The organism is Frankia sp. ACN1ag (assembly GCF_001414035.1).
Classification (GTDB): Bacteria; Actinomycetota; Actinomycetes; order Frankiales; family Frankiaceae; genus Frankia; species Frankia torreyi.
On sequence record NZ_LJPA01000037.1, the window covers coordinates 1 to 57671 of the forward strand.

Here is a 57671-nt window from a genome sequence, read left to right on the forward strand (position 1 = left end):
CCGAAACACTATTCAACTATACAACCAGTAACCCAGACCGGCCATACAGCTGGGAACCGCACAGTGGACGCGTAGCACCTTCGAAGACAAGCCCTCGGCCTATTAGTACCGGTCAGCTCCATGCGTCACCGCACTTCCACCTCCGGCCTATCAACCCGATCATCTAGTCGGGGGCCTTACCAGGCTACCCTGTGGGAGACCTCATCTCGAAGCAGGCTTCCCGCTTAGATGCTTTCAGCGGTTATCCCTTCCGAACGTAGCCAACCAGCCATGCCCTNGGCAGAACAACTGNCACACCAGAGGTTCGTCCGTCCCGGTCCTCTCGTACTAGGGACAGCCCTTCTCAAGTCTCCTGCGCGCGCGGCGGATAGGGACCGAACTGTCTCACGACGTTCTAAACCCAGCTCGCGTACCGCTTTAATGGGCGAACAGCCCAACCCTTGGGACCTACTCCAGCCCCAGGATGCGACGAGCCGACATCGAGGTGCCAAACCTTGCCGTCGATATGGACTCTTGGGCAAGATCAGCCTGTTATCCCCGGGGTACCTTTTATCCGTTGAGCGACGGCGCTTCCACAAGCCACCGCCGGATCACTAGTCCCTGCTTTCGCACCTGCTCGACATGTCTGTCTCACAGTCAAGCTCCCTTGTGCACTTGCACTCAACACCTGATTGCCAACCAGGCTGAGGGAACCTTTGGGCGCCTCCGTTACTCTTTAGGAGGCAACCGCCCCAGTTAAACTACCCACCAGACACTGTCCCTGATCCGGATCACGGACCGAGGTTAGACATCCAGTACGACCAGAGTGGTATTTCAACAATGACTCCACCAGAACTGGCGTCCCAGCTTCACAGTCTCCCACCTATCCTACACAAGCCGAACCGAACACCAATATCAAGCTATAGTAAAGGTCCCGGGGTCTTTCCGTCCTGCCGCGCGTAACGAGCATCTTTACTCGTAATGCAATTTCGCCGAGTCTGTGGTTGAGACAGTGGGAAAGTCGTTACGCCATTCGTGCAGGTCGGAACTTACCCGACAAGGAATTTCGCTACCTTAGGATGGTTATAGTTACCACCGCCGTTTACTGGCGCTTAAGTTCTGAGCTTCGCCCCGAAGAGCTAACCCGTCCCCTTAACGTTCCAGCACCGGGCAGGCGTCACTCCGTATACATCGTCTTACGACTTAGCACGGAGCTATGTTTTTAGTAAACAGTCGCTTTCCCCTGGTCTCTGCGGCCACTCCCCGCTACGGAAGCAAGTCCCTACACGGAGAACGGCCCCCCTTCTCCCGAAGTTACGGGGGCATTTTGCCGAGTTCCTTAACCACAGTTCACTCGAACGCCTCGGTATTCTCTACCTGACCACCTGTGTCGGTTTAGGGTACGGGCGGCCCTGACACTCGCTAGAGGCTTTTCTCGGCAGCATGGGATCATCCACTTCGCCACAATCGGCTCGGCATCAGGTCTCAGACACATGGAACGCGGATTTACCTACGCACCGTCCTACACCCTTGCCCCAGGACAACCACCGCCTGGGTTGGACTACCCTCCTGCGTCACCCCATCGCTTGCCTACTACCAGCCGGGATCCCACCCTCCCAGACACATCTCCGAAAAGACACATCCGATCAGATGGTTAGCACAACCAGGTTCAGCATGGGCGCGTCAGCGCCGGTACGGGAATATCAACCCGTTGTCCATCGACTACGCCTGTCGGCCTCGCCTTAGGTCCCGACTCACCCTGGGCGGATTAGCCTGCCCCAGGAACCCTTGGTCATCCGGCGGACGGGTTTCTCACCCGTCATTCGCTACTCATGCCTGCATTCTCACTCGTATGGCATCCACGACTAGGTCACCCCGCCGCTTCACACGCCACACGACGCTCCCCTACCCATACACACACCTGGACACCCGCAAAGATGCCTGGCTAACATGCGTATGCCGCAGCTTCGGCGGTGCGCTTGAGCCCCGCTACATTGTCGGCGCGGAATCACTTGACCAGTGAGCTATTACGCACTCTTTCAAGGGTGGCTGCTTCTAAGCCAACCTCCTGGTTGTCTATGCGACTCCACATCCTTTTCCACTTAGCGCACGCTTAGGGGCCTTAGCTGGCGATCTGGGCTGTTTCCCTCTCGACNACGAAGCTTATCCCCCGCAGTCTCACTGCCGCACTTCACTTACCGGCATTCGGAGTTTGGCTGACTTCAGTAAGCTTGTGGGCCCCCTAGGCCATCCAGTGCTCTACCTCCGGCAAGAAACATGCGACGCTGCACCTAAATGCATTTCGGGGAGAACCAGCTATCACCGAGTTTGATTGGCCTTTCACCCCTACCCACAGCTCATCCCCCAGGTTTTCAACCCTGGTGGGTTCGGTCCTCCACACGGTCTTACCCGCGCTTCAACCTGGCCATGGGTAGATCACTCGGCTTCGGGTCTTGGACATGCGACTCAAACGCCCTATTCGGACTCGCTTTCGCTACGGCTACCCCACACGGGTTAACCTCGCCACACATCGCAAACTCGCAGGCTCATTCTTCAAAAGGCACGCGGTCACCAGACCGAAGTCCAGCTCCCACGGATTGTAGGCACACGGTTTCAGGTACTATTTCACTCCCCTCCCGGGGTACTTTTCACCTTTCCCTCACGGTACTAGTCCGCTATCGGTCACCAGGGAGTATTTAGGCTTAGCGGGTGGTCCCGCCAGATTCACACGGAATTTCACGGGCTCCGTGCTACTTGGGAACACGTCCGGGAGGAACACTGTTTTCAGCTACAGGGCTATTACCCTCTATGGCGGTCCATTCGCATGACCTTCGCCTAACAGCGCTCTTTCTGACTCCCTGACGGAACGGCAGTCCCGTCCAGACGATCCCACAACCCCAGCATCGCAACGCCTGCCGGCTATCACACGACACTGGTTTAGCCTCATCCGCTTTCGCTCACCACTACTCGCGGAATCACGGTTGTTTTCTCTTCCTGCGGGTAATGAGATGTTTCACTTCCCCGCGTTCCCTCCACATGCCCTATGTGTTCAGGCATGGGTGACAGGATTTAAAGCCCTGCCGGGTTTCCCCATTCGGAAATCCTCGGATCACAGCTCGGTTGACAGCTCCCCGAGGCATATCGCAGCCTCCCACGTCCTTCATCGGCTCCTGGTGCCAAGGCATCCACCGTGCGCCCTTACTAACTTGGCCACAAAGATGCTCGCGTCCACTGTGCAGTTCTCAACGTACGGACGGCCCCAGCCGACCCGGCAGAACCCACCCCCACACGGGAAGCAGTCCCCTACCACGACCGGTCCGTTCACCAGCAGACCCCCACCACAACCCCCCGAAGGAGATCAGCAGAAGGGGTCACACCAGACGAGGAAGCCTCACTCCCTCAGGACCCAACAGCGTGCCACGCACCACCAGCCACCCACCAGACCCGTTCCACCCGCCCAACCCCCCCGAAGAGAAGCCACACGGAGTACTAGACATCCAGCAGACAACCAGAAGCACTATCGTCAGCGTTCCACCCATGAGCAACCAGACCGGCATGCACATCCGGCCCTGGCCCTGAACCAGCCCACCCCCAACAGGACAGACCAGCCAGACGCTCCTTAGAAAGGAGGTGATCCAGCCGCACCTTCCGNTACGGCTACCTTGTTACGACTTCGTCCCAATCGCCGGTCCCACCTTCGACGGCTCCCCCCACAAGGGTTAGGCCACCGGCTTCGGGTGTTACCGACTTTCGTGACGTGACGGGCGGTGTGTACAAGGCCCGGGAACGTATTCACCGCAGCATTGCTGATCTGCGATTACTAGCGACTCCGACTTCACGGGGTCGAGTTGCAGACCCCGATCCGAACTGAGACCGGCTTTTTGGGATTCGCTCCACCTCGCGGTATCGCAGCCCTTTGTACCGGCCATTGTAGCATGTGTGCAGCCCAGGACGTAAGGGGCATGATGACTTGACGTCATCCCCACCTTCCTCCGAGTTGACCCCGGCAGTCTCCTATGAGTCCCCGACATAACTCGCTGGCAACATAGGACGAGGGTTGCGCTCGTTGCGGGACTTAACCCAACATCTCACGACACGAGCTGACGACAGCCATGCACCACCTGTGCAGGACCCTTACGGACCCCGTATCTCTACGAGATTTCCCTGCATGTCAAGCCCTGGTAAGGTTCTTCGCGTTGCATCGAATTAAGCCACATGCTCCGCCGCTTGTGCGGGCCCCCGTCAATTCCTTTGAGTTTTAGCCTTGCGGCCGTACTCCCCAGGCGGGGCGCTTAATGCGTTAGCTGCGGCACGGAGGCCGTGGAAGGTCCCCCACACCTAGCGCCCAACGTTTACGGCGTGGACTACCAGGGTATCTAATCCTGTTCGCTCCCCACGCTTTCGCTCCTTAGCGTCAGTTCCGGCCCAGAGACCCGCCTTCGCCACCGGTGTTCCTCCTGATATCTGCGCATTTCACCGCTACACCAGGAATTCCAGTCTCCCCTGCCGGACTCTAGCCTGCCCGTATCGACTGCAGGCCCGGGGTTGAGCCCCGGGTTTTCACAGCCGACGCGACAGGCCGCCTACGAGCTCTTTACGCCCAATAATTCCGGACAACGCTTGCACCCTACGTATTACCGCGGCTGCTGGCACGTAGTTGGCCGGTGCTTCTTCTGCAGGNANCGTCACTTGCGCTTCGTCCCTGCTGAAAGAGGTTTACAACCCGAAGGCCGTCATCCCCCACGCGGNGTCGCTGCGTCAGGCTTTCGCCCATTGCGCAATATTCCCCACTGCTGCCTCCCGTAGGAGTCTGGGCCGTGTCTCAGTCCCAGTGTGGCCGGTCGCCCTCTCAGGCCGGCTACCCGTCGTCGCCTTGGTAGGCCATCACCCCACCAACAAGCTGATAGGCCGCGGGCCCATCCCGAGCCGATAAATCTTTCCACACCACCAGATGCCCAGCAGTGTCATATCCGGCATTAGCCCCGGTTTCCCGAAGTTATTCCAGAGCTCGGGGCAGGTTGCCCACGTGTTACTCACCCGTTCGCCGCTAGGAGCCGAAGCCCCTCGCTCGACTTGCATGTGTTAAGCACGCCGCCAGCGTTCGTCCTGAGCCAGGATCAAACTCTCCATCAATGATTTCGAGAGTGCCGGCAAAACCGGCAGACCCCGACATCGACACCACAACCGTGATGCCGTGTCCAAAGGAATCCCTCACGACCACAACCAGCCACCCCCCACACACCAGAACGATGCGCGAAGAACAACCAGCCAGGCCATGAACGGGGTAAAACAATTGGCACTGACAATCGGCACGCTGTTGAGTTCTCAAGGAGCAGGCGCGAACGAGGTTACATCCGGAGATGTCGCACTCGTGCAGATTCCTAGCCACTTACGAAGTTTTTTGGAGCAGTGCTCGTCAGTACGCCCAAGAAGGGGCCGCCTCGCACCTGCTCTACCCGAGCGCCCTCCGGAGAGGGGCTCTGCCAGCGAGTGGAGCCGCCCTGTTCGGCGTCTGCCGTGCTGCGCTGACAGAGAGAACATTACGGGTGGATGACGGTGGGCGTCAAATCAATCCCCCGATCAGATGTGTGACCTATGTCACACCACTCACAGAGAGGTTCGTTGTGATGTTCTGATATGGGAGGCTTGGTGGTCTGGGCCAAGTTGCCCAGGTGAGAGCGGCGCACCGTCCGTCCACATCTGTCCGCAGCTCTGTCACCTGCGGCGACGGCTTGGCCGCGCGCTGCTGACCGACGGCTCACCCGCCAACCAGAAGCGCCACGGACGCTCGGCGCCCGCGCTGATCCCCACCCGTGGGCCTCGTTCGATCCTTTGGCCGGGCGTCCCCGGCCTCGCACCTTCCACTGCCGGTCCCTCGTCCACTGCCAGCCCCTCGCCCACTGCCGGTCCGCCACCGAGCCCGGCGGCCGCAGGCGCCGGCGGGAGAACGACAAGGGGCCCGCCGCCCGTCACCGGAGTTCCGGTCAGCGACGCGGCGACACCGAGAACCCGCCCGAGCCGCCCGGGCCCCCGGGCCAGGTCCCGGGCGGCGAGCGTCGGCCAGCGGGCCTGCGCCGCCTCGCGGCCGGCGACGACTTCGCCGGCCCGCAGCAGCACCGCGGACCCCTCCCCCACCGGCCCGCAGACGATGTTGAGACACCAGTGGAGGCCGTAGCTGAGGTACACGTACGCCCGGCCCGGCGGCCCGAACATCACCGCAGCCCTCGGGGTCGGCCCGCGAAAGGCGTGGGAGGCGGGATCGCCCAGGCCGGCGTACGCCTCGACCTCCGTGATCCGAACGGCAACCGGCCCGTGCCGGACCGTCGCACCGAGCAGATCCGGTGCCACGGCCAGCACGGGCCGGTCGAAGAAGCCCGCCGGATACGGCGCCGGGCCGGCCACGTCGGTGGCCGGCCCGGGACCCTCAGGGGGCTCGGGAGTCCCCGTCAGTCCACCGCCCACTCGCGGTCCCGGTCGAGGACCGGCCGCAGCGCCGCGAGCTGCTCACGCACGCGATCCGGCGCGGTCCCGCCAGGCGCGGAGCGGGCCTGCAGGGCGCCGGAGACCGACAGCACGCTGCGCACGTCCGCGGTCAGCAACGGATTGATCACCGCGAGGTCGTCGTCGGAGACGTCGTCCAGGTCGACGTCGTGGGCCACGCACCAGGAGACGAGCTGGCCGACGGCCTCGTGCGCCTGCCGGAACGGCACGCCGCGGCGCACCAGGTACTCGGCGACGTCGGTCGCCAGCGCGAAGCCGTCCGGCGCGGCCGCGGCCAGCCGCTCGCGACGGACCCGCATCGTCGCGACGGTGCCCGTCAGCGCGGGCAACACCAGCAGCAGCGTGTCGACCGCGTCGAAGACCGGTTCCTTGTCCTCCTGCAGGTCCCGGTCGTAGGCGAGCGGGAGCCCCTTGAGGGTGGCGAGGAAGCCGGTCAGCCCGCCGATGAGCCGGCCGGACTTGCCCCGGGCGAGCTCGGCGACGTCCGGGTTCTTCTTCTGCGGCATGATCGAGCTGCCGGTCGCGAAGGCGTCGTCCAGCTCGACCCAGCCGAACTCGCGGGTCGTCCAGAGCACGATCTCCTCGCCGAGGCGGGACAGGTGCACCCCGATCAGCGCGGCCACGAACAGGAACTCTGCGGCGAAGTCGCGGTCCGACACGGCGTCGAGCGAGTTTTCGAACGCCCGGTCGAATCCCAACTCGGCGGCAACGCCCCGCGGGTCCAGCGGCAGCGACGAGCCAGCCAGCGCCCCGGCGCCGAGCGCGCTCACCGACGCCCGACGGTCCCAGTCCCGCAGCCGGTCGGTGTCCCGCACGAACGCCTGCACGTGGGCGAGCAACTGGTGGCCGAACGAGATCGGCTGGGCGTGCTGCAGGTGGGTCATCCCCGGCGCCGGGGTGTCCACGTGCTGCCCGGCGACGGTGACCAGCGCCTCGGACAGCTCCGTCAGTCGGGCCGCCACCTGACGGGCGTGCTCGCGCAGGTACAGGCGCAGGTCGGTGGCGACCTGGTCGTTGCGGCTGCGGCCGGCGCGCAGCTTGCCACCGAGCGCGCCGAGCCGCTCCAGCAGCCCGCGTTCGAGGGCGGTGTGGACGTCCTCGTCCTCGACCGTGGGCCGGAACCGGCCCTGGGCGACCGCGTCGGACAGGTCGTCGATGGCGGCGAGCATCGCGGTGAGCTCGGCGTCGTCGAGCAGGCCGGCCCGGTGCAGCACCCGGGCGTGCGACTTCGAGGCGAGCAGGTCGTACGGCGCGAGCCGCCAGTCGAACTGGACGCTCACCGACAGCCGGGCGAGCGCCTCCGCCGGGCCGCCGGCGAACCGCCCGCCCCACAGCCGCATCGGCGCGCCGGGCGCCGCCCCGCCGGCGAGCACCCCGCCGGCGGGCGCGTCCGCGTCGGTGGCCCCGCCGGCGGCTGGTGCAGCGGACGGCTTCGGCGCCGCCGCATCCTCGGAGTGATCCGTCGAGGTCACGGGTTCAGCCGCTGCTCACGGGCCGCCCAGACCTTCGTCGGCAGGCCCCAGAGCTCGATGAACCCGCGCGCGTCACCCTGATCGAACTGGTCGCCGGCGTCGTAGGTGGCCAGGGCGTGGTCGTAGAGGCTGCCCGGGCTGCGCCGGCCGACGACCTGGGCGACCCCGCCCGCGAGCCGCAGCCGCACGTCCCCGGTGACCCCGGCGCTCGCCGAGTCGACGAAGGCGTCGAGGGCGGCCTTGAGCGGCGAGTACCACAGACCGTCGTAGACGATCTCGCCCCAGCGCTGGTCGACGCCCCGCTTGAACCGAGCGACGTCGCGCTCGAGGGTGAGGTCCTCCAGGTCACGGTGCGCGGTCAGCAGGGTGATCGCCGCCGGNCACTCGTAGATCTCCCGGCTCTTGATCCCGACCAGGCGGTCCTCGATCAGGTCGATCCGGCCGACGCCGTGCGCGCCCGCGCGGGTGTTGAGCTCGGCGACGAGCTCGGCCAGCGGCAGGGAACGCCCGTCCAGACCGGTCGGGATGCCGTCGGTGAAGGAGATCGTCACCTCGTCGGGAGTCCGGGCGACCGTCGGGTCCGCCGAGTAGACGAAGACGTCCTCCGGCGGCTGCGCCCACGGGTCCTCGAGGATGCCGCACTCGGCGGTGCGCCCCCACAGGTTCTGGTCGATCGAGTACGGCGAGCGCTTGGACACGTCGATGGGCAGCCCGCGCTCCTCGGCGAAGGCGATCGCCTTGTCCCGGGTCATGCCCGAGTCGCGCACCGGGGCCAGCACCTTCAGCCCGGGCGCCAGCGCCGACACGCCGACCTCGAACCGCACCTGGTCGTTGCCCTTGCCGGTGCAGCCGTGGGCGATCGCGTCCGCGCCGTGCTCGCGGGCGGCCGCGACGAGGTGCTTGACGATGATCGGCCGCGACAGCGACGAGATCAACGGGTACCGGTCCATGTACAGCGCGTTGCTCCGGATCGCCGGGGCAACGAAGGACTCGGCGAACTCCGTGCGGGCGTCAACCACGATCGACTCGACGGCGCCGCAGGTGAGGGCGCGCTGGCGGATGGCCTCGAGGTCCTCGCCGCCCTGGCCGACATCGACCGCCAGCGCGACGACCTCGGCGCCGGTCTCGGCGCCGATCCAGCCGATGGCCACGGACGTGTCGAGGCCGCCCGAGTAGGCAAGCACGACGCGTTCGGTCACGGGACTTACTCCTTATGTCGGATTGCGCGGAAGATCATCATCAGGTGTGCCGGTGTCGGTACCCGCCAGGACCGCCCCGCCCGCCGGCGGGGTGCGTGGGCGGGCCTGGGCGGCGGCGGCCACGCTCGGCACGGCGCGGGCGCGCCCGTCGGCGAGCCGTAGCAGGTGGGCGGCCAGGCCCGGGCCGCCCGCGACCGGGGCCTGGCCCGCGGACGGTCCGACCGGCGGCGCCTCCCCCGGGCTCTCCCCGTCGGCCGGGGCAACCCCGGAGATGCTCCCATCCCCGGGGGCGGGCAGCTGCGCCCGGCAGACGACGAGGACCGTGTCGTCCCCGGCGATCGTGCCCATGACCGCCGGCAGCGCCTCCCGGTCCAGCGCGGAGGCGAAGAGCTGGGCGGCCCCGGGCGGGGTGCGCAAGACGACGAGGTCGCCGTTGGCCTCCGCCGAGACCAGCAGCTCCTCGCACAGCCGGGTCAACGGAAGCCGGACGATCTCCGCCGGCGCGAGGTTCACGTCGACGGCGTAGACCAGCCCGCCGTCGGCGCCGCGCACCTTCGTCGCCCCGATCTCCTCCAGGTCACGGGACAGGGTGGCCTGGGTGACCTGGACGCCCTCGGTCGCGAGCAGGCGGGCGAGCTCCGACTGCGAACGCACCGGCCGCTGCGCGATCAGCGCCGCCAGCCGCGCCTGCCGGGCGTGCTTGGTCAGCGGAGCGGCCCGCCGCACCTCCGCCCCCGCGCCCGCCGTGGTCATCGGACCGTGCCCTCCCCAGCGGCAATGCCCTCCCCGGTAGACGAGCCCGCCCCCGTCGACGGCGGCGCGAGCAGGAGCGAGAGCAGGGCCTTCTGCGCGTGCAGCCGGTTCTCGGCCTGGTCGAACACGACCGAGTGCGGCCCGTCGAGCACCGACGCGGCGATCTCCAGCTCCCGGTGCGCCGGCAGGCAGTGCATGACCAGCACGTCCGGCCGGGCGGCCTCGACGGCCTTCTCGTCGAGCTGGTAGGGCTGGAACACCAACGAGCGGCTGTCCGACTCGCCCTCCTGGCCCATCGACGCCCACACGTCGGTGTAGAGCACGTCGGCGCCGGCGGCCGCCTCCAGCGCGTCGTGCATGACGAGCGCCTCGCCGCCGGTGGCCGCGCCGATCTCGTTGGCGTGCCGGACGACCTGCTCGAACGGCTCGTAGCCGGGCGGAGAGGCCACGTGCACCCGCATCCCCGCGAGCGCCCCGGCGAGCAGCAGCGAATGCGCCACGTTGTTGCCGTCGCCGAGGTAGGTCAGGGTGAGCCCGGCGAGCCTGCCCCGGCGCTCCCGGATCGTCTGCAGGTCGGCCAGCGCCTGGCAGGGGTGGGCATGGTCGGACAGCGCGTTGACGACCGGCACGCTCGCCGTGGCCGCGAGCCGCTCGAGGCGCTCCTGGGCGAAGGTGCGCACGACGATCGCGTCGACGTACCGGCTGAGCACGGCGGCGGTGTCCTCGATCGTCTCGCCGCGGCCGAGCTGGGTGCTCGCCGCGTCGATGACGACCGGATGGCCGCCGAGCTCGGCGACGCCGACGTCGAACGACAGCCGGGTGCGGGTCGAGGGCTTCTCGAACAGCAGGGCCACCGACCGCCCGGCGAGCGGGCGGTCCGCCGGCCCTGGGGCGCGGCGGCGGGCCTTGAGCTGGTCGGCGACGTCGAGAACGGCGGCCTGCTCCGCGGAGGTCAGGTCGGTGTCGAGAAGGAAGTGTCGGGCCGTCATGCGCCGACCTTAGAGGCTTGCTCCGCCAGGCTCGCGCCATCGCGCGCGGCGCCGACGATCGCGGGCAGCGCCGCGACGAAGGCGTCCGCCTCGGCGTCGGTGAGGATCAGTGGCGGGGCGAGCCGGACGGCGTCCGGGGCGACCGCGTTGACCAGATAGCCCGCCGCGCGGGCCGCCGTCTCCACCGCCGGGGCGAACGGGCCGGCGAGCTCGATCGCCCGCCACAGGCCCACGCCGCGCACCCCGACGATCCCCGGGATCCCCGCCGCGACGATCTGCGCGGCGAGCCGGTCGCCCAGCCGCGTCGCGTGGTCGAGCAGCCCCTCGGTGGTGATCGTGTCGAGCACGGCCAGGGCCGCCGCGCAGACGATCGGGCCGCCGCCGAACGTGCTGCCGTGATCGCCGGGGCGCAGCAGGTCCGCCGCGGCACCGATGCCGATGCAGGCGCCGATCGGCAGGCCGCCGCCGAGGCCCTTGGCGAGGGTGACGACGTCGGGTTGGACGCCGACGGCCTGGTGGGCGAACCAGGAGCCGGTCCGGCCGATGCCGCTCTGCACCTCGTCGAACACCAGCAGGGCTCCGGCGTCGTCGCAGGCCGCCCGCGCCTGCGCCAGGTAGCCCGGCGGCGGCGGCACCACGCCGGCCTCCCCGAGGGTCGGCTCCAGGAACACCGCCGAGGTCCGCTCGCCGACCGCGGCCCGCAGCGCGGCGGCGTCGCCGTAGGGCACGAACCGCACGCCGGGCAGCAGCGGCTCGAACGGCGCGCGCTTGGCCGGCTGCCCGGTGATGGACAGCGCGCCGAGGGTACGGCCGTGGAACGAGCCCTCGGCGGCGACGATCTCCGGCCGGCCAGTACGCCGCGCGATCTTGATGGCGGCCTCGTTGGCCTCGGCTCCGGAGTTGGCGAAGAAGATCTTCGCACCGCCGGCGGGCAGGCCCGGGGCCGGGGCGCCCGCGGCGAGCAGCTCGACGAGCCGTTCGGCCAGGCGCACCTGCGGCTCGTTAGCGTACAGGTTCGACACGTGGCCGAGGGTGTCGAACTGGTCGACGACGGCGGCCCGGATCGCCGGATGGCTGTGGCCGAGCACGCTGACGGCGATCCCGCCGAGCAGGTCGAGGTACTCGCGCCCGGCGTCGTCCCACACCCGGGTGCCCTTCCCGCGGATCAGGGAGATCGTCGGACGGCCGTAGGTCGCCATCACGACGGCGTCGCGCCGGGCAAGCAGATCGGCGGTCATGGCCGTCCTCCGGTCTCGTGGGCGGTTGGTCCGACGGCCGGTGCGGGCACGGCGGCCGGTGCGGGGGGCGGGGGCGCGGTCGGGACGGCGGCGGGTCCGGCCAGGTCGCGATCGGGAGTGATCAGGGTGCCGATGCCGTCGTCGGTGAAGATCTCCAGCAGCACGGCGTGCGGCACCCGGCCGTCGAGCACGTGCGCCTGCGGCACGCCGCCGCGCACCGCCCGCCGGCACGCCTCCATCTTCGGAATCATGCCGGCCGCGAGCGTGGGCAGGAGCTGTTCGAGCTCTGTGATGCTCAGCTCGCTGAGCACCTCGTCGCTGGTCGGCCAGTCCGCGTACAGCCCCTCGACGTCGGTGAGGACGACGAGCTTGGTGGCGCCGAGGGCGACGGCGAGCTCCGCGGCGGCCGTGTCGGCGTTGACGTTGTAGACGCCGCCGTCGATCCCGCGGGCGACCGACGCGACAACGGGCACCTTGCCGGAGTCGAGCAGGGCGTTGACCGTCTCGGCCCGGACCTCGACGATGTCGCCGACGAGGCCGACGTCGACCTCCTCCCCGTCGACGATCGCGGGGCGTCGGCGCGCGGTGAACAGGTTCGCGTCCTCGCCCGACAGGCCCACGGCGAACGGGCCGTGGTCGTTGACCAGGCCGACGACGTCCCGGTTGACCTGGCCGAGCAGCACCATCCGCACGACGTCCATGGTCTCCGGCGTGGTGACCCGCAGGCCGCCGACGAACGTCGACTCGACGCCGAGGCGCGCCAGGTGCGCGGTGATCTGCGGGCCGCCGCCGTGGACGACCACCACCCGCAGCCCCGAGTAGCGCAGGAAGACGATGTCGGCGGCGAACGCGGCGCGCAGCGCGGGCTCGGTCATCGCGTTGCCGCCGTACTTGATGACGATCGTGGCGCCCTGGAAGCGGGACAGCCACGGCAGCGCCTCGATGAGGACCTGGGTCTTGGCCAGCGCCGCGTGCCCGCGGGCGGTCGCCGCCGGGCCCCGGCCGGCGCCGGCGGTGGTGGGGGCGGTGTCGGTCATGTGGAGTAGGCCGAGTTCTCGTAGACGTAGCCGTCGGTCAGGTCGTTCGTCCAGACGGTGAGTTCCTCGGCGCCGGCGTGCAGATCGACGAGGATGTCGATCCGCCGGTCGGAGAGGTCGACGAGGTCGCGGTCCTCCCCGGGCGCACCCGCCCGGCAGACCTGCACCCCGTTCATCGACACGTCGAGCTGGTCGGGCTCGAAGGCGGCCTGGGTGGTGCCGACCGCGGCGAGGACGCGCCCCCAGTTCGGGTCCTTGCCGTAGAGGGCGCACTTGAGCAGGTTGTTGCGGGCGACGGACCGGCCGACCTCCAGGGCGTCGGACTCGCTCGCGGCCCCGGTGACAGTGATCGCGATGGTCTTCGTGGAGCCCTCGGCGTCGCCGAGCATCTGCTGGGCCAGGTCGTCGCACACCTCGGCGACGAGCCCGGTGAGCTCGGCCTCGGGCAGCGTCACCCCGGAGGCGCCCGAGGCGAGCAGCAGCACGGTGTCGTTGGTGGACAGGCAGCCGTCGGAGTCGACCCGCTCGAACGTGACCCGGGACGCCTGGCGCACCGCCCGGTCGAGGGTCGCGGCGTCGGCGACGGCGTCGGTGGTGACGACGACGAGCATGGTCGCCAGCGACGGGGCCAGCATCGCCGCGCCCTTGCCCATCGCGCCGACGGTCACTCCCGGCGTCGTGGTGGAGCTCCGCACGGCGGTCTTCGCGACGGTGTCGGTGGTGCGGATCGCCTCGGCCGCGTCGTCGCCGCCGGTGTCGGCGAGGTCCGCGACGGCCCTGGTGACCCCGGCGAGCAGGGTGTCCATCGGCAGCCGGACGCCGATCAGCCCGGTGGAGCAGACCGCGACGTCCCCGGCGCCGAGGCCGAGGCCGGCCGCGACGTGCTCGGCCGTGGCATGGGTGTCGGCGAAGCCGGCCGGCCCGGTGCAGGCGTTGGCGCCGCCGGAGTTGAGGACCACGGCGCGCAGCCGGCCGTCGGCGAGGGCCTGGCGGGTCCACAGCACGGGCGCGGCCTGGATCCGGTTGCGGGTGAACACGCCGGCGGCGGCGTCGGACGGCCCGTCGTTGACGACGAGCGCCACGTCCGGACGCCCGGACGGCTTCAACCCGGCCGCGACTCCGGCGGCCCGGAAGCCCTTGGGGGCGGTCACGCTCACCTCGGCCACTCCTGTCTGCTGTCCACGTCTGTGCCGTTCACGTCGCTGTCTGTGCCGTTCACGTCGCTCGATCGACGACCGGCGGTCGCCTTGACTGCGTATCCCGAGGCGGCGATGTCCGTTTCGTCCCTCTGGATAGGCAAGGAACGTCCGGTCATGGCGCGATGCCCTGCGCGGTCAGGCCCGCGGTCTCGGACAGGCCGAGCATGAGGTTGGCGCACTGCAGCGCCTGGCCGGCCGCGCCCTTGCCGAGGTTGTCGATGGCGGACACGACGATCGCCCGCCCGGACTCGGCGTCGAAGGTGCCCTGCACGTGCACGGCGTTGCCGCCGAGGGTCGCCGCGGCGTGCGGCCAACGCCCGGGCGGCAGCACCCGGACGAACGGCTCGCCCGCGTACGCCGAGCGCAACGCCTCGTACACGGCATCGGCGTCGGTGCCGGGGGTGGCCCGCCCGGAGCAGGTCGCGAGGATGCCTCGGGGCAGCGGGGCGAGCACAGGGGTGAACGACAGGCTCACCGCGGTCCCGGCCACGCCGGACAGGGCCTGCACGATCTCCGGACGGTGCTGGTGGGTGCCGACCTTGTACGCGGTGAGGTCGCCCATCACCTCGCTGCCGAGCAGGTTGACCTTGGCCGAGCGGCCCGCGCCGGAGGTGCCGCTGGCGGCGACGACGTTGAGGTCCTGCGGTTCGACGAGGCCCGCGGCCAGCAGTGGCGCGAGGGCGAGCGTGGAGGCCGTCGGGTAGCAGCCCGGCGCCGCGACCCGGCGGCTCGCGGCGATCCGCACGCGCGCCCCGGGCAGCTCGGGCAGGCCGTAGGTCCAGGTGCCGGCGTGCTCGCCGCCGTAGGCGCGTCGCCACGCCTCCGGGTCGGCGAGGCGGTGGTCGGCGCCGAGGTCGACGACGCGCACGGTGCTAGGCAGGGTGGCCGCCACCGCCGCCGACTGCCCGTGCGGCAGAGCGAGGAAGACGACGTCCGCCTCGGCCGCGGCGAGCGTCTCGGCGTCGGTGAAGACGCGGTCGGACAGGTCGGGCAGGTTCGGGTGCACGTCCGTCACGGGCAGGCCGACCGACGTGTTCGCCGCCAGCGCGCCGATCTCGATCTCCGGGTGGGCGAGCAGCAGGCGGAGAAGCTCCCCGCCGCCGTACCCGCTCGCCCCTGCCACTGCTGCGGTCACTCCCATGTGCAAGGTTATACACACGAGCTTATGGGCATGCAACGACATTCGGCGAACGCGGGCGGCGCGGCGGGCAGCGCGGCCGCGTCGGCCGCGGGCGCAGACGTCGGTCCGCGCCCCCTCCGCGCCGGGCGTCGACCGCCTGACCTGGCAGTTGACCTCACGTTGACGCTGAAGGTACCGCGCCCTCCCATCCTGGGCCGCACATATCACGCACTGTCCTCGGACGATGCGCGGCAGTGAGGAGCGGCGGATGGTGATCGCGATCGGCTATGTCGCGTTGGTGATCGTCCTGTGGATCGGCACGTGGGCCGCGTGGCGGGCGGCCCAGCGCGGCGCACCCGCGCCCGCCCCCGACCGGGTCGGCACGGGAGCGGGCGACGCCGGGCGAGACGGCACCGACGGGGACGGCACGAGAAGGGGGCGCGCCGCGACTCGCCTGACCGCCCCCAGATCGGTCGTCGACCGCTTCGGACTCGACGCCGACGGCCTGGGACCGCGGCCGGAGCAGGCCGAGGAGCTGGCCCTGCTCGACGGCGGCCCGGATCTGGCGGCGCTGGTCGCGGTGGTCGCGCTCAACGAATCGGAAGCCGTGGGGCCGGGCGCCACCCCGGGAACCGTGATCTCCCGTCGCCCCGCGGTCTGCGCGGATCAGGATCTGCGCTGCGCCATCCACCAGGAGATCGACGCGCACGGCGGGCGCCGCATCGCCGAGCTCGGTCGGTGGCTCGCCGGCACCCCCGCGCTGGCCGCAACGCGCCAGCGGCTGTGCGAGGAGGGGCTCCTGCCCACCGTCCGGCAGAAGCGGGTGCTGCGCTGGTGCCGGGCCGCCGCGCTGGCCCTGTTCGTCGGCGGGATCATCCTGCTGGTGGCGGACGTCGGCTCGCCCGACGGCAGCGCCGTCTTCGTGCTGTCGCTCGGCGAGGTCGGCGCCCTCGTTCTCGGCGTCCGCCTCCAGACGCCGCAGACCACTGCGGCCGGGTGGGCGGTGGCGGTCGAGGCCCGGCGGCGCCTGCCCGGACTGGCCGGCGGCGGTCTGCCGGGGCAGCATGCGCTCGCGGTCGCGCTGTTCGGACCGGAGGCGCTCGGCGGCGCCGACCGGAAACTGGCCACCGAGCTCGGGCTGCTCGCGCCCGCCGTTCGGCCGCGACCCCGAGGCACCGCCCGATCGAGAAGAAGCCTCGACACCACCTCGAGTGGCGGCTGCGGCGGCGGGGGTAGTTGCGGCGGAGGGGGTAGCTGCGGCGGGGGATGCGGTGGCGGAGGGTGCGGCGGCGGGGGTTGTGGAGGCGGGGGGTGATGGCCCGGCTCCGACCGTCCCGACCGACTTCGCCGCTGCCACCCGGGTTGGGGGTGGGCTGGCGCCCGCCCCTCGCCGCCGCGATCGCCGAGCGTGGCGACCTGGCGTTCGTCGAACTGATCGCGGAGAGCGTCGACCCCGACCGGCCGTTGCCGGTCGCCCTGACCGAGCTGGACGTGCCGATGGTGCCGCACGGCGTCCGGCTGTCGCTGGGGGGCAGCGAGCCGCTGGACCGCGCCCGCGTCGACCGGTTCGTCCGTGTCGCGCAGCGTCTGGACGCCCCACTGGTCAGCGAGCACGCCGCGTTCGTCCGGGCCGGCGGGGTCGAGGCCGGGCACCTGCTGCCGGTGCCGCGTACCCGCGCGGCGCTGCGGGTGCTGGCGCGCAACATCCGGTCGCTGAGCGCGGAGCTGTCCGTTCCGCTCGCGGTGGAGAACCCGGCGGCGCTGCTGCGCTGGCCCGACGACGAGCTGGACTCCGCGGCGTTCCTCACCGAGCTGGCCGAGCAGACCGGGGTGATGCTGCTGCTCGACGTCGCCAACCTGTACGGCGACGTGGTCAACCACGGCACCGATCCCGACCGGTTCCTGGCCGCCATCCCCTGGGAACGGGTCGCCTACCTGCACGTCGCCGGCGGCGTCACCGCCGGCGGCCTGTACCACGACTCGCACGCCCACCCGGTTCGCCCACAGGTCCTCGAGCTGCTGCGCACCGCCGTCGACCACTGGCCGGGCCCGCTGCCCTGCCTGCTGGAACGGGACACCCACCTGCCGCCGGTGGCCGAGTTCCATGCCGAGCTCGACGCGGTCACCCGCGCCGCGGGCCTGACCCGCGCGACGATCAGCACAGCGATCAGCACGACGACCGGCGCGGCGGCGAGCGGGGCGGGATCGGTGCCGGGATCCGGGACGGGGGCCGGGAGGGGATCCGAGACGGGGGCCGCCCGCGCGGGTCTGGAGCCGGCCGACGCGCGGGCCGACGGGGAGCTACTTGCCGGGCAGATCGCACTGGTCCGGGCGCTCACGGCGGGAGACGGCCCACCGCCCGGTTTCGCCACGGACCGGATCGAGGCGACCCGCGCGGCATTGATCGACAAGCGCCGGTCGGTAGTGGTCGAGCACTGGCCCGCGTTGGCGCGGACCCCCGGCTTCCGCGCCGGGTTCGCGGCCGTCGCCGCGTGGCTCCCACCGACGACGACCTGGGCAGACGCCCACGCGTACGCCCGGGAGCACTACGACATGCTCGATGTCGACGCCCGCGCGGAGCTGCTCGTGGCGTGCACGGCCGGCCGGCGCTTCGCCCTGGCGTGCAGCCGACCGGGCCGCCTTCCGGCGTGCCTGCGCGGCCCCGGCACGGACCGATTCCTCGGTGGAGGTGGTTCCGGGGCCGATACCCCTCCCGCGGCGGACCGCGACGAACCGGTCCCGGCCGGGGCGGGAAAACGCGGCGGGCTGCTCGTCTTGATCCGGCTGCCCCTGGTGGGGCTGCTCGTCCTCGGCCGGCGCGGGCACGGCTAGACCCGGCGGCCGCCAGGACCAGGACCAGTGATCATGATGTTCCCTGCGGAACCGTCGCGTCCTTCTGCTACCAGTTGCGTGCGGAACCGTGATCGTGCCGAGGCTTGGTCGCGATTGCGGGCGCAGAACCGTGAGTATGCCTCGGCACGATCTGGCCGCCATCCGGCCGAAAACCTGCCTGCCTATGCGCGTAGGGCGGCGCCGGTGCGCTGCGCGGCGAGTTCGACGGCCGCGTCGCGCACCGCGTTCGCCTCGGCGGCGGTCAGCGTCCGGTCCCCCGCCCGCAGGCGCAGACCGAAGGCGAGTGAGCGCTGCCCGGCGCCGACCTGGGCGCCCTCGAACACGTCGAAGAGGGTCAGCGACTCCAGCAGGTCGCCGGCGCCCTCGCGCAGGGCCTCGGTCACCTCGGCGACCGGCACCCGGCTCGGGACGACGAGCGCCACGTCCCGGTCCGCCGGCGGGTAGGTGGAGATCACCGGCGCGACGACCGGCGGCGCCGCCGTCGCGGCCTCGACGAGGACGTCGAGGCTGAGCTCCATCGCGACGGTGCGCGGCGGCAGGCCGGCGTCGCCGAGCACCCGCGGGTGCAGTTCCCCGGCGAAGCCGACGAGGCGGCCGCCGACGGTCAGCTCCGCGCAGCGGCCGGGATGCCACGGCATGGTGTCACCGGCCGTGACGGTCAGCGTGAGCCCGACCGCCTCGGCGACGACATGCGCGGCGTCGACGGCGTCCGCCCAGTCCGCCTCGCGGCCCGGCGTCGACCAGCCGGTCGGCTCGCGGCGACCGGTGAGCAGCGCCGCGACGTGACGGGCCTGCCCGGGCAGGACCGAGTCCAGCGCGGCGATCTCCTCGGCGGACGGACGGCGGTCCACCGGCGGCGTCGGCACCCGCACCGGCGCGCCGGGCTGCTCCCGGAAGACCCGACCGACCTCGAACAGGGCCAGGTCCTGCTGGCCCCGGCCGATGTTGCGCACCGCGGCGGCGATCAGCCCGGACAGCAGGGTCGTGCGCAGGTAGGCGGCGTCCTCGGCGATCGGGTTGGCGACCCGGACCGCCAGGCGCCGCTTGTCGTCCGCGACCAGGCTGAGCGCGTCGGCGGCGTCCGCGGCCACGAACGGCAGGGTCAGCACCTCGGCCAGGCCGGCGTACGCCAGCGCCCGGCCCACCGCCCGGTGCATCCGCTGCGCCGGGGTCAGGCCGCGGCCGGCGGGCAGCAGCGGCAGGGTCACCGGGATCGTGTCGTACCCCTCCAACCGCATGATCTCCTCGACGAGATCCGCGGGCCGGGTCAGGTCGGGCCGCCACGACGGCGGCGTGACGACGAGGACATCACCGCCGACGACGGTGGTGGTGGTGACTCCACCGACGGTGGTGGCGCCGGTGACGTCCGTGGTGAAGTCGGTGATGTCCGAGGTGGCACTGGCGGCGACCACGCAGCCGACGTCGGCGAGGCGGCGGCGGACGACCTCGGCGGAGTACGGCCGGCCGGCGAGCCGCTCGGGCTCGTGCAGGGACAGCAGCACGGGCGCCGCAGCCGGTCGGTGGTCGAGGTCGGTCACCCCCGGAGCGGGGCGGGCGCCGGCGAGCTCGACGAGCAGGTCGACGGCCGTCGCCGCCGCGACCGGGGCGAGCGCCGGGTCCACGCCGCGCTCGAAGCGCCGCGCGGCCTCCGAGGACAGCCGGTGGCGCCGCGCGGTGCGGGCGACGCTGATCGGGTCGAAGTGCGCGGCCTCCAGCACGATGTCGGTCGTCTGCGCGGAGATCTCCGTGCTCGCACCGCCCATCACCCCGGCCAGCGCGATCGGGCCGGTGTCGTCCGCGATGACCAGGTCCTCGGGGTCGAGGATGCGCTCGACCCCGTCGAGGGTGCGCAGCGTCTCCCCCGCCTCGGCCCGGCGCACGATGATGGCGCCGGTGAGCTTCGCCCGGTCGAAGGCGTGCAGCGGCTGGCCGAGCCCGAGCAGCACGGCGTTGGTGACGTCGACGGGCACGGAGATCGGCCGCATCCCGGCCAACGACAGCCGCCGGGACCAGCCCAGCGGCGTGCGGGCCGCAGGGTCGACGCCGGTGACCACCCGGGCGACGTACCGGTCGCAGCCCGCGGTGTCCTCGACGACGACCGGATACGCCTCCCCGGCCGCACTCTCCCCGACCGCGACCTGCCCGGCCGCGACCTGCCCGGCCTCGACCTGCCCGGCCTCGACCTGCCCGGACCGTGGGACGCCCGGGTCGGTGAAGGGCAGCGCGAAGGCGGTCGCCGCCTCCCGGGCGATGCCCCGCACCGACAGCGCGTAGCCGCGGTCGGGGGTGACGGCGATGTCGAGGATCTCGTCGACGAGATCGAGCAGCTCGGTGACGTCGGCGCCGATCGGGGCCGACGGCGGGAGCACGAGGATGCCGTCGTGATCCTCGCCGAGGCCCAGCTCCCGGGCGGAGCAGATCATCCCGTCGCTGACATGGCCGTAGGTCTTGCGGGCGGTGATGGCGAACCCGCCGGGCAGCACCGCGCCGGGCAGCGCGACGGCCACCCGGTCGCCGACGGCGAAGTTGTGCGCGCCGCAGATGACCCCCCGCACACCGAGACCCGACGACTCGCCGGCCGGCTGCGGGGCCACGCGGACCTGACACCAGCGGACGTCCTTCTTCTTCGTCTCCACGATCTCGAAGTCGACGATCTCCCCGACGACGACGCCGGAGACATCGCCCCCGACGCCGCGCAGCCCCTCGACCTCGAAACCGGCGCGGATCAGCGCGTCGGCGACCGCCCGGGTGGGCGGCAGCCCCTCGACGTACTCCCGCAGCCAGGACATCACGATCAGCATCTGCTCAGACCTCGATTCCGAACGGGAGGCTGAACCGGACGTCACCGTCGACGAAGTCGCGGATCTCCCGGACGTCATGCCTGATCATCGCGGCCCGTTCCAGGCCCATGCCGAAGGCGAAGCCGCTGTAGCGGGTCGGGTCGACCCCGGTGGCCCGCAGCACGTTCGGATCGACCATGCCGCAGCCGCCGATCTCGATCCAGCCCTCGTCCGAGCAGACCCGGCAGGGTTGGCGGGCCGCCTCGCCGCGGCAGGCGAAGCACTGCACGTCCAGCTCGGCGGACGGCTCGGTGAACGGGAAGAACGACGGGCGCAGCCGCGTCGACAACCCGGAGCCGAACAGCGCCTGCGCGAAGACCTCCAGCGTGCCGCGCAGGTCGGCCATGGTGATGCCCTCGTCGACGGCGAGCCCTTCGAGCTGGCCGAACACCGGCGAGTGGGTGGCGTCGATGGTGTCGTTGCGGTACGTCCGCCCCGGGCACACGACGTACACCGGCAGCGGCCGGTCGAGCAGGGCCCGGACCTGCACCGGCGAGGTGTGGGTACGCAGCACCCGGCCGGAGGCGGTGGGCTCGACGTAGAGGGTGTCGTGCTCGCTGCGGGCCGGATGGTCGGGGGCCATGTTCAGGGCCTCGAAGTTGAACCAGTCGTGTTCGATCTCGGGTCCCTCGGCGACCTCGTAGCCCATGGCGACGAACACGTCGACGAGCCGGTCGGACAGCGAGGACAGCGGGTGGCGGGCGCCGCGGCGACGGCGCGCCACGGGCAGGGTGACGTCGACGCGCTCCTCGCGCAGCACCCGGGCGTCGCGTTCGGCGGTCAGCTCGGCCAGGCGCGTGTCGTAGGCGGCCTGGACCTCGGCGCGGGCGGCGTTGTGCCGACGGCCGGCGTCGGCACGCTCCTCGCGCGGCAGCGCACCGAGCTCCCGGCGGGCCAGCACCAACGGGGCGGCGGCGCCGTGGACGTGGGCGGTGCGGGCGGCGGCCAGCGCGTCGAGGTCGGTGGCGGCGCGGATCGACTCCCGGGCCGCGGCGACGGCCGCGGCGAGCTGGTCGGGGTCGAGGGCGTGGACCCGGGACGGGTCGACAGTCTCTCCAGGGGCGGGCACGGTGCTCATCCTCGTATCGTTTCGCTGGGCATGAGGTCGCCCGGCCGGAGTGATCGCCCGGCCCGGAAGGGGCCCGGCGGGCGATGGAGGCCGGGAGGCAGCCGCGGCGGCGGCGCGGTCCGCGCTCGATGCCGCCCGTCGGCTGCCCGGGGCGCCCGCCGGTCGATCGTGACGCTCGGCCTCAGCCGAACACCGGACCGCCGGCGGGCACGAAAAATCGGAATTCGGCGCCGCCGCCCGCGGCCCGGCCGACCGAGATGGTGCCCCCATGCGCCTCGATCAGTGCCTTGGCGATGTAGAGCCCGAGACCGGTGCCGTTGCCGCGGCTGGCACCGCGCCAGAACTTCGTGAACACGCGCGCGGCGTTCGATTCGGACACGCCTTCGCCCTCGTCGGCCACGCTCACCTCCGTGCCGGTGTCGCTGCCGCGCAGCAGCACCGTCACAGTACCCGCGCCGTGGCGCAGCGCGTTGTCGACCAGGTTGTGGAGCACCTGCTCCATCTTGTCCGGATCGACCCACATCTCGGGCAGCTCGCCCTCCTCGCGGACGTTGAACCGCTCGGCGCCCGCCGCCCCGGCGGCGATCTTGCCGTCGACCACCGAGCGCACCCGGCTGGGCAGGTCGACGATCTGCTTGCGGACCTGGATGCGGCCCGAGTCGATGCGGGAGACGTCGAGCACCTCGGCGAGCAGGCGGGTGACCCGGTCGGCGTCGGTGTTGACCGTGTTCAGCATGAGCTTCTTCTGCTCGTCGGTGAACCGGTCCCACTTGGCCAGCAGCGTCGCCGTGAAGCCTTTCACGCTGGTCAGCGGCGAGCGCAGCTCGTGGGCGACGGTGGCGACCAGGTCCGCCCGGTTGCGCTCCAGCCGCTCCCGACTCAGCGTGTCGCGCAGCGACAGCGAGACCCGGGCCAGCCGACCCGCGACCCGAGTGAAGCGGACGGTGACGTGAAAGTCGCGATCGTGCACCGGACCGGCATAGGTCAGCCGTCGCTCGGGCTGCCCGATGACCCTCGGCAGCTCCCGGCTGAGCGCGGAGCACTCCCACCAGTCGTTGCCGCGCTCGTCCAGCAGCGGGAGCACCTCGGTGAGGTGCCGGCCGACCGCGGCCGGCACGGGCACGCCGATCAGGCGGACCGCGGCCCGGTTGAAGACCTCGACCGTGCCGGCGGCGTCGGTGACGACGACCGCATCGGGCAGCAGATCGAACGCGGCCGCGGGCAGTGGCCCGTCCAGCGCGGCCGAGCCGGCGCCGTCGCCGCCGTCGGCCTCGGCGGGGTCCGCCGGTACGCCGTGATCCTGCACGGGCTCGTCGTCAGCAGTCATGGCCTCGCCTGATGCCGGGGCGGCGGTGGTGGGCAAGCCGGCCGAGCCGCCCGCCGGGGGAACGGTTGCACCGGCGGGAGCCGGCGGCTGCTGCGTGGTCGGCGCCTGTTCGGATGTCGATGCGACGGTGTTCACCACCGCCGACCACCTCCTCCGGTGCCGTCAGTACCGGACCTACCCGTTCTCTGCGCCCGCGCCGATGCGTATAGGCACAGGGCGGACGCAACCGCAAGATTCAGGGACTCGGCCTGACCGTACACCGGTACCCGCAACGCCGCGTCCGCGGCGGCCAGACCGGCGGGATCGAGACCGTGCGCCTCGTTGCCGAACAACCAGGCAGTGGGCCCGTCGAGCTCGCCGGCGTCCACCGCGGTGTCGAGATCACGCCGCGCGGAACCCGAGGTCGCGACGATCCGGCACCCCCGTGCGCGCAACCCCGCCACCACGTCGGCGAGCGTCGGTTCGACGATCACCGGGAGGTGGAAGTGGCTACCGGCCGACGACCGCACGCACTTCCCGCCGAACGGGTCGACGCCGCCGCCGGTGAACACCACCGCGTCCGCCCCGGCCGCGTCCGCGCTGCGAATCACGGTGCCGGCGTTGCCCGGATCGTTCGCGCCCACGCACACCGCCACCAGTCGGGGTGCGGCCAGGTCGACGAGCCGGTGACCCGGCAGGGCGGCGACGGCGACGAGCCCCTGGGGGGTGACCGTCTCGGACAGCGCCGCCGCGGCCTCGTCCGTCACGAGCCGGACGGGCACCGCGGCGGCGCGCAGCAGATCGTCGTGACGGCCCGCCGCCGACACGCCCACGAACACCTCGAGCAGGCCGCCCGCGGCGACGGCCGCGCCGACGGCCTGCGCCCCCTCGACGAGGAAGCGGCCCTGCTCCCGGCGCTCCGCCGGGCGCCGCAGGCGCCGGGCGGCACCGACCCGAGCCGACCGCAGCCCGGCGACCGGCCCACGATCGGGCGGCGGGAGCACGCGGGCGGCGGGCACGGGTCGGCGTCGCGACGGGCTCAGGCGGCGGTCGGCTCCGGCGCCGCCGCCAGGGCCGCCCGGGCCACCTCGACCAGAGCGGTGAAGGCCGCGGCGTCGTTGACCGCCAGATCGGCGAGGATCTTGCGGTCCACCTCCACGCCGGACAGCTTCAGACCCTGCACGAAGCGGTTGTACGTCATGCCGTTGGCGCGCGCCGCAGCGTTGATCCGAGTGATCCACAACTGCCGGAAGTCGCCCTTGCGCGCGCGACGGTCCCGGTAGGAGTAGGTCATCGAGTGGAGCATCTGCTCCTTGNCCTTGCGGTAGAGCCGCGAGCGCTGGCCCCGGTAGCCGCTGGCCTGTTCGAGGACCGTACGGCGCTTCTTCTGGGCGTTGACCGCCCGCTTCACGCGTGCCATGAGGGCACCTGTCTCCTTCGTTCGGGTGCATCCGGCCGGNCGGACCGGGATCGATCACCGCGCAGGGCGCGCCGGTGTCACCGGGGCCGGATTCGTCAGCGGGGCGCGCTCAGCGGGCGAGAAGGCGCTTGATTCGGCCTGCGTCCGCCTTCGTCAGCGGCTCCACGCCGGCCAGCCGGCGGGTGCGGCGGCTGGACTTGTGCTCCAGCAGGTGGCGGCGGTTGGCCTTCTGGCGCACCACCTTGCCGGAGCCGGTGATCCGGAACCGCTTGCTCGCGCCGCTGTGGGACTTCTGTTTGGGCATGTCGACATCCTGACGGTTTACGGGGGGTGGTCGAGCGGTCGCCGCGGTGAGGTCCGGACGGTGGGGACACCACCGCGCGGACCCACCGACGTCGGGTCAGACGTGGCCAGCCGGTTCCGGCAGCCGCTGCGGCTTGGAACCCTTGTGCGGGGCCATCACCATCGTCATGTTCCGGCCGTCCTGCTTGGGCTGGGCCTCCACGTAGCCGAGGTCGGCCACGTCGGCGGACAGCCGCTGGAGCAGGCGGATGCCGAGCTCCGGCCGGGACTGCTCCCGACCGCGGAACATGATGGTGATCTTTACCTTGTCACCGGCTCGCAGGAACCGCACGACGTGACCCTTCTTGGTCTCGTAGTCGTGCGGATCGATCTTCGGCCGCAGCTTCATTTCCTTGATGACGGTCTGGACCTGGTTCTTCCGAGCTTCCCGACGCTTCTGGTCGGACTCGTACTTGAACTTTCCAAAGTCCATCAGCTTGCAGACCGGAGGGCGAGCGGTCGGCGCGACCTCCACGAGGTCGAGATCGGCCTCCTGCGCCATGCGCATAGCCTCGCCGATCGCAACGATGCCGATCTGCTCGCCTTCCGCGCCGACGAGGCGTACCTCGGGGACGCGGATCCGGTCATTGATACGGGACTCTGTGCTGATGTGTTCCTCCGTTGCTCGACGCGCGGGCGTGACCTCACCGCAGCGGAGCACCGAGCCTGGCCGCACCAGGCTCCCGGCCGACAACCGCGGGAACGGCTCGGCCGACCGGCGACCCGGCTGCCGTGGCCACGGCCCGGAACTCGGGCCGGTCGACACTCTGACACCCCGTGGAGGCGGCGCCAGTCGGCAACATCGGGTGGAGGGCGAACCCCCGCTTGGTCCTGCCGGACAGGCTCCGTGCCCTCGCCAGGGCCGTCACGAACGACGGCACCATCGGATGGGTGGAACCAACCGGCAATCGGTCTGAGGCCAAGAGTAGCACCACACCGCCGGGCAGGACGATCACGGCGGCGACCGGCCGCCCCGAACGGGCGCGGCGACCGCGATCCGCGAGCCGACAGACAGGGACGATCCGGGCGACGGCCGGCCCGCGGGGAGCGATCCGCCCCGCGACCCGGACCCGCGCGGCCGCGGGGTGGCTCAGCGGGGCGGCCGCCACCCCCAGCGCCGCTCGGAGCGCAGGCCACGGCCCAGGAGCCGACGCACCGCCCGAGCCTGTCCCGACCCGACCAGCAGCACCGCCACCGCGCGCGCGGCCGCGGGTTCGGGGGCGCCGAGCTGGCCAGCCCCACCCGCCGGGCTCGTCGAGGCCGTCGAGGCCGTCGGAGCCGTCGAGGCCGAGCCGCTGGTTGCGGAAGCCGTCGCCAGGAGCTGGGACAGTCGACGGGCGATCGACTCCCCCGTCGCGGGCGTGTCCCCCACCGAGCCGTGGACCGCGACGGCGAGCACGGGTCGCGGCGCCGTCGCGCCGGGCTCCACCAGTTCGGCCGGCCAGGCCTCGACCCGTTCCGTGATCGCCCGCAGGGCCACCCGCACTCGGGGACGGGCCAGCGGTCCGTCGGGGTCTGCCGGCCGCCGCAGCGCCGTCAGGGCGATGTCGACGGACGGATCCGTCCGCCCCACGCCCACCGGCGCATCCCCACCACCGGCGACATCCGCACGATCGGCCCCACCCGCACGATCGACCGCACCCGCACGATCGACGGCGACCGCGCGGTCGGCTCGATCGGCATCGGCGGCGGCATCCGGACCGACCGGGATGTCCGCGCCGCCGGGACCGACCTCCAGGCTGGTCGGGTACGGGCCGGCGACGTCGATCACCACCGAGTCGAGGCCGAGGCGGACCGCCTCCGCCCAGGCGTCCGGGGCGGCCACCGGCACGGGGCGGGCGGCCCCACGCCAGGCGGCGAGCGTCGCCACGCTCGAGAAGATCGGCAGCGCGGTGGCACCGGACGGGGTGCGCAGAGTGGCCAGCGCCATCTCACTGGTCTTGTCGGCGCCGGTGGTGGCGTCGGCCGAGGTGAGCATGGCCTCGATCGCGACGAAGACCCGGGCGCGGCGCAGGGCGGCGGTCAGGGCGGCAGGATCGACGCGACCGGTCGAGCCGCCGGCGGCGAGCACCCGGACGAGGGCCTCGTCGGCCGCCCCGTCGTCTCCCTGCCCGGCCGGAGTCAGCAGATGGCGTGCCATTCCCCGCAGCCTAAACGCCGCAGCGCCGGGCGGCCCCGCGGCCGCCGGTGCCGGACCGGCCTGCAGCCACCCCCCATCACCGCCCCGCCGCCGGGACCACCCGGGGCCGGCGGTGGGTGCGTCAGGCCCCCGAGGGCCAGGCAGCGATGCGAGCCTGTGGATCGGCGGCGGCGAGAGCGGGGCGGGCGAGGGCCGCCGCCGGCTGGGAACCGGGCAGCGGGGCGGTGGCGACCGCACCGGCGAGACGCTGGAAGGCGAACCGGGTCCGCCTGCGCAGGCGGAACCAGTTGATCGGCCGGCTGTCGGCCAGCGCCGCGTCGAACGGCACCGGCACCGTCATGTACGCCCGATCCTCGAGATGGTCCAGGCGCATCCGGGCGCCGCGGCTGAGCCGGGACGGGTAGGTCTCCACGATGGCGACGATGACGGTGGCGACGAGGTCACCGCGGCCGGCCGCGGTGAGCGCGGTCAGCGCGTCGTCCGCACCCGCGATCTCCGCCTCCCCGGCGCGGACGGTCAGCACGAGCAGGTCCGCGCGGGCGAGCAGGGTGGCGGGGACCGGCTGGTTCCAGCCCGGCGGCGCGTCCGCGACGACGGCCGGGTACCAGTGGCCGAGCAGGTCCAACGCCCAGGCCAGCTCCTCGGGCAGCAGGCCGGGGCCGGCAAGGTCGCGCATCCCGGCCAGCACCTCCAGCCCACCCGACCCGTCGGAGGCCAGGAAACGGCGGACGTCCTCGAGGGAGGAGACCGGCGGGCGGGCGCCGGCCAGTTCCCGCAGGCCGACCCCCGGGGGCATGAGGCCGACCCGGTGCGCGAGCAGCCCGCACTGGTCCGGGGAGGCGTCGACGGCGACGACCCGGTGGCCATGGTGCGCAGCCATCGCCAGGCCCAGCCCGGCGGCCACGGTCGTCCGTCCGCCGCCGCCGCCGAACCCGCCGATCAGTACACGCCGGCCCCCGGCCCGCGGACGCTGGTAGACCAGGCCGTCGGCGCCCACCGGCGCCGCGCTCGCCGCCGTGGCGGGCGCGGGCTGCGGGACGGCTCCAGCTGCCCGAGGCGCGATGACCGCACCCGCCGGTCGGACCGGCGCCGCGGGAACCCGCCGGACCGGCATGTTCGGCGGGGGTGGGGGAAGCGCGGGCGCTGTGGAGATCGGCTCCGCCCACGGGCCGGCGGCGGCGGACGCCTCGGCGGCCCGCCAGGAGGCGCCGGCGGCCGGATCGGCCGCGGCGCCGTCACCGAACCCGGCGATGTCATCACTTCGAGTCGCATCGCGAGTCGGGGTGGCACCGCCGGTCGGGGGGAACAGACCGGTCCGGGTCGGGTCCGGGGTGTGGCCCTGGGACGTCTGGCCCTGGGACGTCTGGGCCTGGGACGTCTGGCCCTGAGGCGGCTGGACCTGAGGCGGCTGGACCTGAGGCGNCTGGACCTGAGGCGGCTGGGCTGGCATGAGGGCCGCGCCCGGGCGGGTGACGTCGAAACGGCTCATCTCGCCCCGGTGCAGGGGCGCGGACTCCGCGGTCGCGGTCGCGGGCGGGGGCGGGTCGGGCACGCCCGGCGCCGATGGGCTTTCCTCCGGCACCTGCCAGGGCGCGGCGGGGTTGGTGGACGAGGGCAGCGGCGGAAGCTCCGGCCCGACGGGGGCCGCAGCCGGGTAGAGGGGGGCCGCAGGGGGGACGGCGGCCGGGCCGTACTCGGCTCCGGAGGGGCCGAACAGCGGGTCGGCCGGCCGATACGGATAGGCAGGGGCCGGCAGGTCGGCCGGCGATGCCGGTGTGACGTCCGGATACGGCAGGGGCAGCGCGGCCCGGGACGGCTCGATGGGCACGGGCCCGGCCGAGGCCGGGTCGATCTGCGTGGGGCGGGGCGCTCCCGCCCACGGATGACCGGGTTGTTCGGCGGCGGAGCCGCCGTCGGCATCTTCGGGGCGATCCGGTCTTGAGGCGGCGGGTGCGGCACCCGGCGGGAGGAGCGAGCCCGCCGCGGGCACGAGAACCGTCATGCTGCCCCAGCTCTCACCGGGCGGCGGAACCGCGGGAGGCGGCGGAATCGTGAGAGACGGGGGAACCGTGGGAGGCGGCGGAGCTGTGGGAGGCGGCGGAGCTGTGGGAGGCGGCGGGGAGACGTTCGGCGGCAGCACCGTGGCACTGGGCGGCGGAGGTACCGGAAGGAACGGGACGACCCCGCCAGCAGCGCCGACGGGCGGCGCAGCGTCCGTCCCCGGCGGGAGGACCAGGCCACCGGGGGCCGGCGCGGCGGCGGGGCGGCCGGTGGCCCCGGCCGGTGTCGCGGCCTCGCCGGACGGCGACGGGTGGGCCGGGACGGCGAGGTCGGGCGTCCACCCGGACGGGCCTGGGGCCGGCGCGCCGAGACCCCAGCCCGGCCGGTCCGGGGACGTCGCCGGGGGTCCGTCGGTCGCGGTCGGCCAGCCGCCGCCGATCGTGGGTGCCCAGCCACCGGCCGGCGGGATCGGATCGCCGGTGCCGGTGCCGGTGCCGGTGGCCGGAAGCGGCGGAAGCGGCGGACCATCCGTGGTGGACGCGGCCGCCTCCCCGCCGTCGGACGGCGCAGGGTATGGCGACCACGGGGGCAGCGGAGGCGGTGAGGTCCGATCCGCGAAGGGGCGGACCTCCGGCGAACGGGCGGGCGGGGAGGTCCGATCGACGGGCGGCCGGGTCTGCGGGGGCCGGGTCTGCCCGAGTCGGGCGGCCGTCGAGGCGGGAGGGGACGGCAGGGGACCAGGCGCGCGATCTCCGGGCAGCCCCCCGGGCGTCCCACCGGGAAGCCCACTGCCGGGCTCGCCCCGCGGCACGCCGGGACGCGTCCGGGTGGGGCGCCGGGTGACCAGGGCGTTGCGCGGCGACTGCGGCTCGGTCAGGCGCAGGCCGAGCAGGGAGATCGGGCGGGCATCCCCGCCGCCCGCGCCGGGGGCCTCCTGATCGGCGGACCGGGCCGAGACGTCGAGGCCGTCCCGGTCGGCCCCGGACGGATCGACCGGCGCCGCGGTGTCGTCATCGTCCCGGCTCCCACCATGACCCGCCATCCGTGCCACCCCGCCCCCATCTCCGGACCGACTCCGCTGGACGACACCGGAGCGCGAGGCAACCGCTACGGCGTGGCATCACGGTCTCGCGTCACCCACTGCCCCGACAAGAGCTCCGAGATGATCCAGATAGCCGGAAACAGACCCACGAGCAGCGAACACACCACCGGCACACTCGATCCACTCCGAATCGCCATGCGATGGCAACACCATACCGAGGCCATGTCACCGGGACGGATCGGGCTCGTACCGTCCGTGCGACATGAGGATGCGGACGGCCACCGCCCCCAGCGGGGACGGTGGCCGGATGGCACTCGGCGACGCCGGTCGGGAGGTCAGCCGGCGAGGTCAGCCGGCGGGGTCAGCCGCTGCGGTCAGCTCGCAAGGGCCAGCTCGCGCAGCACCGCTGCGGTGTCGAGGGCGGCCAGCGTCGCCTCTCGACCCTTGTCCTCGCTGGAGTCGGGCAGCCCGGCCCGGTCACGGGCCTGCTCGACCGTGTCGCAGGTGAGCACGCCGAAGCCGACGGGGACCCGGGCGTCAAGGGTGACCCGGGCCAGCCCCGCGGTGACGAACTGGCAGACGTAGTCGAAGTGCGGCGTGCCGCCGCGGATGACCACGCCGAGGGCGACGACCGCGTCGTGNCGCTGGGCCAGCGCCGCGGCGACGACGGGCAGCTCGACCGCACCGGAGACCCGCACGACGGTCGGCGCCGTCGCGAGCCCGGTGTCCTTGGCCGCGTGCAGCGCCCCGGCCAGCAGCGCATCGGTGATCTCGGCATGCCAGCGGGTGGCGACGATCGCCAGCCGCAGCCCGGCCACCGGCGGGAGCACCTCCTGCGGCGCGCCGAAGCCGCTCACAGACCCTCTCCGTCGGTGAGATCCACGCCGGCCGAAGAGCTGCCGCCGCCACCCGGGACGGCGGCGCAACCGGAGGTCGCGGGTACCCGCGCGGGGCTCGACGCCCAACGGCCACCGGCCGGCTCGTCCTCTCCGACGGCGCGGGGCAGCCCGGGCAGGACGTGGCCCATCCGGTCCCGCTTGGTCGTCAGGTAACGCAGGTTCTCCGGGGTCTGGGTGACCGGCATGCCGAGGAGCTCGACGATGCGCAGCCCGTAGCCCTCCAGGCCGGCCCGCTTCGTCGGGTTGTTCGACAGCAGCCGCAGGCCACGCACCCCGAGGTCGACGAGGATCTGCGCGCCGGTGCCGTAGTCGCGGGCGTCGGCGGGCAGGCCGAGCGCGAGGTTGGCGTCCACGGTGTCGTGACCGGCGTCCTGGAGCTGGTAGGCCCGCAGCTTGTGCATCAGGCCGATGCCGCGGCCCTCGTGGCCCCGCACGTAGAGGACCACCCCGCGACCCTCGGCCGCGATCATCCGCAGGGCGGCGTCGAGCTGGGTGCCGCAGTCGCAGCGCCGCGAGCCGAACACGTCGCCGGTGAGGCATTCGCTGTGCACCCGGACGAGGACGTCCTCGCCGTCGCCCAGCTCGCCGCGGATCAACGCGATGTGCTCCACCCCGTCGAGGGTGTTGCGGAAGCCGACGGCGCGGAAGGTGCCGTAACTGGTCGGGATCGTCGCCTCGGCGACCCGCACCACCTGCTTCTCCGTCCGCCGGCGGTAGGCGATGAGGTCGGCGATGGAGATCAGCAGCAGGCCGTGTTCGCGGGCGAACGCGGCGAGTTCGGGAAGGCGCGCCATCGTCCCGTCGTCGTTGACGATCTCGCAGATGGTGCCGGCCGGGCGCAGTCCGGCGAGCCGGGCCAGGTCGACGGCCGCTTCGGTGTGGCCCGGCCGCCGCAGCACGCCGCCGTCCTTGGCCCGCAGCGGGAAGATGTGCCCCGGCCGGCTCAGGTCGCCCGGAACCGTGTCGGGGTCGGCGAGCAGCCGGATCGTGCGGGCCCGGTCGGCGGCGGAGATGCCGGTGGAGACGCCCTCGCGGGCGTCGACGGTGATGGTGAACGCCGTGCCCATCCGCTCGGTGTTGTGCGGGACCATCTGGTCGAGCTCGAGCCGGTCGGTGTCGACGGCGTCCATCGGCACGCAGATCACCCCGGAGGTGTAGCGCGTCATGAACGCGACGAGCTCGGGGGTGGCCGCCTCGGCGGCGAAGATCAGATCGCCCTCGTTCTCCCGGTCGGCGTCGTCGACGACGACGAGCGGCCGGCCGGCGGCGATCTCTGCGATGGCGTCCTCGATGGAGGCGAACGTCACGTCAACGTCGCCGTCGCCGGTCGCCGGGCCGGCGTCGGACGTCCCGGTGACGGCCGTGGGCAGGACGGGGACGGGCGGGGCGGGGATGGCCGTCGAGGGGGCGCCGGCCGCGGATGTGGTCATCGGGACAGTCCGTTCGGGTCGATGGTGCCGGCATGCAGCTTCTCGACGTACTTGGCCAGCACGTCGACCTCGATGTTGACCCGGGCACCCGGTGCGCGGCGGCCGAGCGTGGTCAGGTCGAGGGTGGTGGGGATCAGGCTGACCGTGAACGTCGCCGGGGAGTCACCCCCGGCCGGGGTGACNTCGACGACGGTCAGGCTGACGCCGTCGACCGTCACCGAGCCCTTCTCCACGAGATAGCGGTCGAGGCCGGCGGGAAGGGCGATGCGGACGACCTCCCAGTGCTCGTCGGCCTGCCGGTCGACGACGACGCCGACGCCGTCGACGTGCCCCTGGACCAGATGGCCGCCGAGGCGGTCGGCCAGCCGGACGGGCCGTTCGAGGTTCACCGGATCACCGACGGCGAGCTCGCCGAGGGAGGACCGCACGAGGGTTTCGCGCATCACGTCAGCCGTAAACGTCGCGGACGCCGCGATTGTGCCGGCAGGCCCCGCACGACCGGCGCCCCCGGCCGGCACGCCGCCGCCCGGATCGGCGGTAGCCAGATCAGCGGTAGCCAGATCAGTGCCAGCCGGATCGGAGCCGGCCCGCTGGAAGGAGGTCACCGTGAGACACACGCCGTTGACGGCGATGGAAGCGCCGTGGGTCGCGTCCGCCAATACGGTCTGACAGGCAATGGTGAGCGCCGCCGACTCCGGCCGCGCATCCACCGCAGCCACCACGCCGAGCTCTTCAACGATGCCGGTGAACATCCGACTCGCGCCCTTCGGTCCCGGGCACCGCTCCCCGGTTTCGGGGAGTTGCCACGCGGGACCTGTCGGCATGCGCACGCCGACGCGCGCCCGCGGACGGCGACGGCCACCCACGGACACTGGGCCCGCGCGCGTCCTCCCATCCGGACTTTGACCGTCGGTCCCGGAATTCCACCGGATCAGCCGTCCCAGTACCTGCGGACGGGTCGCGGACTATCACCGCCGGCTCGGAGTTTCACCGACCCCGGAGCGCGCGTGCTGCTGGTTGTACTGCCCCAAGTCTGACATACGAAGCGGCCACACGCCGCACCCGGCGATGTGACTGAGGTCATGCCTGCCGGTCAAACACCAGGTCGGATGCGCCCCCGCGGCCCTCAGCCGAGCGGGAGGTGGCTGTTGACCGCGCGGACGTCCGCGGCGAGCGCCGGGATCTCGACCACCTCGACGCCGGCCGCGGCCAGCCGTTCGGCGCCGTCGCAGTCGACGAACAGCGACGGCTCGCGCCAGGCGAACACCACCCGGCCGATGCCGGCGGCGAGGATGAGCTCCGTGCAGGTCCGCGGCCGCGACGCCCGGGCGCTGCACGGCTCCAACGAGCTGTACACCGTCGCCCCCGCCGGATCGACGCCGGCACCGGCGTCGGCACCGGCGGCACCGGGGTCGGCACCGGCGGCCCGACCGGCACCGGCGGCCCGACCGCTGCGGGCGGCCGGCGAGTCGGTGCGCGCGGCGAGGCGGCGCAGCGCGACCTCCTCGGCGTGGTCGTGCGGTTCCTCCGCCCGGGAGTAGCCGTCGGCCAGCAGGGTTCCGTCGGCCGCCACGATCAGCGCGCCGACCGAGAACGCCGTGGACGACGGCGGGCAGCGACGCCCGAGCTCGACCGCGCGGGCCAGCCAGTACCGGTCCCCGACGTGCCCCGGGGGCGGACCACCGGGAGGCGGCGAGCCGGGCGTCGTCACGCCGGGTCGCCGACCGATCGGGAGGCCGGCGGGGTCAGCCGGGGGGCGACCCGCAGTGCCTGGGCGCGCAGCTTCTCGACGGCCTCGCCGGGATCGTCGGCGCCGAAGACCGCCGTGCCGGCGACGAAGACGTCGACCCCGGCGGCCGCGGCCTGCTCGACGGTGTCCTCGTTGACCCCGCCGTCGATCTGCAGCCACAGGTCCAGGCCGCGGTCGTCGATCAGGCGGCGAGCCGCCTCGATCTTCGGCAGCACCTCGGTCATGAACTTCTGACCCCCGAAACCGGGCTCGATCGTCATCAGCAGCAGCAGGTCGAAGCGGTGCAGGTCGTCGAGGTAGCGCTCAACCGGGGTGTTCGGCTTCACGGCGAGGCCGGTGCGGGCGCCGGCGGCCCGGATCGCCGCGGTCGTCCGCGGCAGGTCGGACACGGCCTCGGCGTGAATGGTCACGTTCGCCGCGCCGCGCTCGGCGTAGTCGGCGGCCCAGCGGTCCGGNTTGTCGATCATGAGATGGCAGTCGAGCGGAGTCTGCGTCGTCGACCGCAACGCCGTCACCACGTCCGGGGAGAACGCCAGGTTCGGGACGAAGTGGTAGTCCATGACGTCGACGTGCAGCCAGTCGGCTCGGCCCTCGACCGCGAGGGCGGCGTCGGCCAGTCGGCCGAAGTCCGCGGCGAGCAGGCTGGGATAGATCTGTGCGGTTGCCACCCCGCGAGACTATCGACCGAACGACGCACGCCCCGACCCGTTTCGACACCTTCGCGGTCGACACCTCCTCCGCTGGGAGCCTTCCCGCTCGGGACCGCCGCGCCCGGTACCTCCGCCGCGCGCCGGCCCCCGGGCAGGCGGCCGGCGGTCGCGGGGCCGGCGCCTGCCCCCGCCCGGGCTCAGTCCGGGTTGCGGCGCAGCAGCGCCACGAACATCGCGTCCGTGCCGTGCCGGTGCGGCCAGAGCTGGACGAACGGACCGGATCCGAGTCCGTCGACCTCCGGCAGGCCGAGCCGCGCGTCGAGCACGGAGACATCGACCCGCTGGCCGCTCACCTGGCGAACCACCTCGACGGTCTCCGCCGGATGCGGGGAGCAGGTCGCGTAGGCAACCACCCCGCCGGGTCGGACCAGGTCCAGCGCGGCGACGAGCAGGGCGCTCTGCAACGGCACGAGAGCGGCCAGATCGCCGGGGATACGCCGCCAGCGGGCCTCCGGGCGGCGCCGCAGCGCCCCGAGCCCGGTGCAGGGGACGTCGACGAGCACCCGGTCGGCGCTGCCCGCCGGCAGCGGAGCCGCCCGCCCGTCCGCGCGCACCACCCAGGCCCGCGGCTCTCCCGCCAGCGACCGGGCCACCAGCCCGGCTCGGGTCGCCCGCGGTTCCAGCGCGAGCAGGCTCGCGCCGGAACCCGACGCCGCCTCGAGACCCGACGCCGCCTCGAGACCCGACGCCGCCTCGAGACCCGACGCCGCCTCGAGACCCGACGAGAACCCGGGCCCGCCGCCCGAGCGATCGGTGAGCAGGCCGGCGAGCAGCGCCGCCTTGCCGCCGGGGCCCGCGCACAGGTCGACGGTCAGCCCACGGTCCCGGCCGACCGTAGCCGTCCGGGCCAGCGCGAGCGCGACGAGCTGACTGCCCTCGTCCTGCACTGCCGCGGCCCCGGACGCCACCGCCGGCAGCCGCGCGGGATCGCCGCCGTCGAGGCGCACCGCATACGGCGAGTAGGGGCCGGGTGCCGCCACGAGCCCCTCCCCGGCGGCCTCGGCGAGCAGGCGGTCCCGATCGGTGCGGCCCGGACGGGCGACCAGGTGCACCGCCGGCCGGGCGTCGTCGGCGACGAGCGCGGCGCGGGTCTCGTCGAGGTCGTCCCCGAGCGCCTCCGCCACCACCTCGACGATCCAGCGCGGATGGGTCGTCACCACCGCGAGGTGGCCGATCGGGTCCGTCTCGAAGCGGGGAGCGCCGAGCAGGGCGGCGAGATCCCCGCCCGTCTCCGCGATCCGGGCGGCCACCCGACGCAGCACCGCGTTCGCGAACCGGACCGGACGCTCGCCGCTGGTCGCCCGGACGAGATCCACGGTGCTGGCCACCGCGGCGCGGGCGGGCACCCGGGTGCGCAGCAGTTGGTAGGCGCCGAGCCGTAGCGCGTCGCGCAGCGGCGGGTCGATGTCGTGCACGGGTCGGCTCGTGGCCGTATCGAGCAGCCCGTCGAGGGTGCCCTGGGCGCGCAGCGCACCGTAGGCGAGCTCGGTGACGAAGCCGCGATCGCGGGCCGGCAGCCCGCTGCCGGCGAGCAGCGAGGGCAGGAGCAGGTTGGCGTACGAACCACGCTCGTCGACCGCGCGCAGCACCTCCCAGGCCAGCAGTCGGGGCCGGTCGACGGCGGCGGGCGGGCGGGCGCCGCGGGTGCCCGGTGATCCGGCCGGGCTCATGCGGCTCCCCCGCCGCCGGACAGCCTCCCCGCCGACGACACCTGCTCCGCCGGCGACACCTGCTCTGCCGACGACGCCTGCTCTGCCGGCGACACCTGCTCCGCCGACGACACCTGCTCTGCCGGCGCACGCAGGACGTCCTCGGCGGTCAGCCGCGCCCCTCGGGCCCAGTCGGCGGCCTCCATCGGCCCGCGGCCCTCGGGCCGCACCTCGCCGAGCAGCACCGGCGCCGTCCCGGTGCCCACGGCGACGGCGCCGTCGGCGAGCGCCGCCAGCCGGCCCGGCGCCAGCTCGGCCGGCACGTTCTGCGCCCCGACACGCACCGGACCGATCTTGATCCGTCGGTCCCGGAACACCGTCCAGGCTCCGGGCGCGGGTGCCGCCGCCCGGGTCAGCCGGTCCACCGCGACCGCCGGCAGGGTCCAGTCGATCAACGCGTCCTGGGCGGTCAGCTTCGGTGCGAACGACACCCCCTCGGCGGGCTGGGGCACTGCCTGCAGGGTCCCGTCGTGGATGCCGTCCATGACCGCGGCGAGCAGGTGCGCCCCGGACTCCGCGAGCCGGTCGAGCAGGTCACCGGAGGTGTCGGTGGGGCGGACCCGCTCGGTGACGACGCCGAACACCGGGCCGGAGTCCATCGCCGGTTCGATCTGGAACACGCTGGCGCCGGTGAGGTCGTCGCCGGCGAGCACCGTGCGCTGCACCGGCGCCGCGCCGCGGTAGGCCGGTAGCAGCGAGAAGTGCAGGTTCACCCAGCCGTGGCGGGGGATCGCCAACGCCTCCCGGGGCAGCAGGGCGCCGTAGGCGACGACCGGGCAGCAGTCCGGCGCCAGGCCGGCGAGCGCCGCGAGAAAGTCCGGGTCGCGCGGCCGCTCTGGGCTGAGCACCGGGATGCCGGCCTCATCGGCAAGCAGGTGCACGGGAGGTGGTTTGATCTTCCGGCCTCGGCCGGCGGGCCGGTCGGGGCGAGTGACGACCGCGACCACGTCGTGGCGCGGGCTGTCGATCAACGCCCGCAGGCTGGGCAGGGCGACCGCCGGTGTGCCGGCGAAAACAAGACGCATACGCGAGCACCGATCCGCCGCGACGCCATGCGGACGCCGCGGCCGTCTACGGGGGCAAGATCCGAGCTGTCTGGCCAGGCCGGGGACCGTCCGCCAGCACCCGGAACGGGGACACGGGCGGCGTCCTCGAGCCTGCCGCTGCCCGACCGTACCGCGGGCGGGCACCGCTGTGGCGGACGGCCGGCCCCGGCGACAGACGCCGGCCCCGGCGGGGGCCGGCCGCCGGCGGTGGGCGCGCGGTCAGCCGATGACGAGCGGGTCGAGTTGGACGCGCAGGCCGGCGGTGCTCCGGCGGGCGCCGAGGACGCCGCGAGCCTCGTGCAGGGCGGCGGCGAGGGCCGCGCCGCGCTCGCGGGGCACCCGGATGAGCAACCGTTCGATCTCGCCCCCCTCGCCAGCGCCCGGGCCGCCGACCGACGCCGGCCCGCCGCCCGGGGTCGCTGCCGCCCGTGCGCGGGGTGCGGGTGGCAGCGGCACGGGGCCCAGCAGGTCGGCCCCCTCGGGTAGGCGGGTCACCGCGAGCAGCTCGGCGACAGCCGCGGCGCTGCCCTCCACGGTGGCCATCCGGGTCGCCGGCGGGAAACCGAGTTCGGCGCGCTCGTCGGCCTCTCGGGCGGCGAAGGTCGCGGGATCCCAGCGGACCAGGGCCTGCACGACCGGGAGCCCGGCGTCGGCGGACACGATGACCCGCCCGCCGCGTGGCGCCGGGCGGGCCAGCGCCGCCGCCGCCGCCCAGCGCCGCAGGGTCGTCTCGGCGGCCCGCAGGTCGGGGCGGCCGAGCAGGGCCCAGCCGTCGAGCAGGAGCACGGCGCCGTACCCACCGACCGCGACCGGCTCGGCGCCAGGGGTGGAGATGACGAGCGCCGGCTCGGCGGGAACGGCGGCGAGCACGCCGTCGCGCCCCGAGGTCCGCACCGGGACGTCGGGGAAGGCCCGGCCCAGCTCCTCGGCGGTGCGCCGGTCCCCCGTCACCGAGGCCCGCAGCCGCGGGCTCGAACACGACAGGCATCGCCAGACCGCCACGCCGGCCGCGCCACCCGCGGCGGCAACGGCCCGGGGCTCGGGGGCTCGGGGCTCGGGCGCGGGGGCGGCTCCCAGCGCGCCCGGGGCGGCGGGCACCGGGCGACCGCACCACTGGCAGGACAGCACGCCGGCGCCGGAGGAGCGGCCCAGCGGACCCTGGCAGTGCCGGCAGCGGGCGGGACGCCGGCAGTCCGCGCACGCCAGCGAGGGTTGGTAGCCGCGCCGGGGCACCTGGACCAGCACCGGGGCACCGGCGGCCAGGGCCTGGCGGGCCGTGCGGACCGCGAGCGACGGCAGCCGAGCGGCGCGGGCGGCCGGATCTCGGGCGTACTCGTGGTCCGAGCCGGTCGCCTCGACCCGGGGGGCGAGCGCCCGGACCTCGGGCAGGGGCAGCACCAGCGGATGGGCCCAGCCGCTGCGGACGAGCGCCTCGGCCTCCGTCGTTGGGCAGAAACCGCCGATCAGCAGGGCGCAGCCGTCCTGGCGCGCGCGCAGCATGGCGACGTCTCGGGTGTGCGGGTAGGGAGCCAGCGGCTCGGCGTGCAGCTCGTCCCCGTCGTCCCACACGACCAGCAGGCCGAGGTCGGCGACGGGGGCGAAGACCGCGGAACGGGTGCCCACGACGACCCGCGCCTGCCCGCGGCTGGCCGCGAGGAAGGCGCGGTACCGGCGCGACGGGCCGAGGTCGGCCCGCAGGGCGACGGTGGTCTCGCGTCCGATGACCTCGACCAGCGCGGCCTCGACCCGGTCGACGTCGCGATGGTCGGGAACGACGACGACCGCGCCACGGCCCGACCGCACCGTGGCGCCGACCGCGGTGGCGATCATCGCCGGCCACGCGGGGCCGGGCGGCGCCCACCACACCGCGCGCGGCGATCGGCCCGCGGCCAGCGCCGCGAGCATCGACGGCCCGGCGGGATAGCGCGCCCACTCCGCCGGCCGCCCGTCGTGGGCAGCACCATCCGCCGGCGCCGACGGCGCAGCCCCGGGGGTCATCCGAACCGGGGTCGGGACCGACGGCTGGGTGCTCTCCGGCGCAGCGGCGACCTCTGGCCGGGGGGCGACGGGTTCGGAGGTCGTGGCAGCGGCCTCGGGCGGAGGGGAGGCCTCCTCGGAGACACCGGCGGCGGTCGCCGGTCGGGAGGGACTTTCCTCCGGCGGGGAAGGGGCGCTCTCGGTACGGCCGTGGCGTGGTGGCACGGCGAGGCGAAGAACGTCGGCCAGCGTGCCGGCGTAGCGGTCCGCCACGGCGCGGGCGAGCCGGGCGATCGAATCGGACAGCACGGGCTCCGGCGAGACCGACCGCTCCAGCGGGGCCAGTCGGCCCGGGTGCTCCGAGACGGCCCGCCGTTCCAGGACGAAACCGTCCACCTGCCGGCCGGCGAAGCGGACCCGGACCCGGGAGCCGGGCACGGCCGCCGCGGCGAGATCGGCCGGGACGAGGTAGTCGAAGGGACGGTCGAGGTGGGTCAGCGGGGTGTCGACCGCGACCCTGGCCACGGGCAGCTCCGCGGCCAGCGGGGACGGCGCGCCGGGACCGCGGGCCCGCCCCGAGCCCCCGCGCGCACCCGAACCTGCGCGCGCCGCCGAACCCCGACCCGGCCGCGGCGCCGACGCGGCGGATTCGCCCGGCGGGGAGGCCGGTCTCGGACCGCCCGCCGCCGCGGGCCGATCCGCGCCCTCCCCACTCGCGGGCGTGGCGCGGCCGCGAGCCTCGCCCGGCCGCCCGGCCGGCCCCGGGCCGACACCGGCGATCGTGGCGGGCTGTTCGGTCATGAGGGCATTAGTACCAGGCACCTCCGACAGGACCGGCCGGCCGCGGCCAGCCCGGGTCGGCCCCCCGCAGCGATCAACCCACCGCGATCGGCCCACGGCCACGGCGGACGGCAGGACGGCGGGGAAAGGCGAAGCCGGGTCGGTTCGGCGATGCGGACCGACCCGGCTTCCCAGGAGCGTGCGGTCGGGGCGTCAGCCCTTGACGGCGCGCTGGAGCGCCTCGGCGCGCGAGGTGGACTCCCAGGTGAAGTCGAGCTCGGGGCGGCCGAAGTGCCCGTAGGCGGCGGTCTGGGCGTAGACCGGGCGCAGCAGGTCCAGGTCGCGGATGATCGCGGCCGGGCGCAGATCGAAGACCTGGGTCACGGCGTCCTGGATCTGCTCCTCGGGGACCGTGCCGGTGCCGAAGGTCTCGACGAACAGACCGACCGGGTGCGCCTTGCCGATGGCGTAGGCGACCTGCACCTCGCAGGCGCTGGCGAGGCCGGCGGCGACGACGTTCTTGGCGACCCAGCGCATGGCGTAGGCGGCCGAGCGGTCGACCTTGGACGGGTCCTTGCCGGAGAAGGCGCCGCCACCGTGACGGGCGTAGCCGCCGTAGGTGTCAACGATGATCTTGCGACCGGTCAGGCCGGCGTCGCCCATCGGGCCGCCGATCTCGAAGCGGCCGGTCGGGTTGACCAGCAGGCGGCGGCCCTCGGTGGAGATCTCGAGCAGCGCCAGCTCCGGCTCGACGACGTACTCGGCGATGTCGGGTGCGAGCAGCGTGTCGAGGTCGATGTCGGCGGCGTGCTGGGTGGACACGACGACCGTGTCGAGGCGGACGGGCTTGCCGTCGGCGTACTCGATGGTGACCTGGGTCTTGCCGTCCGGGCGCAGGTAGCCGACCTGGCCGTCCTTGCGGACCGCGGACAGCCGCCGGGCGAGGCGGTGCGCCAGTGCGATCGGCAGCGGCATGAGCTCGGGGGTCTGGTCGCAGGCGAACCCGAACATCAGACCCTGGTCGCCGGCGCCCTGACGGTCGAGCTCGTCCTCGCTGGAACCCTCGACGCGGGTCTCGTGAGCGGTGTCGACGCCCTGGGCGATGTCCGCGGACTGCGCGCCGATGGAAACGCTGACCCCGCAGGAGGCGCCGTCGAATCCCTTCTTGGACGAGTCGTAGCCGATCTCCAGGATGCGCTCCCGGACGACCGCGGCGATGTCGACGTAGGTCTTGGTGGTGACCTCACCCGCGACGTGGACCTGGCCCGTCGTGATGAGCGTCTCCACCGCGACCCGGCTCTTCGGGTCGTCCTTGATCATGGCATCGAGGATCGAGTCGCTGATCTGGTCAGCGATCTTGTCCGGATGTCCCTCGGTGACGGACTCGGACGTGAACAGGCGCGTCGCCACTGGTCTAACCCCCTGGGAGATCCGGTTGATTCCGACGAAGCTTACCGAGGCGTCCGCACGGGTACCCGCACTGCCTCGCTGGACGTTCCGTCCCCGTGACCGATCGGGAACTCCACCACGAGATCGAGGATCCGGTGCGCGACCAGATCCTTGCTTGCGCGTTCGATGGTCGTCTCGCGGCCGTCGGCGGCCAGGACCACGGCGGCGTTGTCCGCCACCTCGAACCCGAGCCCGGCGCCGACCTGGTTGACGACGAGGAGGTCGACGGGCTTGCGGGCGAGTTTCGCCCGGGCGTGGTCGAGAACTCCCCCGTCGGGACCGCCCGTCTCGGCGGCGAAACCGACCAGGACCTGCCCGGGGCGGCGGTTCGCCACCAACTCGGACAACACGTCAGGGTTTCGCACCAGGGCAATGGAGTCGGGCGCCGCGGATTCTTTCTTAATCTTGTACGCCTGTGTCGCCTGTGGCCGGAAATCGGCGACCGCGGCCGCCATCACGACGACATCCACGGACGGCGCCACCTCGTGCACCCGCTCCCGCAACTCGGCCGCGGAGGTGACCGCGATCGTGCGCGCCCCGGCCACCGCGGGCAGGGCGACGTTGGCCGCGACCACCGTCACCGCGGCCCCGCGGGCGAGTGCCGCCCGCGCCACCGCGTAGCCCTGGCGCCCGCTGGAGGCGTTGCCGAGGAAGCGGACCGGATCGAGGTACTCCCGGGTACCTCCGGCGGTGACCAGCACGTGCCGGCCGGCGAGGTCCGGACGGACGCCGTCGGCCCCGCGGGCGAGCACCGCCATGCCGAGCGCGGCGATCTCCGCCGGCTCCGGTAGCCGGCCCGGCCCCGAATCCGCCCCGGTCAGCCGGCCGACGGCCGGATCCAGCACCACCGCGCCCCGGGCCCGCAGAGTGGCCACGTTCGCCCGGGTGGCCGGATGCTGCCACATCTCGGTGTGCATCGCCGGCGCGAAGACCACGGGGCAGGTGGCCGTGAGCAGGGTGCCGGTGAGCAGGTCGTCCGCCCGCCCGGCGGCCGCGCGGGCCATCAGGTCCGCGGTCGCGGGGACGACGAGGACGAGGTCGGCCTCCCGCCCGATGCGGACGTGGGCGACCTCGTCGGCGTCGCTCCAGACATCGGTCGTGACCGGGTTGCCGGACAGCGCCGCCCAGGTCGTCTCCCCGACGAACCGCAGCGCGGACGGCGTGGGCACGACCCGCACCTCGTGCCCGGACTCGGTGAACCGGCGCAGCACCTCGACCGCCTTGTAGGCGGCGATGCCCCCGGCCACGCCGAGCACGACCCGGGGCCGCCGGGCCGAGGCGCCCGCGGCGCCGATGGGCTCGTCGGTCACGGCCGGGTCAGGCGACCGGCGGGAGGCTGTCGGAGACGGTCTCGTGGGTGAGCAGGCCGGCGTTGATCTCGCGCAGCGCGATCGACAGCGGCTTCTCCTGGGCGTTGGTCGTCTCGACCAGCGGCCCGACGTACTCCAGCAGGCCCTCGCCGAGCTGCGAGTAGTAGGCGTTGATCTGGCGAGCCCGCTTGGCCGCGTAGATGACCAGGCTGTACTTCGAGTCGGTGGCCTCGAGCAGCTCGTCGATCGGCGGGTTGGTGATGCCTTCGGGGTGGGCTACGGTTCCGGCCACGATGTCCTTCCGGGGTGAACGTCCGGGGCGGCGGCCGCCGTCCGGACCGTGCTCCCGCGCACAGGGCCGCGTGCACAGGCCGCCAAGCCGCCTGCGCCCGGACTCAGGCGCGTGAAGTGCGGCTTCGCGGCGCGGTACGAGCGGACCCGCACCTAGGAGCCGATCATCAATGCTACCAATCGGGCGGCCGCAGCCCGCACATCGTCGTTGACGACCACGTGGTCGAACTCCGTCTCGGCCGCGAGCTCGATGCGAGCCCGGTCCAACCGGCGGGCGATGACCTCGGGTGACTCGGTCCCCCGGCCGGTCAGCCGCCGGACCAGCTCCTCGAACGTGGGTGGCGCGAGGAAGACGAACCGGGCGTCGGGCATCGCCGAACGCACCTGGCGGGCCCCGAGCAGTTCGATCTCCAACAGGCACGGGACGCCGGCGGCGAGCCGTTCCTGCAGGGGACCCCGCGGAGTGCCGTAGGCGTGCCCGGCGAACATCGCATGCTCGACGAACTCGCCGGCCTTGACCATCTGGGCGAACTCCTCGGCGTCGACGAAGTGGTACTCGACACCGTCGGTCTCCCCGGGCCGGGGAGCCCGGGTGGTGGCACTGACCGAGACCCAGACCTCGGGATGACGCTCGCGGACGGCCGCAACGACCGTTCCCTTCCCGACGCCGGACGGCCCGGACAGCACTGTGAGACCCACGGCCCCAACCCTAGGGCCTCCGGGACGGCTGCCGCACAGCGGTCATCCGGCCGTGGATGCCCAGGATGGGACTTGTTTCCCATGGACTTTCGGATCGAGGGCCGGTAAAGAATTCCGACCCCCGATCCGCTCGGAAGGTACCGCGGCTTCGCCGGAAGAACGTGAGTGAGACCACTCNCCCGGCGACGCCGCGTCCCGCCAAGGCCCTACTCCGGTTGCCGGAGTGGATTTCCCACTCCGCCGGATCAGGCCGTTCCGAACTCCTCGAGGAGCGCGGCGCGCTGCTTCGCGCCGAGCCCTCTCAGCCGGCGGGTCGGACTGATCCCGAGCCGTTCTCGGATCTTCTGGGCGCGCACGCGCCCAACTCCGGGAAGCGACTCCAGAACAGCCGAAACCTTCATCTTGCCGACGACCTCATCGGCCTCGGCCTGTTCCAAGACGGCGGCCAGAGTGGTCTCCGCCTTCTTCAACCGCTCCTTGAGTTCCGCGCGCTGCTTACGAGCCAGCGCGGCTTTCTCGAGGGCGGCGGCCCTCTGCTCGGGCGTTAGGGGCGGCAGGGGCACGGGTACGCCTCCTCAATTCGGTGATCGCGCCGCGCAAACTAGCGAGGAAGTGGCTCCTCGGTCCAGCCTTGGCCACAACACTCTGATGCGGACATATTGTCCGCACAAGAGAAGGCTTTGACGGGACGAAAGGGGTGGCCCGCTCGTGCCGCACCCTTTCGGTCTACGACGGCCCCACCGTACCGCTTCGTACCGCACCAGGACGAACACACCCCGCCCTGACCACGGCCGTCAGCGAGACGCAGGCGTCTGACCTGCGAAAATACTATCTGCGACCACCTTCGCCGCTATGCCCAGATCGGTGGCTCGGGTGATGGGACGGCCCACTACGACCAGGTCCGCACCCGCCTCCAGTGCCTCCCGCGGAGTCGCGATTCGCGCCTGGTCGGCCACCTCGGACCCCTCCGGACGCACGCCGGGCGTGATGAGAGTCACGTTGTCACCGAGCTCCGAACGGACCATTCGGACCTCCCGTGGGCTGCACACAAGGGTGCGCGCCCCCGCCTCGACGGCGAGCACGGCGAGGCGGCGGACGGCATCATCCGGCGGTCCGGCGAGCCCGACGGAGGTCAGCGCGGCCGCATCGAGCGAGGTGAGGACGGTCACAACGGCCACCTCGACCGTGGGGGCCGCGGCGATGGCCGCACGTATCATCGCCGCTCCCCCGGCCGCATGCACGGTGACGAATCGAGGCTGCAACGTGGCGACCGACCGCATTCCACCGGCGACCGTTGCCGGAATATCGTGCAGCTTGAGATCAAGGAACAGCTCGGGCGGACCACCGGTCGCCCTTTCGGGCGCCGTGCCGGCCTCAACGAGCCCAGCGGGCTCGGCTCCCCCAGCGGGCTCGGCGAGCAGGCCGGCCGTGCGCAGGGCCGTCACGATCGCCGGCCCCTCCCGGTAGAACAGCTCCATCCCGATCTTGAGCACGGCGGCGTGCGGCGCGACCGCCGCGGCCCACCGCAGCGCGGTCGCGCCGTCCGGGGCGTCGAGCGCGACGGCCAGCGGCGCCCGACCGGAGCGCGGGGTGAAGCGGGACACGGCACTCACCGACCGGTCCGTGCGGGGTCGAGGCCGGCGTCGGCGTCGGACACCGCGCCCGGCCCGGCCGAGGTGTCCGGTCCGGGGTCGCCCGTCACCGGCCCGGTCGCACCGTTCTGCTCGGCGTCGCCCGCCGCGAAACCGGTCACACCGTTGCGCACGTCGCCGCCGGTGACCGGGTCTGTGGCCGTGGCCGCGTCGCCGGGCGACTGCCAGTCGACGCGCTGGGTCGGTTGCTCCTCGAAGCGCTCGCCCGGCGGGCTGTCGATGCGCTCGGTCGGTTGCTCCTCGAAGGCTTCGATCGGCTGCTCGTCGAACGGCACGCCCGGATCTGCGGCGCCCCTGGACTCCGTGGACGCGGCGACCACAGACACGGCGCCCGTAGGCGCAGAGGCTGTGGGGGCAGAGGCTGTGGACGCAGCGGGACCGGCGGCCGGGCCGTCCGCGCCGCCCCACGCCTCGCGCAGGGCGGCGTGGTACTCCTGCAACGGCCGGACGCCCAGCTCCCCGCGGACCAGGGCCTCGACGCCCTGCACGCAGGCGGCGGCGCCCTGGATGGTGGTGATGCAGGGAACCCCGGCGCTGACGCAGGCGGTGCGGATCTCGTAGCCGTCGAGCCGCGGGCCGACCCCCCACGGGGTGTTGATGACCAGATCGATCTGACCCGAGGTGATCATCTCGACGCAGTCGAGCAGGCCCTCGGTCGGCGCCCGGTGCTTGCCGAGCACGACCGCCTTGACCCCGTTGCGCCGCAGTACCTGGGCGGTCCCCTCGGTGGCGTAGACGACGAAGCCGAGGTCCGCGAGCCGCTTGATCGGGAAGATCATCGCCCGCTTGTCCCGGTTGGCGACCGAGACGAACACCCGCCCGTAGGTGGGCAGCCCGTTGTAGGCGGCGGCCTGCGACTTGGCGTACGCGGTGCCGAAGCCGTCGTCGATGCCCATCACCTCGCCGGTGGACTTCATCTCCGGGCCGAGGATGGTGTCGACGCCGCGGCCGACGGCGTCGCGGAAGCGGCCGAAGGGCAGCACCGCCTCCTTGACCGCGATGTGCGAGTCCAGCGGCAGGGTGGCGCCGTCGCCGGTGCGCGGCAGCAGGCCCTCGGTGCGCAGCTCGCCGATGGAGGCGCCGAGCATCACCCGGGCGGCCGCCTTGGCCAGCGGCACCGCCGTCGCCTTGGAGACGAACGGAACGGTGCGCGAGGCCCGCGGGTTGGCCTCCAGCACGTAGAGGACGTCGGACTGCAGGGCGTACTGGACGTTGAGCAGCCCTCGCACGCCGACGCCGCGGGCGATCGCCTCGGTGGAGGTGCGGATGCGCTCCAGGTCGGCGCGGCCGAGCGTGATCGGCGGCAGGGCGCAGGCCGAGTCGCCGGAGTGCACGCCGGCCTCCTCGATGTGCTCCATCACGCCGGCGAGGTAGAGCGTCTCGCCGTCGAACAGGGCGTCGACGTCGATCTCGACGGCGTCGTCGAGGAACCGGTCGACGAGCACGGGGTGCTCGGGGGAGATCGCCGTGGCCCGCTCGATGTAGTCGCGCAGCATGGAGTCGTCGTAGACGATCTCCATCCCGCGGCCGCCGAGCACGTAGGAGGGACGGACGAGCACCGGGTAGCCGATCCGCTCGGCGACGGTGCGGGCCTCGGCGAACGAGGTCGCCACGCCGTGCGGCGGCGAGGGCAGGGCGGCGGCGGCCAGCACCCGGCCGAACAGGCCGCGGTCCTCGGCCAGGTGGATCGCCTCCGGCGGGGTCCCGACGATCGGCACGCCCGCCTCCGCCAGCGCCGCGGCGATGCCCAGCGGGGTCTGGCCGCCGAGCTGCACGATCACCCCGGCCAGCGGGCCGGCCTGCTGCTCGGCGTGGACGACCTCGAGGACGTCCTCGACCGTCAGCGGTTCGACGTAGAGCCGGTCGGCGGTGTCGTAGTCGGTCGACACCGTCTCCGGATTGCAGTTGACCATGACGGTCTCGAACCCGGCGTCGGACAGCGCCATCACGGCGTGACAACAGGCGTAGTCGAACTCGATTCCCTGGCCGATGCGGTTCGGCCCGCTGCCGAGCACGATCACCCGCGGCCGGCCGCTCGGCGCCACCTCGGTCTCGCTGTCGTAGGCCGAGTAGTGGTACGGGGTCTCGGAGGCGAACTCGGCCGCGCAGGTGTCCACGGTCTTGAACACCGGCCGGATGCCGGACCGGTGCCGGAACGCCCGGACCACGTCCTCGGACGTGCCGAGCAGCTCGGCGAGCTGGGCGTCGGCGAAGCCGGCCCGCTTGGCCCGGCGGATGCCCGCCGGCGTGCGGGTGACGGCGGCGGCGATCTCGTTCAGGAAGACGATCTGGTCGACGAACCAGGGGTCGATGCCGGTCACCCGGGTGACGTCCGCCGGGTCGGCGCCGGCGAGCAGCGCCTGCTGGACGGCCCGCAGGCGCCCGTCGTGCGGCACCCGGGTCGATTCCAGCAGGCTGGCCGCGTCGCCGGTCGGCGGGACGAAGGAGAACATCGAGCCCGCCGACTCCATCGACCGCAGCGCCTTCTGCAGCGCCTCGGCGAAGCTGCGGCCCACGCCCATCGCCTCGCCGACCGACTTCATCGTCGTCGTCAGCGTCGGATCGGCGCCGGGGAACTTCTCGAACGCGAACCGCGGCACCTTCACCACGACGTAGTCCAGCGTCGGCTCGAACGCGGCCGGCGTGGTGCGGGTGATGTCGTTGGGGATCTCGTCGAGGGTGTAGCCGAGGGCGAGCTTCGCCGAGATCTTGGCGATCGGGAAGCCGGTGGCCTTGGAGGCCAGCGCCGACGAGCGCGACACCCGCGGGTTCATCTCGATGACGACCTGCCGGCCCGTCGCCGGGTCGACGGCGAACTGGATGTTGCACCCGCCGGCGTCGACCCCGACGGCGCGCATGACCGCGATCGACATGTCGCGCATCGTCTGGTACTCGCGGTCGGTCAGGGTCATCGCCGGGGCGACGGTGATCGAATCGCCGGTGTGCACGCCCATCGGGTCGACGTTCTCGATGGAGCAGACGACGACCACGTTGTCGGCGCGGTCGCGCATGAGCTCCAGCTCGAACTCCTTCCAGCCGAGGATCGACTCCTCGACCAGGACCTCCGTCGACGGGCTCGCCGCGAGGCCGTCGGCGGCCATCCGGGCGAGCTCGCCCGCGTCGTGGGCGAAGCCGCTGCCGGCGCCGCCGAGGGTGAAGCTCGGCCGGACGACCACGGGGTAGGCGAACTCCTCGCCCGCGGCCAGGCACTCCTCGACGGTGTGGCAGATGGCGCTGCGCGCCGTCTCGCCGCCGACGGTGGCGACGATGTCCTTGAACGCCTGCCGGTCCTCGCCGGCGCGGATCGCGTCGATGTTCGCGCCGATCAGCTGGACGCCGAAGCGGTCCAGGACGCCTGCGTCGTGCAGGGCGACGGCGGTGTTCAGTGCCGTCTGGCCGCCCATGGTCGCGAGGACGGCGTCGGGCCGCTCCCGTTCGATGATCTTGGTGACGATGTCCGGGGTGATCGGCTCCACGTAGGTCGCATCGGCGATCTCCGGGTCTGTCATGATCGTTGCCGGGTTGCTGTTGACCAGGATGACCCGCAGGCCCTCCGCCCGCAACACCCGGCACGCCTGGGTGCCGGAGTAGTCGAACTCGCAGGCCTGGCCGATGACGATCGGCCCGGAGCCGATCACCAGGACGCTGCTGAGATCCTCGCGCCGGGGCATCAGGACTCCCCTCCGGCGACCGCGGCGCGGGCCTGGCGGGCGGCGGCCATCAGGTCGCGGAACCGCTCGAACAGGTTGGCCGCGTCATGGGGTCCCGGCGCGGCCTCCGGATGGAACTGCACGCTGAAGGCCGGCACGTCCAGGCACTCCAATCCCTCGACGACCTCATCGTTGAGGCCGATGTGGCTGGCCACGACCCGCCCGAACGGCGTGTCCGTCACGCCGGTCAGCGGGGCACGAACGGCGAAGCCGTGGTTCTGGCTGGTGACCGCGATGCGGCCGGTGGCCACGTCGCCGACGGGCTGGTTCACCCCGCGGTGGCCGTAGGTCAGCTTGTACGTCTCGAAGCCCAGGGCGCGGGCGAGCAACTGGTGGCCGAAGCAGATCCCGAACACCGGCACGTCGGCGCNCAGCACGGTGCGCAGGGCCTCGACGGCGTAGTCGGCGGTCGCCGGGTCGCCGGGGCCGTTGGACAGGAACACCCCGTCGGGTTCGAGGGCGAGCAGTTCCTCGCCGGTGGTCCGGGCGGGCAGCACGTGCACCTCGCACCCCAGCGCCGCCATGGCGGCGGGGGTGGCCCGCTTGATGCCGAGGTCCAACGCGGCGATCTTGAACTGCGCCGTGCCGCTCGCGGCCGGGACCACGTAGGGCTCGGGGGTGGAGACGACCGGGGCCAGATCGGCGCCGACCATCTCCGGCGAGCTGCGGACCCGGTCGAGCAGCGCGGCCAGCGCGGCGCTCTGCCCGCCCTCGTCGACGCCGGCGGCCGAGTCGCCGGCGGCCGGGTCATTGACGGCCGAGTCATCGGCGAGCGTGCTGCTGATCGCGCAGCGCATCGCCCCGCGTTCGCGCAGGTGACGGGTCAGCGCACGGGTGTCGATGCCGCTGATGCCGACGACCCCGGCGGCGGCCAGCTCGTCGTCGAGGCTGCCGCGCGACCGCCAGCTCGACGGGCGCCGCGCCGGATCGCGCACGACGAAGCCGGCGACCTGGATGCGGTCGGACTCGTAGTCGGCGTCGTTGACGCCGGTGTTGCCGATGTGCGGCGCCGTCATGATGACGATCTGGCCGTGGAACGACGGGTCGCTCAGCGTCTCCTGGTATCCGGTCATCCCGGTGCAGAACACCGCCTCGCCGAAGGTCTCGCCGATCGCGCCGTATGCCTCGCCGACGAAGCTGCGCCCGTCCTCCAGCATCAGCACGGCGCGGGTCGGGTTCGCCCGGTCGGCCGGCCGGTTCGCCGGCGCCGCCGCGGGGGCCGCGAGCTGGTCGCCGGCCGCGGAGCCGGGGGTCGTGGTGAGGGTGCTCACCGATCCTCCTTCAGCCTGCGCACCTCACCCAGTGGTGAGGTCAACGGGTCGACCGGTGACCGGCCGGGGTCGGACTGCTCGGGGCGGCCCCGGTCGCCGTAGCGCGGGTCCGCCGGGTGGGGGTCAGAAGGGCGAGGGTCGGGCTGGCGGGAGGCTGGCCAGCCGGGGTCTGGGTGGCGGGCCTCCGGGTGGCGGGCGTCGGCGGGACCGGGCGCCCGGCGCGGGTCACCGCGGCCGGGATCGGCCGGGCGTGGCCCGCCGCGGCGGGGATCCGGCTGGTCGGCGTCCTGGTAGCGGGGGTCAGGGTGGCGAGGGTCAGAATGGCGAGGGTCCCGGCGCCGCTGCGGGTAGTCGGACCGGTCGGCGGCGCCCGGCCGCTCCCCGCGGGCCGCACCGCGCTCGCCGCGGCGCAGCCGCGGACCGGTGCGGATCGCCGGCATCTCCTCGGTGGGCTGGCCCGAGCCCGGCCGGGGCGGCGGGCCGCCCGGTCCCGGTCCCGGGGCCGCGGCCCGCGGGCGCAACCGGGGTCGCATCCGCGGCACGGCATGCGGCGAGGTGACGTCACCGGAGGCCAGGTGGGCCGGCGGTGGGCCGATGAGGTCGTGCACGGCGCGGACCACCTTGGGCTGGCGCGCCCGGTCCTCCCCGCGGAAGCCGGTCTCCAGCTCGTGCCCGCCGTACGACCAGGCGATCACGATCAGGCGTCCCGGCGCGGAGACCTTGCCGGCGTGGGCCCGCTCCAGCCGGGCGCCGCGCACGGCGTCCCGGGGGATCCAGAACGCGTCGCTGCCGCGGTCCACCCGCACGCCGGTCTCATAGACGCTGACGTACCCGCCGGTGCGCCCGCCCAGGCCGTGCGCGGCGATCCGCTCCAGCCAGTGGCCGGCGTCGACGGTGCCGAGGTACATCCCGCGCAGCGGGGCGGCAAAGACCGTGCCGGGCTCGGCCGGCGGGTCGGGCAGCTCGGGCAGGTCCTCCTCCTGCTGGTCGGCCTTGGTGCGCCAGGCCCGCAGCATCGCCCCCACCACCGCGACGAACAGCAGCAGCAGGCCCACCACGAGCAGCAGGTGCAGGCCCAGGCGGTCCGGTCCCCGGCCGGCGGCGAGGACCACCGGTCCGGTGGCGGAGGAGGAGTCGGCGAACGGCGAGGCGGCGAACGGCGAGGCGGCGAACGGCGAGGCGGCGAACGGCGAGGCGGCTGCCAGCGAGACAGTCATACGACCTTCCCGTCGAGCACGGTGGGTCGGCCTCGCAGGAACGTGGCGCGGATCGCTCCCGGCAGAGACCGCCCCGCATAGGGGGTGTTGCGGCTGCGGCTGGCGAGCGTGTCCGCCTCGACGACCCGCCACGGTGACGGGTCGAGCAGCGTCACGGTCGCGGGCGCACCCACCGCTATGGAACTCCACCCCTCAACCGCCGGTCGCGGCAGGCCACCGATGCGGGCCGGGGCCAGGGCCATCCGGTCGGCGACGCCGGCCCAGTCGAGGTGCCCGGGGATGACCATCGTCTCCATCACCACCGACAGCGCGGTCTCGAGGCCCAGCATGCCGGGCCGGGCCGCGGCCCACTCGGTCTCCTTGTCCTCCAGCGCGTGCGGGGCGTGGTCGGTCGCCACGCAGTCGATCGTCCCGTCGGCGAGGCCGGCGCGCAGCGCGGCGACGTCCGCGGCGGTCCGCAGCGGCGGGTTGACCTTGTAGACCGGGTCGTACGAGCTGACCAGGTCGTCGGTGAGCAGCAGGTGGTGCGGGGTGACCTCGGCGGTGACCTGCCAGCCCTTCGCCTTCGCCCAGCGGATGAGCTCCACGGAGCCCGCGGTGGAGACGTGGCAGACGTGCAGCCGGGAACCGACGTGCCCGGCCAGCAGCGCGTCCCGGGCGATGATCGCCTCCTCGGCGACCGCGGGCCAGCCGGGCAGGCCCAGCCGGGCGGCCACGACCCCCTCGTTCATCTGGGCGCCGGCGGTCAGCTTCGGCTCCTCGGCGTGCTGGGCTATCACCCCGTCGAACGCCTTGACATACTCCAGCGCCCGGCGCATGAGCAGGGCGTCGGACACGCAGTGCCCGTCGTCGGAGAACACCCGCACCTCGGCCGCGGATGTCGCCATCGCGCCGAGTTCGGCCAGTCGCTCCCCCGCCAGCCCGACCGTGACCGCGCCGACCGGCCGCACGTCGCAGTGGCCGGCGTCGAGCCCGAGCCGCCAGACCTGCTCGACGACGCCCGCGGTGTCGGCGACCGGGTTGGTGTTCGCCATGGCGAACACGGTGGTGTAGCCGCCGAGCGCCGCGGCCCGGGTGCCCGACTCGACCGTCTCGGCGTCCTCTCGGCCCGGTTCGCGCAGGTGGGTGTGCAGGTCGACCAGGCCCGGCAGCATGATCAGGCCGTCGGTGTCCAGGATGGTCGTCCCGGCGGGCAGGCCCTCGGAGTCCGGGCCGGTCGAGCCCGCGGGCCGCCAGGCCGCCACGACCCCGTCGGCAAGCAGCACGTCGACGGGATCCCCGCCGAGCGGGCGGACCCGGCGCAGCACCCAGGACTGTCCCGAGCCCCCCGCCGCCCCACCGACCGGACCCCCCGCGCCGCCCGCACCCGCCGTCATGAGACCTCCCCGGAACCGCCCAGCAGCAGATACAACACGGCCATCCGCACGCTCACCCCGTTCGCAACCTGCTCCACCACCGTCGACCGGTCGGAGTCGGCGACCCGGGAGGCGATCTCCATCCCGCGCACCATCGGCCCCGGATGCATGACCAGGGCGTGCTCGGGCAGGGTCGCGGCCCGGTCGACGTCCAGCCCGTAGCGGCGGCTGTACTCCCGCTCGGTGGGGAAGAACGCCGCCGACATCCGCTCCCGCTGGACCCGCAGCATCATCACCACATCGGTCTTGGGTAGCACCGCGTCGAGGTCGTACGACACCTCGACCGGCCACGAAGAGACACCGATAGGCAACAGTGTCGGCGGGGCGACCACCGTCACACTGGCGCCGAGGGTGGCGAGCAGCCAGACGTTGGACCGCGCCACCCGGGAATGCAGCACGTCGCCGACGATGGTGACGGCGAGCCCGTCGACCCGACCGAGCCGCCGGCGCATGGTGAACGCGTCGAGCAGCGCCTGGGTCGGATGCTCGTGGGTGCCGTCGCCGGCGTTCACGACGCTGCCGCGCACCCAGGTCGCCAGCCGGTGCGGCGCGCCGCTGGCGGAATGCCGGCAGACCACCGCGTCGGCGCCCATCGCCTCGAGGGTCTGCGCGGTGTCCTTCAGGCTCTCGCCCTTCGACACGCTTGACCCGCGCGCCGAAAAATTGATCACATCGGCCGACAGTCTCTTGGCGGCTACCTCGAAGGACGTGCGGGTACGGGTGGAATCCTCGAAGAAAAGGTTGACCACGGTGCGGCCCCGCAGGGTCGGCAGCTTGCGGACCGACGCCTCGGCGACCCGCGCCATCCGTTCCGCGGTGTCCAGCACCAGCAGCGCGTCGTCCCGGCTGAGGTCCTCCGTCGACAGCAGGTGCCCCTTCATACCCGACCTCCGTTCGCCGCCCACGCCGCCCCCGCGCGCCCGCGCTCGGCGAGCGAGCGCCGGGTCACGGCCGGTCTCCCGGGTCCGCCGCGCCCGCCGCGGCACCGGTCGGGCTGGGCTCGGGCGAGACGATGAGCACGCCGTCGGCGCCGTCGATCTCCCGCAGCCGAACGGCCACCGACTCGCGACGCGAGGTCGGCATGTTCTTCCCGACGTAGTCCGCGCGGATCGGCAGTTCGCGATGGCCCCGGTCGACCAGGACGGCAAGCTGGACCGTGCGGGGGCGGCCATAGGCGGCCAGCGCGTCGAGCGCGGCGCGCACCGTGCGCCCCGAGTAGAGGACGTCGTCGACGAGGATGACCACCCGGCCGTCGACCCCGCCGTCGGGAATTTCGGTCACCTCCAGTGGCCGAACCCCGCGCAGTCGCAGATCGTCGCGGTACATCGTGGGGTCGAGCGAGCCGACAGGAAGATCCACTCCCTCGACGGCCTGTACTCGCTGTGCCAGACGATGCGCGAGGGGTACCCCTCGGGTGGGTACCCCGAGCAGCACGACACCGGCACCACCGGAGGTCTTTTCGAGGATCTGGTGCGCCATCCGGCTGACGATCCGGGTCATGTCATCGGCGGACAGTACTGTCCGGGCAATGCCGGGACGGCGCGATGCGGGGTCGCTCGCGGCAGCAGAGGCCACGCGGCATCCCTCCTTCCCCGCCTCACGGGACGGTCCTTAAAGGAGCGGTCTCAGCGACGTTACCAGGGCACTCCGGACGAGTGAGGGTCTCGCGGCGCGGGCCCGCCGACCCCCGTCCGGCCGTCTGACTCCGTCCGCGCCCCCCGGTTCGGNGGCCCGTGCGGATTGTTGCCGCGCCAACTATCATCGCCAAGCCGTGACTGCACGTCACCGGGTTCACTTCCGCATGCGCCGGTACGGCGAACGGCGGAAGTTCCCGCCGGGCAGGCGTAGGGCGCAACCGGAGGGCTACAGAAAGTGGTACAAAGAAAGAAGCGACACGACCCCCCGGGTGTCGAGCCTCAACCCGGCGGGCACTACTATCGGTAACCGCCGGCGGCACGAGCCCCGGTTCCAACTGATCGACCACGACAGGAGTGGGCACTCCGATGTCCGACTATGCGAAGGCGCTCGGTGCTCGGCTGCGCGCGATACGCACCCAGCAGGGGCTCTCGCTTCATGGCGTCGAAGAGAAGTCGCACGGTCGGTGGAAAGCCGTCGTCGTCGGTTCCTACGAACGTGGGGACCGCGCCGTCACCGTACAGCGTCTCTCGGAGCTCGCGGAGTTCTACGGCGTTCCGGTCGGGGAGCTTCTTCCCGAGGGTTCCACCGTCGCCCCGCTGGAGCAGTCCCCGCGGATCGTCCTCGACCTCGAGCGCCTTTCCCAGGTGCCCAAGGAGCAGGGCGGACCGCTCGCGCGGTACGCGGCGACCATTCAGAGCCAGCGCGGCGACTACAACGGCCGGGTTCTCTCCATCCGCTACGAGGACCTGCGTTCCCTCGCAGTGATCTACGACACCTCCCCCAGCAAGCTCACCGAACAGCTCGTCTCGTGGGGCGTGCTGTCCCCGGAGCAGGGCGCGGACGCCACCGCTTCCGACGTCTGACAACCACGCCGGTGCTCCACCGGCAGCGCACCAACCAACGTTCCAGCATCACCAACGTTCCAGCACTACCAGCGGTTCCAGCACAGCACCACCGTTCCAGCACTACCAGCGTTCCAGCACCACCAGCGTTCCAGCGCCGCCTGGCGTCGCAGCACCACCAGCAGTCTCGTTCGTGGCACAGCAGCTTCAGCTCGATGTGATCGCGGGTCGGCTTTCGGGGTCTCCGGCCGGCCAAACGCGAGTGGCACACAGGTAGCCGGGGGTACCCCGGTACGTCGCTTGGGGCGACGTACCGGGCACGCCGATCGGCGGCACCGGCCAACCCGGTAGGTCAGGCCTCCCGGCCCGGCCCGGCATCCGGTCCCGGCGGGGCCGGCCGGCCCGCCGCCGAGGCCTCGCCCGCGGCCGGGACCTGCCCCGCCGCCGTCTGTTCGGCCGTCACCGGCACCGCCCCGGCGTCGACCAGACTGCCGAGCAGGCCGTTGACGAACATCGGCGATCGGTCGGTGGACAGGTTCTTCGCCAGCTCCACCGCCTCGTCGATGACGACCCGGGGCGGAACGTCGGGCCGCCACAACAGCTCCAGCACGGCAATCCGCAGGATGTTGCGGTCGACCGGGGGCATGCGCTCCAGCGACCAGCCCTCGGCGTGCCGGCCGATCCGCTCGTTGATCTCCCGCCAGTGCTCGACGACGCCCCTGACCAGCCCCTCGGCGTACTCCGAGACGGGCGGGTCGGCCTGGGCGCGCCGGGCGGTGAGGATCTCCGGGACGGCGGCCCCGCGCACGTCCGCCTCGAACAGGATGTCCAGCGCGCGCTTGCGGGCCTTGGACCTGGCGCTCAGCTCGTCACCCGGCCCAGATAACGGCCGTCGCGGGTGTCGACCTTGACCTTCTCGCCGGTCGTGATGAACAACGGCACGTTGATCGTCGCGCCCGTCTCCAGGGTCGCGGGCTTGGTGCCACCGGTCGAGCGGTCGCCCTGCACGCCCGGGTCGGTCTGGGCGATGGTGAGCTCGACGCTGGCGGGCAGCTCCACGTAGAGCGGGGCGCCGTCGTGCAGCGCGACGGTGCCGACAGTGTTCTCCAGCATGNAGTCGGCGGCCGTGCCGACGACGCCCGGCGGGATCGGGATCTGGTCGTAGGACTCGCTGTCCATGAAGACGAAGTCGGCGCCGTCCCGGTAGAGGTAGGTCATCTCGCGCCGGTCCACGGTCGCGACCTCGACCTTGACGCCGGCGTTGAAGGTGCGGTCGACGACCTTCCCGGTGAGCACGTTCTTCAGGGTCGTGCGGACGAACGCCCCGCCCTTACCCGGCTTGACGTGCTGGAAGCCGACGACGTTCCACAACACCC

General features: G+C 73.0%; 38 protein-coding genes, 2 rRNA genes, 11 pseudogenes and 1 riboswitch (1 of these 52 running past the window's edge). Of the genes and pseudogenes, 3 read left to right on the forward strand and 48 right to left on the reverse strand.

Features of this window, described 5'->3' with window-relative positions:
- Positions 1–82 precede the first annotated feature (82 nt).
- The 12 genes and pseudogenes from UK82_RS25420 to argC form a co-directional block, all read right to left on the reverse strand.
- A 23S ribosomal RNA gene (locus tag UK82_RS25420) occupies positions 83–3191 on the reverse strand.
- A gap of 411 nt (positions 3192–3602) precedes the next feature.
- Positions 3603–5112 (reverse strand): 16S ribosomal RNA (locus tag UK82_RS25425).
- The 16S and 23S rRNA genes sit together here, the layout of an rRNA operon.
- 582 nt (positions 5113–5694) lie before the next feature.
- Complete coding sequence (locus tag UK82_RS25430) at positions 5695–6381, reverse strand: DNA-3-methyladenine glycosylase (protein ID WP_044886921.1); 687 nt, start codon at positions 6379–6381, stop codon at positions 5695–5697.
- Positions 6382–6425: 44 nt separating this feature from the next.
- Positions 6426–7952: an argininosuccinate lyase gene (gene argH / locus UK82_RS25435; protein WP_044886920.1), complete on the reverse strand. Its 1527-nt coding sequence runs from the start codon at positions 7950–7952 to the stop codon at positions 6426–6428.
- Positions 7949–8332: pseudogene (locus UK82_RS40120) on the reverse strand (argininosuccinate synthase domain-containing protein); the annotation flags it as partial. The pseudogene UK82_RS40120 and the gene argH, both read right to left, overlap by 4 nt.
- 1 nt (position 8333) lies before the next feature.
- Positions 8334–9151, reverse strand: a pseudogene (locus tag UK82_RS25440) (argininosuccinate synthase); the annotation flags it as partial.
- A gap of 12 nt (positions 9152–9163) precedes the next feature.
- Positions 9164–9904: an arginine repressor gene (argR, locus tag UK82_RS25445; protein ID WP_044886918.1), complete on the reverse strand. Its 741-nt coding sequence runs from the start codon at positions 9902–9904 to the stop codon at positions 9164–9166.
- Complete coding sequence (gene argF, locus UK82_RS25450; RefSeq protein WP_055409781.1) at positions 9901–10893, reverse strand: ornithine carbamoyltransferase; 993 nt, start codon at positions 10891–10893, stop codon at positions 9901–9903. The genes argR and argF overlap by 4 nt, the downstream gene beginning before the upstream one ends.
- The gene (locus tag UK82_RS25455; protein ID WP_055409784.1) at positions 10890–12131 is read right to left on the reverse strand and encodes an acetylornithine transaminase; all 1242 of its coding nucleotides are present in this window, start codon (positions 12129–12131) and stop codon (positions 10890–10892) included. The genes argF and UK82_RS25455 overlap by 4 nt, the downstream gene beginning before the upstream one ends.
- The gene (gene argB / locus UK82_RS25460; protein WP_052681273.1) at positions 12128–13168 is read right to left on the reverse strand and encodes an acetylglutamate kinase; all 1041 of its coding nucleotides are present in this window, start codon (positions 13166–13168) and stop codon (positions 12128–12130) included. The genes UK82_RS25455 and argB overlap by 4 nt, the downstream gene beginning before the upstream one ends.
- Entirely contained in the window at positions 13165–14325 is a 1161-nt protein-coding gene (gene argJ / locus UK82_RS25465) for a bifunctional glutamate N-acetyltransferase/amino-acid acetyltransferase ArgJ (RefSeq protein ID WP_055409833.1), read from the reverse strand. Before argJ ends, argB begins: the two co-directional genes overlap by 4 nt.
- 154 nt (positions 14326–14479) lie before the next feature.
- Positions 14480–15508, reverse strand: coding sequence for an N-acetyl-gamma-glutamyl-phosphate reductase (argC, locus tag UK82_RS25470; protein WP_055409786.1), 1029 nt, complete (start codon positions 15506–15508; stop codon positions 14480–14482).
- A 247-nt stretch (positions 15509–15755) separates the two neighbouring features.
- Here argC and UK82_RS25475 point away from each other — a divergent pair, with 247 nt between their 5' ends.
- Together UK82_RS25475 and UK82_RS34455 are read left to right on the forward strand one after the other, a co-directional pair.
- Complete coding sequence (locus UK82_RS25475; protein ID WP_055409788.1) at positions 15756–16802, forward strand: TIGR04222 domain-containing membrane protein; 1047 nt, start codon at positions 15756–15758, stop codon at positions 16800–16802.
- Positions 16802–18319: a DUF692 domain-containing protein gene (locus UK82_RS34455; protein ID WP_055409791.1), complete on the forward strand. Its 1518-nt coding sequence runs from the start codon at positions 16802–16804 to the stop codon at positions 18317–18319. Before UK82_RS25475 ends, UK82_RS34455 begins: the two co-directional genes overlap by 1 nt.
- A 182-nt stretch (positions 18320–18501) precedes the next feature.
- Here the strand turns inward: UK82_RS34455 and UK82_RS25485 are convergent, their stop codons facing one another.
- The 33 genes and pseudogenes from UK82_RS25485 to pyrR all read right to left on the reverse strand — a co-directional run bounded on the left by UK82_RS25485 (position 18502) and on the right by pyrR (position 55390).
- A complete protein-coding gene (locus UK82_RS25485) occupies positions 18502–21141 on the reverse strand; it encodes a phenylalanine--tRNA ligase subunit beta (RefSeq protein WP_055409793.1) in 2640 nt (879 codons plus the stop codon).
- Positions 21142–21145: 4 nt separating this feature from the next.
- Positions 21146–22249: a phenylalanine--tRNA ligase subunit alpha gene (gene pheS, locus UK82_RS25490; protein ID WP_044886932.1), complete on the reverse strand. Its 1104-nt coding sequence runs from the start codon at positions 22247–22249 to the stop codon at positions 21146–21148.
- A 181-nt stretch (positions 22250–22430) separates the two neighbouring features.
- On the reverse strand, positions 22431–23576 hold the full coding sequence (locus UK82_RS25495) for a HAMP domain-containing sensor histidine kinase (protein WP_044886931.1): 1146 nt from the start codon (positions 23574–23576) through the stop codon (positions 22431–22433).
- 131 nt (positions 23577–23707) lie between these two features.
- Complete coding sequence (locus tag UK82_RS25500) at positions 23708–24574, reverse strand: RNA methyltransferase (RefSeq protein ID WP_044886912.1); 867 nt, start codon at positions 24572–24574, stop codon at positions 23708–23710.
- A gap of 20 nt (positions 24575–24594) precedes the next feature.
- On the reverse strand, positions 24595–24871 hold a 277-nt coding region (rplT, locus tag UK82_RS25505; RefSeq protein ID WP_236706429.1), incomplete at its 5' end, for a 50S ribosomal protein L20.
- 1 nt (position 24872) lies between these two features.
- Positions 24873–24975: pseudogene (locus UK82_RS40125) on the reverse strand (50S ribosomal protein L20); the annotation flags it as partial.
- A gap of 109 nt (positions 24976–25084) precedes the next feature.
- A complete protein-coding gene (gene rpmI, locus UK82_RS25510; protein WP_011606309.1) occupies positions 25085–25279 on the reverse strand; it encodes a 50S ribosomal protein L35 in 195 nt (64 codons plus the stop codon).
- Between the two features lie 96 nt (positions 25280–25375).
- Positions 25376–25927, reverse strand: a complete 552-nt coding sequence (infC, locus tag UK82_RS25515) for a translation initiation factor IF-3 (protein ID WP_173667353.1) — start codon at positions 25925–25927, stop codon at positions 25376–25378.
- Between the two features lie 480 nt (positions 25928–26407).
- Positions 26408–27457: an SseB family protein gene (locus UK82_RS25525; protein WP_055409797.1), complete on the reverse strand. Its 1050-nt coding sequence runs from the start codon at positions 27455–27457 to the stop codon at positions 26408–26410.
- Between the two features lie 3417 nt (positions 27458–30874).
- Positions 30875–31141: 6,7-dimethyl-8-ribityllumazine synthase (gene ribH / locus UK82_RS40130; RefSeq protein WP_236706431.1), on the reverse strand; the 267-nt coding region annotated here is incomplete at its 5' end.
- 1 nt (position 31142) lies between these two features.
- Positions 31143–31357 (reverse strand): annotated as a pseudogene (locus UK82_RS40135) (6,7-dimethyl-8-ribityllumazine synthase); the annotation flags it as partial.
- On the reverse strand, positions 31354–32829 hold the full coding sequence (locus tag UK82_RS25540) for a bifunctional 3,4-dihydroxy-2-butanone-4-phosphate synthase/GTP cyclohydrolase II (RefSeq protein ID WP_044886908.1): 1476 nt from the start codon (positions 32827–32829) through the stop codon (positions 31354–31356). The gene UK82_RS25540 and the pseudogene UK82_RS40135, both read right to left, overlap by 4 nt.
- A pseudogene (locus tag UK82_RS40140) lies at positions 32826–33011 on the reverse strand (riboflavin synthase); the annotation flags it as partial. The pseudogene UK82_RS40140 and the gene UK82_RS25540, both read right to left, overlap by 4 nt.
- Before the next feature lies 1 nt (position 33012).
- Positions 33013–33581: pseudogene (locus tag UK82_RS25545) on the reverse strand (riboflavin synthase); the annotation flags it as partial.
- A gap of 127 nt (positions 33582–33708) precedes the next feature.
- Positions 33709–33838: riboswitch (FMN riboswitch) on the reverse strand.
- A 117-nt stretch (positions 33839–33955) separates the two neighbouring features.
- Positions 33956–34540 carry a dCMP deaminase gene (locus tag UK82_RS25550; protein WP_044886906.1) on the reverse strand — a complete coding sequence of 195 codons (585 nt, stop codon included), beginning with the start codon at positions 34538–34540 and terminating at the stop codon, positions 33956–33958.
- A partial coding sequence (locus UK82_RS25555) for a ribulose-phosphate 3-epimerase (RefSeq protein ID WP_236706432.1) occupies positions 34537–35034 on the reverse strand: 498 nt, incomplete at its 5' end. The genes UK82_RS25550 and UK82_RS25555, both read right to left, overlap by 4 nt.
- Position 35035: 1 nt before the next feature.
- Positions 35036–35247, reverse strand: a pseudogene (locus tag UK82_RS40145) (ribulose-phosphate 3-epimerase); the annotation flags it as partial.
- 179 nt (positions 35248–35426) lie between these two features.
- On the reverse strand, positions 35427–36959 hold the full coding sequence (locus tag UK82_RS25560; protein WP_055409804.1) for an RsmB/NOP family class I SAM-dependent RNA methyltransferase: 1533 nt from the start codon (positions 36957–36959) through the stop codon (positions 35427–35429).
- Positions 36956–38023, reverse strand: coding sequence for a methionyl-tRNA formyltransferase (gene fmt / locus UK82_RS25565; RefSeq protein ID WP_396230648.1), 1068 nt, complete (start codon positions 38021–38023; stop codon positions 36956–36958). The genes UK82_RS25560 and fmt overlap by 4 nt, the downstream gene beginning before the upstream one ends.
- Before the next feature lie 240 nt (positions 38024–38263).
- Positions 38264–40822 carry a primosomal protein N' gene (locus UK82_RS25570; RefSeq protein ID WP_152990020.1) on the reverse strand — a complete coding sequence of 853 codons (2559 nt, stop codon included), beginning with the start codon at positions 40820–40822 and terminating at the stop codon, positions 38264–38266.
- Positions 40823–41014: 192 nt separating this feature from the next.
- Positions 41015–42211: a methionine adenosyltransferase gene (gene metK, locus UK82_RS25575; protein ID WP_011606322.1), complete on the reverse strand. Its 1197-nt coding sequence runs from the start codon at positions 42209–42211 to the stop codon at positions 41015–41017.
- A 41-nt stretch (positions 42212–42252) separates the two neighbouring features.
- Positions 42253–43560 (reverse strand): bifunctional phosphopantothenoylcysteine decarboxylase/phosphopantothenate--cysteine ligase CoaBC, encoded by a 1308-nt coding sequence (gene coaBC, locus UK82_RS25580; protein ID WP_044886903.1) that lies wholly within the window; start codon positions 43558–43560, stop codon positions 42253–42255.
- 7 nt (positions 43561–43567) lie between these two features.
- Positions 43568–43852, reverse strand: a complete 285-nt coding sequence (gene rpoZ, locus UK82_RS25585; protein WP_009742799.1) for a DNA-directed RNA polymerase subunit omega — start codon at positions 43850–43852, stop codon at positions 43568–43570.
- A 152-nt stretch (positions 43853–44004) separates the two neighbouring features.
- Positions 44005–44550: a guanylate kinase gene (gmk, locus tag UK82_RS25590; RefSeq protein ID WP_044886902.1), complete on the reverse strand. Its 546-nt coding sequence runs from the start codon at positions 44548–44550 to the stop codon at positions 44005–44007.
- 245 nt (positions 44551–44795) lie between these two features.
- Positions 44796–45113 (reverse strand): integration host factor, actinobacterial type, encoded by a 318-nt coding sequence (gene mihF / locus UK82_RS25595; RefSeq protein WP_009742797.1) that lies wholly within the window; start codon positions 45111–45113, stop codon positions 44796–44798.
- A 231-nt stretch (positions 45114–45344) separates the two neighbouring features.
- On the reverse strand, positions 45345–46163 hold the full coding sequence (gene pyrF, locus UK82_RS25600) for an orotidine-5'-phosphate decarboxylase (RefSeq protein WP_044886901.1): 819 nt from the start codon (positions 46161–46163) through the stop codon (positions 45345–45347).
- Complete coding sequence (carB, locus tag UK82_RS25605) at positions 46160–49873, reverse strand: carbamoyl-phosphate synthase large subunit (RefSeq protein WP_055409806.1); 3714 nt, start codon at positions 49871–49873, stop codon at positions 46160–46162. The genes pyrF and carB overlap by 4 nt, the downstream gene beginning before the upstream one ends.
- Positions 49873–50282: pseudogene (locus UK82_RS40150) on the reverse strand (gamma-glutamyl-gamma-aminobutyrate hydrolase family protein); the annotation flags it as partial. The pseudogene UK82_RS40150 and the gene carB, both read right to left, overlap by 1 nt.
- 1 nt (position 50283) lies before the next feature.
- Positions 50284–51183: pseudogene (locus UK82_RS25610) on the reverse strand (carbamoyl phosphate synthase small subunit); the annotation flags it as partial.
- Positions 51180–52400: a hypothetical protein gene (locus UK82_RS25615; protein ID WP_055409811.1), complete on the reverse strand. Its 1221-nt coding sequence runs from the start codon at positions 52398–52400 to the stop codon at positions 51180–51182. The pseudogene UK82_RS25610 and the gene UK82_RS25615, both read right to left, overlap by 4 nt.
- Positions 52397–53776 carry a dihydroorotase gene (locus UK82_RS25620; RefSeq protein WP_236706434.1) on the reverse strand — a complete coding sequence of 460 codons (1380 nt, stop codon included), beginning with the start codon at positions 53774–53776 and terminating at the stop codon, positions 52397–52399. The genes UK82_RS25615 and UK82_RS25620 overlap by 4 nt, the downstream gene beginning before the upstream one ends.
- On the reverse strand, positions 53773–54696 hold the full coding sequence (locus UK82_RS25625) for an aspartate carbamoyltransferase catalytic subunit (protein ID WP_044886898.1): 924 nt from the start codon (positions 54694–54696) through the stop codon (positions 53773–53775). The genes UK82_RS25620 and UK82_RS25625 overlap by 4 nt, the downstream gene beginning before the upstream one ends.
- A 64-nt stretch (positions 54697–54760) precedes the next feature.
- On the reverse strand, positions 54761–55390 hold the full coding sequence (gene pyrR / locus UK82_RS25630) for a bifunctional pyr operon transcriptional regulator/uracil phosphoribosyltransferase PyrR (RefSeq protein WP_044886897.1): 630 nt from the start codon (positions 55388–55390) through the stop codon (positions 54761–54763).
- Positions 55391–55818: 428 nt separating this feature from the next.
- Between pyrR and UK82_RS25635 the strand changes: the two genes are divergently transcribed.
- Entirely contained in the window at positions 55819–56316 is a 498-nt protein-coding gene (locus tag UK82_RS25635; RefSeq protein WP_009742788.1) for a transcriptional regulator, read from the forward strand.
- A 331-nt stretch (positions 56317–56647) separates the two neighbouring features.
- Here the strand turns inward: UK82_RS25635 and nusB are convergent, their stop codons facing one another.
- The 3 genes and pseudogenes from nusB to UK82_RS40160 form a co-directional block, all read right to left on the reverse strand.
- Positions 56648–57103 carry a transcription antitermination factor NusB gene (nusB, locus tag UK82_RS25640; protein ID WP_055409815.1) on the reverse strand — a complete coding sequence of 152 codons (456 nt, stop codon included), beginning with the start codon at positions 57101–57103 and terminating at the stop codon, positions 56648–56650.
- Between the two features lie 53 nt (positions 57104–57156).
- A pseudogene (locus tag UK82_RS40155) lies at positions 57157–57409 on the reverse strand (elongation factor P); the annotation flags it as partial.
- A gap of 1 nt (position 57410) precedes the next feature.
- Positions 57411–57671: pseudogene (locus UK82_RS40160) on the reverse strand (elongation factor P); its annotated part runs 49 nt beyond the window's last position; the annotation flags it as partial.

What these genes read in the sequence shown, in the direction of transcription:
- argR (WP_044886918.1), bottom strand. Translation starts at nt 9,904, where the DNA reads ATGACCACGGCGGGCGCGGGGGCGGAGGTGCGGCGGGCCGCTCCGCTG.
- argF (WP_055409781.1), bottom strand. Translation starts at nt 10,893, where the DNA reads ATGACGGCCCGACACTTCCTTCTCGACACCGACCTGACCTCCGCGGAG.
- UK82_RS25455 (WP_055409784.1), bottom strand. Translation starts at nt 12,131, where the DNA reads ATGACCGCCGATCTGCTTGCCCGGCGCGACGCCGTCGTGATGGCGACC.
- argB (WP_052681273.1), bottom strand. Translation starts at nt 13,168, where the DNA reads ATGACCGACACCGCCCCCACCACCGCCGGCGCCGGCCGGGGCCCGGCG.
- argC (WP_055409786.1), bottom strand. Translation starts at nt 15,508, where the DNA reads ATGGGAGTGACCGCAGCAGTGGCAGGGGCGAGCGGGTACGGCGGCGGG.
- UK82_RS25475 (WP_055409788.1), top strand. Translation starts at nt 15,756, where the DNA reads ATGGTGATCGCGATCGGCTATGTCGCGTTGGTGATCGTCCTGTGGATC.
- UK82_RS34455 (WP_055409791.1), top strand. Translation starts at nt 16,802, where the DNA reads ATGGCCCGGCTCCGACCGTCCCGACCGACTTCGCCGCTGCCACCCGGG.
- UK82_RS25485 (WP_055409793.1), bottom strand. Translation starts at nt 21,141, where the DNA reads ATGCTGATCGTGATGTCCTGGCTGCGGGAGTACGTCGAGGGGCTGCCG.
- UK82_RS25495 (WP_044886931.1), bottom strand. Translation starts at nt 23,576, where the DNA reads ATGACTGCTGACGACGAGCCCGTGCAGGATCACGGCGTACCGGCGGAC.
- rpmI (WP_011606309.1), bottom strand. Translation starts at nt 25,279, where the DNA reads ATGCCCAAACAGAAGTCCCACAGCGGCGCGAGCAAGCGGTTCCGGATC.
- UK82_RS25525 (WP_055409797.1), bottom strand. Translation starts at nt 27,457, where the DNA reads ATGGCACGCCATCTGCTGACTCCGGCCGGGCAGGGAGACGACGGGGCG.
- UK82_RS25540 (WP_044886908.1), bottom strand. Translation starts at nt 32,829, where the DNA reads ATGACCACATCCGCGGCCGGCGCCCCCTCGACGGCCATCCCCGCCCCG.
- UK82_RS25560 (WP_055409804.1), bottom strand. Translation starts at nt 36,959, where the DNA reads ATGAGCCCGGCCGGATCACCGGGCACCCGCGGCGCCCGCCCGCCCGCC.
- fmt (WP_396230648.1), bottom strand. Translation starts at nt 38,023, where the DNA reads ATGCGTCTTGTTTTCGCCGGCACACCGGCGGTCGCCCTGCCCAGCCTG.
- UK82_RS25570 (WP_152990020.1), bottom strand. Translation starts at nt 40,822, where the DNA reads ATGACCGAACAGCCCGCCACGATCGCCGGTGTCGGCCCGGGGCCGGCC.
- carB (WP_055409806.1), bottom strand. Translation starts at nt 49,873, where the DNA reads ATGCCCCGGCGCGAGGATCTCAGCAGCGTCCTGGTGATCGGCTCCGGG.
- UK82_RS25615 (WP_055409811.1), bottom strand. Translation starts at nt 52,400, where the DNA reads ATGACTGTCTCGCTGGCAGCCGCCTCGCCGTTCGCCGCCTCGCCGTTC.
- UK82_RS25620 (WP_236706434.1), bottom strand. Translation starts at nt 53,776, where the DNA reads ATGACGGCGGGTGCGGGCGGCGCGGGGGGTCCGGTCGGTGGGGCGGCG.
- UK82_RS25625 (WP_044886898.1), bottom strand. Translation starts at nt 54,696, where the DNA reads ATGAAGGGGCACCTGCTGTCGACGGAGGACCTCAGCCGGGACGACGCG.
- UK82_RS25635 (WP_009742788.1), top strand. Translation starts at nt 55,819, where the DNA reads ATGTCCGACTATGCGAAGGCGCTCGGTGCTCGGCTGCGCGCGATACGC.